Below are 57,671 nucleotides of genomic sequence, written 5' to 3'. Positions count from 1 at the left end.
CAAATTTTGCAAAAGCATTTAGAAGCCCGAATCTTGCAGAATTAACCTCAAACGGAATTCACGGTAACCGTTTTGAAACAGGCGATATAAATCTTAAAAGTCAAGATGCCTACCAAGCCGATTTGAGTACACATTATCACGGAAAATTAATTTCGTTTGATCTTGCTGGTTTCTATAACAAAATAGAAAATTATATCTATTATTCACCAACAGGAACTTATACGCCACAAAACATCGAAAAGTTTAACTATTTGCAAACCAATGCCAACCTATATGGAGGTGAAGCTGGTATTCATATTCATACAGAAAAGATGCCTTGGTTGCATTTTGAAAGCAGCTACTCCTATGTGAGAGGAGAGAAAGGTAATAATGAAAACCTACCGTTTATTCCAGCTCAGAAACTGCGATACGAACTTAAATTTGAGAAAGAAAAGTTAGGGGTTTTTCTGAAGCCAAACTTAAAAATTGTTTTTTTAACGGCTTTCAATCAGCCAAATTTTGGTTATAAAGAAATTCAATCGGAAGGTTATACTTTAACTAATTTGAGCATTAATACTATGATGAAAATTGGTAAACAACAATTGACAATAACACTTGCAGGAAACAATATTTTTGACATTGGTTATTACGATCATTTATCGACATTAAAATCATTATATTTTTATAATCAAGGTCGTGATATAAGTTTTACAGTAATAATTCCTTTCCAGGTTTTGAATTAATTTCTAAAAATCAGATGTTAATAGTATCGTTTTTACAAGTTGTTTATTAGCACATATTAATATTAGTTTTATAACATTAAAATTAACCATGAAGAACAACAATTAATAGAAAAAATCCCTGAATACGTTGATTGTAAACGCAGAACAGGGACTTTTTTATTAAATTAATTTTTTACTGTTTCATTGGTCATGATACTTAAAATGTATAATTCACAAAAACGGTAAAATTCCGTCCTATTTCGGTTATTGGAGTTCTTGAAAATCCAGTTTGGCCGTTGAAAGCATAACTTAAATGATTGTTGTACTGTTTGTCAAAAAGATTCAATATTCCCATTCCTAGATTTAGGTCTTTTATAGGAGTAAAACCCACTTTTATGTCCATGATTTCATATCCTGAAGTTGGAATTTCATCATAGGATTTTGAGATTTTATTTTGCGCAGCAGTCAATGTATAATGAATTGCTGCCCAAAAAATGTCCTTTTCAAAACCAAGTTTCAATCGGGTTACCAAAGGCGGTGTAAGGGGTAAACTCTCCTTATAGTCTTTATTCTCTGTGTAAACATAGGCGACTTCTGTCAGGAAATTAAAATACTTTGCAAATTTTATATCCCCAAAGACTTCGAATCCTGTTTTGAAAGCATTTTCAATATTTCTAAAAACTTTTGGATGGATAGGTGGAGTAGTAGGGTTGTATTTTCTAATTAAGGTTTCATCAACCACTCCCATAATATAATTTTCATAGATAGAATAGTAAATGGAACTTCCGAATTTTATTTGTTCAAAAAAACCGGAAATAGTTTCTTTTCCTGTCAAACCTAATTCAAACTGATTATTGGTTTCCGCTTTTAGATTTGGATTTCCAATGTATTCGTAAGGGTCACGACCGATATTGAAATAGGAAATATAACGCTCCTCAATATTGGCAGCACGAGTTCCTCTCCCGTAGGCAATTTCCAAAGTATAATCTGGAGAAAGTAATCTTTTATACGAAATGGTTCCGCTGAAGTTAGCCTCATTTCTTTGTTCTAAATTTGGATACAATGCAGCAAAATTAGGATCTAGATCCCTTGCTTCAGAAGTAACAAAATCTATTCTTGCCCCTATATTGAAAATTGATTTTTCAGAAGCAAACCACTTAGCTTCCGCAAAGGTTCCAAAAGTATTATTGTAACTGTCTTGCCACACTTTGTCATAATAAGCCATTGGAGTAGGTAATACCATGCCCGCCATATTTCTTTTCACCAGTCGATCTCGTCCGCCTTCACGAGAAATGTTAACCATATCAAGACCAGTGAAAAGTTTCCAACGTTCAGTAAAATTCCATTCTGCTTCCAGTTTTCCTCCGTAAGTCGTGGCATTTACTGCAGAAGACGCTTCGGTACTGGCATAAGCAGCTCTTCTTGTATTACTCATCAAGTGATCTACAAATGAATAATAGACCTTAGCAGATAATCCTTTGAATATTTTACTGTCGCTTATCCATTTGTAATCTAAACTTCCAATGGAGCTGTCATCAATGTCAGTATCCATAGACAATCCGGCATGAAGAACATCTCTTCCAAAATTCTGACGAAAATTGGCTTGTAATCTTTGATTATCAGTAAAATTATAGCCTACTTTTAGGCCATAGCTGGTACTTTTAAAAGAAGAGGGGATTTCGGTACCGTCACCATCTTTATAATTCCCATAATCTCGATAACTCAGATTTCCAGATATATCAAATTTGCCAAAGTTTCCGGCTAAATGTAGCATGTTTACTAGTGAATTGCCATTGCTTTCATAACCAGAAGATAAGGAACCGGATACTTTTTTATCACTATCCTTAGCGTTTCTAGTCACTAAATTTACGACTCCTCCAAAAGTATTTCCATAGCGAACCGAAAAGGGACCTTTGATAATTTCTATTTTGCTGACTTCCTCAGGATTTACTAATGTGGTAATCGGATCCATTCGGTTGGGGCAGGCGTGCGATGCTTTGGTTCCACCATCGAACTGGACATTTAACTGTTCGTACTGACTTGCTCTAAAAGCGGGATCTACGGCATAGCTTCCTCTTTTAATCAAAGAAAAACCGTTGATATCACTGAATAATTCCCCTGCATTTTTTGGTTGGACTACTTTTTCCTTGTAATCTTGTTTTACGATAGTAAGTGTTGGGTCCGTTTTTGTGTTTCCGGTAACGATAACCTCATTTAATAATATCGTTTTTTTGTTTACTGTATCTTGCTTGTTTGTAGTTTCTTTGGTTTGTCCAAAAGATACAACAGAACACCATAGCAAAGCCACAATGAATGTATTTTTCATTTTAAAGTTTTAAAATTGATAGGATTTTTTTAATTTACGAAAATGAAAAAAAGTTTTGTGGAGGGTGAAAATTATTTCCAAAACTATTGAAATTATGCAGCTTACATTTTGTTTGGATGTTATTTTTTATTGCAATAAACAATTTGAATTCAATAATTTCGATGGGTTGAAAAAAGAGTACTATTTCTTTTTCAATACTAATATCTTTATCAGGATTTTGGTTTTCAGCTGCTTTCGCTATTTTTGCCAAAGCACACTTTCCATTACATTTCAAGATTGGTTTATCCTTGTTTTCGCAATATTTTTCGGTAAAGTCAGTATTATTTAATGAAAAATCAAGAATAGAATAAGTCATTCTTAAATTATAAAATAAAATAGATATTAAAAATACCGTTAAAAATATATATTTCAGTACTGTTTTCAAAAGAGAAGTGAGTTAACAAGAGATTTTTGTAATCTTGAACAAATTTAAAGTATAGTTTTATTGTAAAATGTGATATAAATCACGTTCAATGATTCATTTTAGTTTCTTTATTTTTTGGTTCCAATGAAGCGTATAATAGCTGCTTTGCCTTTATGAAATTCACCTTCGCTTAATGCTACACTTTGTGTTTCGATTACATCACAGGTTAATTCTTCAAAATCTTCAAGCAACATTTCTTTGGTATACAGCATCGATACTTCTTTAGGTCCACCAGAGTTGTTTTGCAATTGTTCAGGAGTAAAAGCTTCTATTATAATTTTGCCTCCGGGCTTCAACCAAGTGATTGCTTTTTGGTGTATTTTTTTTCGAATTGACGCAGGGAAATGCGCATAGATAAAAGCAACTGCATCAATACTATTTTTCTCGTAAGTTACCGAGACAGCATCTTCAATCGTATAATTAATGGAAACCTCTTTACGAGCAGCTAATTGTATTGCTTTTGATTTTCCTATTATACTGGTATCAAAAGCATGTACTTCCCATCCATTGCCTGCAGAATAAACTGCATTTCTTCCTTCGCCTTCGCAGGGTAGAATGATTTTTCCGGGAGCTAACTGTTGGAGTTGTTCAGCGAAAAAAACATTAGGTTCTTCTCCATAGACATATTCTTTTTCGCTGTATCGGTCATTCCAAAAATTTTTCATATTTGTGTATTCTTTATTTTTTTATGGATTAAAATCAAATGCTATTTTTAATTAATAACTGGTATCATCCAGTTTTACTTTTCCATTGAATGTTCGGTACAAAAAGATAAAATAGGCTGCAAGTAACGGTGTTCCAATTACTACAATAGTCAACATGATTCCTAATGATTTTTGTGATGAAGCCGCATTGTAAATGGTTACGCTGTACTTTGGGTCGATTGTAGAAATTAATAACGTTGGATACAATTGTAAAGCAACCAGAACAAGCAAAAACGCCATTGTCAAAGAGGAGAAAACCAATGCCAACATATAACGCTTTTTTGACGCTAAACGCGGAACATTAGCTACTGCCAAAAAAGACACTATCGGAACAACGAAATAAAGTGGATTTGCTCTGAAATTTTCGGTAACTTCTGGTATAAAAACTAAGGTATAAAGTGTGGTCATTCCGAAGCTTATAATAAAAAATATCATTCCCTTCTTCAGTAAGAAAGTAAGTCTTGCATGGAGTCTTCCTTCGGTTTTTAATAACAGATAAATAGCACCTTGCGTCATGAATAGTGATAAAGTAGTCAAGCCAACCATAATTGCGTATGGACTAAGAAAAGAGAAAAACATGCCTCCTTGATATGTATGATTTGGTCCCAATGCAAAACCTTGTAAAATATTACCTAAAACAACACCTAACAAAAATGAAATCATAATACTTGAGACACTGTATACATAATCCCAAGTTTTTCTCCACCAAAGCATCTCTTCGGCACTTCTAAATTTGATAGCTGCGGCACGGAGTACATTAAACATTAAAAAGAGCATAAACGGAACATACATTGCGGATAACATTGTAGCGTACATTACCGGAAATCCAGCAAATAAAGCGCCACCACCTATGACAAGCCATACTTGATTAGCATCCCAAACCGGAGCAATGGCGTTTATAGCAACTCTGCGACTTAAATCTTTTTTTAAAAATAGATGCCAGGCACCGGCTCCAAAATCAAACCCTTCTAAAATGGCATAACCTGAAAATAAAAGCCCTATAACTAAATACCATAAAGTAGGATAATCAACTCCTAAAAAATATTCCATAATTAATAATTTTTAAGTTTTTTAAATGGTTGTAAAATTTACAGGTTTCTGAGCTTCTTCATAAGGGCCGTGTTTGATTTTTTTGTTTACCATGTAGATAAATAAAACAAATAGGATCGTATAAACCACCAAAAATAAGATTAAAGAAAAGAGGATGTGACTGGAAGTAACTTCTTGTGAAAAAGCTTTATCGGTTCGTAACAGACCATAAACTACCCAAGGTTGTCTGCCCATCTCGGCTGCAAACCATCCTACTTGATTGCCGATTTGAGGTAAAATTACAGCAAAAGAAAAAATCCACAACAACCATTTTGTTTCAAATAATTTTCCACGCCACCACATAAAACAAGCAAACAATGATAATGCGATTAAAGTCATACCAATTGCAATCATAATATGATAAAATTGAAAAACAGCATTGATTTGGCTTGGTCGGTCTTCCACCGGAAAACTATTTAACCCTGTAATCGGCGCTTTAAAATCTTGGTGCACTAAAAACGACAGCCCGCCTGGAATACCAATCCCGGTAACTTTTTGTTTCTCTTTATCAACCCAACCCAAAAGATACAAGTCCGCTGGTGCTGATTTTTCGAAATGCCCTTCCATTGCCGCTAATTTTGCGGGTTGGTTTACCGCTACGCCATCAGCTGAACTGTGTCCTGAGACTAACTGACCTAAAGAAAAGATAGTTGCTACAACAAGCGATATTTTAAATGCTTTTTTAGAAATTTCGATGTAACGTCCTTTTCTGATATAATAAGCATGTACACTTAAGACCAAAAATGCTCCCGCCAAAATAGCTCCTTGCCAGGTATGGATTATTCGGTCTACACTTGAGGGATTGAACACCATGGCCCAAAAATCAGTTACTTCGGCACGCGCCATTAATCCTTCACCTACGATGTGGAATCCTGCGGGTGTTTGTTGCCACGAATTAGCGACTACAATCCAAACAGCGGAAAACATGGAACCTAAAAAAACACCTAATGTAGAGACAAAATGAACCCAAGGCTTTACTCTATTCCATCCGAAAAGCAAGACACCAAGAAAGGTGCTTTCTAAACCAAATGCAAATAAACCTTCGGCAGCTAAAGCACTACCAAAAATATCACCTACAAATCTTGAATATACGGCCCAGTTGGTACCAAATTCAAATTCCATGATAATACCTGTAGCCACACCAATACCAAATGTTAGTGCAAATATTTTAATCCAAAAGCGCGTTAAAATCTCATATTCTTTATTTCCCGTTTTAAGGTAAAGTCCTTCCATAAGCACCATAATCAAACCGATACCAATGCTTAAAGGGGGATAGATATAATGAAAAGCAATGGTGAAAGCAAACTGAATTCGAGCAAGAATCTCTACGTCCATAAGTAATTATTTTTTAGTATTATTGGGGTGAAATTTATCATCACCATGAAAAAATAGGGTCAACCACAAAACTCTTGATAAACGCATTAACCAAGGTTGCAGTACGATAAGAAGTAAAACATTGAGTGGGAACCACCACAAAACTTCTTTATTTTTAAAACCATAACCAGTTGCAGCAATCCATGCTACAAAAGTTACAATTGATATGCCAACCGTTAATCCATAACTGACATAACCGGTGCCTTGATAAAACCCGGGTTCTAATTCCGTACGCTGCCCACAAACGGAACATTTTTCAACCATTTTATTGCCATTGGTGATATTATACCATTTGTTTATGAATAAGTTTCCTTTGTGACATCGGGGACATTTGAATGAAAATATATTTTTTAAGAATTGAAGCATATTTTAAATTTTTATCAAAAATAGTTTTTAAAGGAAATATAGTATGTGATAATAGTTACTTAACAAGAAATAGTTGATTTTAAATTTGATAGAATTGACTTGTGTTAATAAACTTACGCTTAAATGCATCAGGAGTTATGTTTTCATATTTCTTGAAGAAACGTCCAAAATAGGAGTTGTCTTCAAAGCCTAATTCATAAGCAATTTCAGCGACTGTTTTTTGTTCATGAATGAGTAATCGCTTGGCTTCTAATAGGATTCTATTTCTAATTAATTCCCCGGCTGATATATTTACCACATCATTGCAAACGGAATTAAGGTAATTGGGGCGAATGTACATTATGGAAGCATAATCTTTTACAAAGTGTTTTTGTTTGTAATATTTATCTATTAGTTCTTCAAAATGATGAACGAGTTGTAACGATTGACTGAATTCAGTATTTTTAGGTATAGGTTCAAACAATCGGTTTAAATCAATTAATAATAAATTAAGCAACGAACGCAGGCTTTTCTCATAATCGGTTTCATTGCCATTATATTCATTTAACATCCATATTGCAATTGATTTTAACCGATCAAATTTTTCGACAGCAATTTTTAAATAGGGTTGCTTATGGCGATAGGTGAGAAAAGAAAATTCGCTTAACTGATAGTTTTGATAGCGAAGTGCAAAAAAATCACTTTCGAATACTAATATATACCCCTCAATTTTGTCATAATCTAACCATTGATGAATTTGTCCATAATGCATACAAGTAACTGATAGGGGTTCGATAGGAGATTCTTTAAAGTCAATCAATTGTGAACCTGTATTTTTTTCATTGAGCAAAATCATGTAATAATTATGACGGTGTGGAATATTTAATTTTTGCATAAAAGGTAAAAAATCAGAAGTATGGTAAACGGCAAACTTTAATTCATTTTGTGTCACTTCACTACATTTGATATTTTTAATTTCACTCATAATTTAATTATCCTAAAGATGTTATTATAAAATAAATTGCCCAAGCAACAAAAACAATTATGGCTGCCCACAACCAAGAGGGAACATTTTTAGGTGTTTCGCTTCCGAAAATTAAAAATTGTTTTTGGTTTCCTTTTCCATAAGCATTGATCATCATAGGTAAAATTCCATCAACAATATCATTGTCATTTAATCCATCAAGGGTAATTGCCGGTCCGTTTCGAACTGTAAAAGGAATTATTCGGATGCCTTCTTTACCAGATGGATCCTTACTAATTATTTTTAGTTGGTGTAAACCATCAGTCAGTTTTCGAGTATCTAACTCAAAATTTACAGGTGCATCAAATTCTCCGATGGGTTGAATTTCATCATCTACAAATATAATTATTTTGCTTTTACTGTCCATTTTATTCGAAATTTATAACGGTTCTTTTTATATGATTTGCATCGGTTTCTTTTGGTTTCACCAAATATTTTATGGCGAAAAATAAGGTAACAAAAACGGTTGCCACCATGGTCCATACAATAACATAGTCCAAATTACTTTCCGGTCCAGCACCATGTGCAATACCTCTTAAAATTTTGGGTTGCTGTTTTTCACACATTGGACAGGCATAAGTTGCTATTGACAGCATTAAAAACAGAATAGAAAATAGAGACTTTTTCATTTTACTTATTGTTTAGGAGCACTTAATTTTGCAAGATCCATTAGTTTTTGTACTTGTTCCGGAGTTACCTTTTTAGCTGTATTTCCCCAATTTGTTTTCTCATGGTTCATTATAGCTGCAATTTCTTCGGCTTTTAAATTTCCGTTAGTTCCTACTGCTGGCATTACTCCGTAATCTTCTCTGGCGTCATAGCCGTTCATTATGATACCTACCATAATTTCAGGATTATCATCTAATACTATTTTACTTCCTTTTAAAGGAGGAAAAGCACCTTTTAGACCTTCGCCATTTTGCTGATGACAACTCATACATTGGGCAGCATATAATTCTGCACCATCTAATTCCTTTGTACCAGCACCTGTTGTACTATTTGTTTCTTTTTTCTCTTTTTTATAAAGAAAATCTGGATTAGGAGTACCATCGGGTAATTTTACTTGTTTTAATGATTGAAGGTACGCTACTAAATTTAATGCCTCTTCAGTAGCTATTACATCTCCAATTTTACCATGCATAAATTCACTAGGCACATTCACTTTTATATCCCCTTTTTCTGCTTTTGATTTAATTTCAAATAACCAGGGATAAGGTGCCATAATGGATTGAGGCATTACAGTCCTTGGGTTGTATAAATGAACCAAATGCCAATCCTGACTCGGTTGTCTTACACCAATATTGGTTAAATCCGGACCGGTTCGTTCTGTGCCCATCAAAGTTCCTGCATTTTGCCAGATACTTTTTCGCGTACTTAGAGCATAGTCAGCTGCTATCCCGGGCCTGTCACCCCAAGTTTTATCCATATCTACATTTCGAACTTGTTGCGAGTGACACCCGACACATCCTTCGCGAATGTAAATTTGCCTTCCGGCTTCTTGCTCTTTAGTAAGCGGAATACTTCCGTATAAAGGGGCATTATTTTCTTGATTGTACTGTGATGGCAGAACGGCAACAAAAAGCGTTAGTGTACCAAACAGAATTGTAGCAAGTGAAAAGAGTTTCTTATGTTCGTGAAATAGACTCATCGTTATTTATATTTTAGTTTCAACTGCATTCGTGTCAATATTTTGATTGATCAATTCAAATGCTTTTTCTTTTACATCAATCTCAATTGTAGGTTTCATCATTTTATACATATTGTAAGCCAAAACAATATGAGAAAGCCACATTAACGTTCCTCCAATAGCTCTCCACAACCAATACGGGCCCATCATTACCACACTATCAATAAATGGTTTTCCTTCTGCCCACATCAATCCTTTGAGTGTGCCACCAATCATAAGTGGTATGGTGTAAAATTGTAAGCCTATTAATGCCAGCCAAAAATGAGCACCAACACCCAGCTGTGGTGGCTCTTTTCCTGTAAGTCTTGGCACAATGGCATAGATACTTCCAAATAGTAAAAAGGTAATGATACCATACATTGTTATATGGGAGTGAGCAATAGTAAAATCAGTAAAATGCCATATTAGATTAGTAGATCTGAAGGCTTCCGCAGTACCTTGGAAAGAACCTGTAAAATAATAGATAACACCCACAAAGAAGAATGGAAGGGAATAACTATTACTTATTTTTCCCCAAGAACCTCTAAATGTCATTAGATAATTTATGGTACCAGCGGTAACGGGAATAAGCATACCAACGCTTCCAACGATAGCAACAGTTTGCAGCCACCAAGGCAACGCACTAAAAACAAAATGATGAGTTCCAATTACAGTGTAAAAAAGAATTTGCGACCAAAAGGCTAGCACTCCTAAACTGTAGGAATAGATAGGTTTATTAAGTTGTTGTGGCAGCAGGTAATATAGGACACCCAGCATGGAAAACATAAACCACATTCCAACGGCCTGATGCATATAATATCCTTGCACTATGGTTTCGCCAATGCCATCTTGTCCCATTGGGATGTATGCTATTATAGCGACAATAAGGATAAAGATATAAGATGCAATTATGAACCAGTTAGAGATGTATATTTCATGTGTTGTTCTTTTAGCTACAGTTTTAATAAAGTTAATAACGGTAAGCATCAGACCATAAGCCCATACTGCCATTATTGGCCAAATTATTTCACGGTATTCACCACCTCCATTATTAATTCCAGCCATTAAAGATATGCCACCAACTAGCATCGCTACATTCACACATATTAATGCCGTCCAGCCATTTTTTATACTGTGCAAAGGGGCATTACTCACCATGGGAACGATATAATAACCCAATCCCATTATTCCGATAGTAGCCCAAGCCCAAAAAACTAAATTGGTATGTACCGCTCTTAGTCTTCCGATACTTAACCAACTGAAAGTATCTGCATCCGGAGCAATAAATTTAATACCTACATATTCACCAACACTACTGCCAACGAACAACCAAAATACGGCTGTACCCAAAAACCATAAAATCAATTTAGTCAGTTGTGGATCAATTTTAGGGCGTTTTATTGGGGGACGTTTTACAGCAAAATAACGATAGTTTGTTTCTGAACTAATGCTTTTCAGTAATCCTTTTTTGTCTTCAGCTATTTCAGTGCCGGATAATTCAGTTGATGATAGGCTATAATCTAGTTTTTGTTTCAGTTCTTCTAATTTTTCAATTGGAGGAATGTTTTCTGGACTAGAAAGATATGCTGCTAATTCTTCAGCTTCTTTTATTTTTTGTGAGTTGAAGAACTGATTAAATCCCTTGTTTACTTTTATCGCTAAATATAAAAGAGCGAAAAATAAAGGAATAAAGACCAAAACTAAAGTAATGATAACTCCCGGTTCAGAAAATAAATGTGCTCTATTTGCAGGTGCAGTTTGTGCAAAAGTTACTTGCGGCAGCAGTGAAATAACACCGATAATCAGAACCGATATGATTTTATTGGATTGCTTTTGTTTCTTTTTTAAAATTTCAATTTCTGAAGTACTTAGGTTATTGAAGTATTTTTTAAATTTATCTTTTTTAGTCAAATTTTTATCATTGAGAAAATGAGCAGTAACGGTATTTAGTTTTAGGACTAAAAGGAAAACCAGCCCTACAATTATTATAATTAAGCTTGTCATTAATCCTAAAAAACCTATTGATTTATTTGGAAAAAAACTTACTCCATTATCCGTTTGAGCACTTGTTGCTAATGGTAAAAGGAAAGTCAATGCTACAAAAAGGATCTGCTTTGAAAAGGTATGTTTCATTTGAAAAGCCATAATTATTTGTTTTAAATTATATTGTAGAATTCTTTTAAAGATAATTAAAAAAAGAGTTAATAGTGGTGCTTTATATTTTTAAAAAGATATCTATTAGGCTGTTCCTTTCAATATTTTATTCCAATATAGCCAGGGTAAAACTTTTGTTTTTAAGATCCACATTGACCATCTTGGTTTTGCTTGATCAATAGGAAAAGACATTTTTGGAGTATTGCTGTAATCAAACTCAGCCAACATTAATTTTCCGTATTGAGTAGGAATTGGGCAAGCTGCATAACCATCGTATTTTGCTGTAGGTTGTTTATTGTCTAGTATCGAAAGTACATTTGCAACAACTACAGGAGCTTGTTTGCGTATGGCTGCACCTGATTTTCCACAAGGGGCGCTTGAACTGTCTCCCAATGAAAACACATTTGAAAACACATTGTGTTGCATTGTATATTTGTCAACATCAACATATCCTGATGGGATTGTCAGATTCGTGAGTGGGCTTTTTTTAATAAAGTCGGGTGCTGATTGTGGTGGTACAGCATGGCATAAATCAAATGGAATTGATTTTCGTTCTACTTCACCGCTACTATTTTCCTGTTCGTAATACGCAATTTTTTTATCCCCATCAATTTCAGTAACATCAACTTTAAAATGAGTTTTTATATTTCCTCTTTTTACTACTTCATCCAAAGTTTTCGCGTATTCTTTTATTCCAAAAATGATACTTCCACCAGAAAGGTAATGAACATCACATTTATCGAGGATTCCTTTTTTACGCCAATAATCGACAGCTAAATACATAACTTTATGCGGTGCTCCACCACATTTTATAGCACCCTTCGGATTGGTAAAAATTGCGGTTCCTCCTTCGAAGTTTTTTATGAACTCCCATGTTTTCGGTGCAAATTCAAAAGAATAATTACTGCTTACATTATTTTTTCCTAACGTTTCTTTCAGACCTTTAATTTTTCCCCAATCTAATTGTATGCCTGGACATACAATTAAAAAATCATAACTAATTTCTTTACCATTAGTACAAACGACTGTATTCAGTTGCGGTTCAAATTTAGTTACTGCTTCCTTTATCCAAGTAGTTCCTTTTGGTATAAAATCCTTTTCCTTCTTTACCGTTTTATTGATATCATAAACTCCTGCACCAACTAAAGTCCAAGCTGGCTGATAATAATGTTTCTCGGAAGGTTCAATAATTGCAATATTTAAATTGCTTCTTTTTCGAAGTAATTGCGAAGCTACTGAAAGACCAGCATTTCCTCCACCTATGATTACTATTTGATAATGACTTGACATTTTGTTATAAATTTTAATTATACAAATTAAATCAAATTCAAGAATAGGTATGTGGTGCTTTAATGGGTTTTAATGGTACTTTTTACTTTAAATAAAAAACACTGATAAATGTCATTGTTTATAAAATAATACCATCGGCCATTTCAATAATTCTATCACTGGCTTTTGCAAAATCATTGTCGTGGGTTACCGCAAGTACCGTTTGATTAAATTCGGTCGTCAGATGTTTGAACAAATCAAAAACAATTGCTGCATTTTTACTGTCTAAATTTCCCGTTGGTTCGTCGCCCATAATGATTTTTGGATCGTTTATTAAGGCTCTGGCAATGGCAACGCGCTGTTGTTGTCCACCCGAAAGTTTGGAAGCCGATTTTAATGCTTGGTCTTTCAAATCTAATTTTTCTAAAATGGAATACGCTCTCGATTCAATTTCTTCTTTGGAATATTTTCCTAATTTGAGTGCAGGAATCATCACGTTTTTTATACTTGAAAATTCAGGTAATAAATAATGGAACTGAAAAACAAAACCTATTTTTTCATTGCGAATAGCAGCTAACTGTTCTTTTGTTTTTAGGGTTAAATTTTCACCGTCCAAAATAATATTCCCTTCATAATCCGTATCCATTGTTGAGAGAAGGTATAACAAAGTCGATTTTCCCGAACCTGATTTCCCTACCATAGTTACAAATTCTCCTTTGTGAATGTCAAAAGAAATATCGTTCAATACCTTAAATTTTTCGGGTTCGTAAAAATATTTACTAACTCCTTTTGCCTGCAATAGTAGTTCTGATTGTATCATTTTCTAAAAATTGTTATAGGATCTAATTTAGCTGCTTTTCTGGCCGGAATATATCCCGCCAATGTGGTTACAATTAACCCGAATCCTATTCCTAACCCAAAGAATTTTGGGAAAAATCGAATCGGGAAAAAACCAATATCGCCGCCAACCCACATATTACCCATTACTTTTACTAAAAGCATCGCTAACACCAAACCAAATGCAATCCCGATTAATCCAATAACAATAGCTTCTTTTACAAAAATTCGGATGACATCTTTGCCTGAAAATCCAATGGCTTTCAGAATTGCAATATCATTCAGTTTTTCCATTATAGTCATATTCAAAATATTGTAAATGCCAAAAGCCGCTACCAGCATTATCGAAAATGAAATAGACATGGCCATCATTTTTCTGATTTTATTCGCTGCCGCTGCCGAAGCATTGGCTGTTTCCCAATCTTCAACTTCATATCCGCTTAACTGTTTGAATTTTGGAATTAGTTTTTTAGCCGTTTCATAATCATTGATATTCACATAAATATCGGTTATGAAACTTGCGCCCTGTTTGTTGAGTTGTTGTGCTGCCGAAATGTTGGTATACGATAGTGTTTTGTCGGTATTTGTAACTCCGGTTTTCAATAACGCAACCACTTTCATCACTTTAGAAACGCCATAAGCTGTGGTAACCGAAATATTATCAGCCAACCGAACATTCAGTTTTTCAGCAATTCCAACCCCTAAAATGATTCCATTTTGATTGGCTTTTAAGTCGAAATATTTACCTTCAACAATGTATTGTTCCAATTGAAACATCGTGTTTTGCTCCTCGATATTCACTCCGGAGGTTCTCCCAGTTACTTGTGCTTCTCCATTATTGTAAAACACATTTGCCGAAACATTTGGCGTTACGCCGATTACCTCAGGTTGTTTTTTCAGCGCTTCAATGATTAAATTCGGATTGATTAATTTTTTGCTTTCTTTCGTGATTTTAGGATTGGTGAGCAAAGCTAAATCGGTTTTGCTAGTTTTAATTAAGGGCTGGCTGATATGTTCTTCTTTATAAATCCGTAAATGTGGCGTCGATTTAAACAAACTTTCGACAGAGTAGACTTCAAAACCATACATCAGCGAATTCATAAAAATAAAAATGGCAATCCCAACTGTAACTCCTAATGCAGCTACCATCGTCTGTTTCTTTTTGGAAATCAAATGGATAAAAGCAATTTCAGAATTGATATTGTGTTTGTAGTTTTTCATCAGTACAGTTCTTTTAACACGATTTGATTTTCTTTTAAACCCGATGATATTTCAACATAATCAGAGGAAACAATCCCAGTTTTTACTGCAATTGGTTTTCTTTCCTCATCCAAAACTTTGTTGCCGTAACCCAAAAAACTTCTTGGAATGACTAAAGCATTTTGCTTTGTATTCACAAAAATATTAGCTTCTAATTGGGTTCCGGAAATGGCAAAATCTATAGGTTCTGTAAAAATGGCTTTTATGATAAAGGATTGTGATTGCTCATCAAAAGTGGGCAGAATTTCTGAAACAACGCCTTTGTAGGTTTTGTCACTGTTTACGTTCAGTTTTACCACGATTTGCTGGTTCAATTTGATCTTTCCCATATTGCTTTCATCGATATTCAAATTGGCGTAGATTTTCTGGTTGTTGGCAATCACCGCAATAATATCGCCTTTGCGGACATAGTCTCCCACTTGTTTTTTCTGTTTGTAAATTTTGCCGTTTACCAATGCTTTTACTTCATTAAAATCCTGAAGTACCAAACTGTTTTCTAGTTGTTGGTTTTGAACAATCACTTGCTGATTGGCTTGAACCAAAAGATTTTGATATTGTTGTTCCAATGCCGAGACTGAAGCTCTCGAATTGCTCACGGCAATCAATATATTCTCGTATTCAACCTTAGCAATACTGTTGCTTTCAACGAGTTTTTTATATCGAACAGCTAATAATTCATCTTGTTGCAGTTTTGATTTTGCTGCGTTCAGATTGGCTTTTGACTGTTGTAAAAGTGGTGCATTGGAGCCGGTATTTGCTTTTGCGATTTGCAACAATTTGGAACCACTTCTAGTATTGATAGTACTTTGTGGATTATCGATTACTGCCAAAATTTTTCCAACAACCACTTCATCTCCTTCATTAAAATTAATTTTGGTGATGTATCCTTCGGTTTGCGCCATCAAATTGTATTCATCATCGGCTTGTAAAGTTCCCGATGCAAAAACCATTTCAGTGATATTTTTACGTTCTACTTTGGTTTCTTCCGTTTTTTTTCCACAGGAAAAAAGCAGTGCAAGTGATGCTAAAATTAGTGTGCTTTTTACTATTGTTTTCATTATTGAATGGTGTTGTTGAGGTTTATTTTAGTGGTCAAATAGGAAATATTGGTGGCTATCACTTGTAAGTTGAGTTCGGCATTTAATTTATCATTAAAAGAAATCATTAAATTATCAAGCGAAATTAAATCCTGATGGTATATTTCTAAATTTTTAGTGTAGGTGTCAATTTTAAGCTCCGTAATTTTTTGGTTAATCACATAACTGTCAACGGCTTTCTGATACTCTAATTTCAACTGTTGGTTTTGATTGTTTTCCTGAAGCAAATTATGTTTTGCATTTTCTTTGGCAATCGCAGCAGTTGTTTTTAAATTTCTTTTTTGCAGATATTTAGAAGCGTCCGGCAGTGCATAATTCAATCGAAGTCCTACATAAGAGGCTTGAAACGTATTTGAATTTGGATTAAAAAAGCCCGCATTACTATTGTCTTGATACATCCAGTTTCCCACTAATGAAAGTGTTGGAAAAAAAGAGGAATTGAAACTTTTCAACTCTTGATTGGAAACCTCTTGAAGCAACTTGCTCTGTTGACTCAATAAAGTATTGGTAACATCCAAAACAGCATTTTCCGTTGCATTTTCTTGCGTATCACCTATTTCTAAACCAGTTGTGATTGGAATATCGCAGGCTGTTTTCAAAATGTTATTTTGTTGGAGTAGGACAGTAGCCAGTTGTGTTTCTTTATCCTGAATTTGCAACACATTTGCCATGGCTTGATTCAAATCCTGTTGCCTGGCCAGACCTTCTTTTTGTTTGTTAGAAACAATGTCTTCAATCTTTTTAGTATTCGTATAATTAGTATGCAGTACTTTAATTTGTTTTTGAATGGAAACGATGTTGTAATACGTGGTTGCAATGGTCTCAAAAAGATTTTTCTTAACTAATAAAGTCGTTGTAACGGCATAGTTTTCATTAATTTTAGACGCTTTTATTTTCTGCCAAGCGGGAATATTTATCAAATCTATCTGTGGTGTAATTGCAATGGTACTGATGTATTGTTGTCCAAATTGTGTTTCCTTAAAAGTACCGGGAGCACCCCCAAAGATTTCTGCCGGCAAATAATTAGAAGGTAATTGTAAATTATCCGTAGCCGAAGCCGTTGCATTTGCTCGTGGATTAAACGCATTTATTTTTGAAATTAAAGTTTGGTACTTTGACAATGCCACTTGTTCGTTAGAAATTTTAAGCACTGCCGCATTTTTTTCGGCGTAGTGTAAAACTTGATCAATGGAGTTAAATGAAACCACATCCTGGGCTTTTGATTGAAAACCAAGCAAAATGAGTAGTAGTATTTGAAATATATTTTTCATTATAATTTATTTAATGAGTAGTAAATTGCTGTCCATTTTTGCGTTTATCCAATGTTTTACATTTGCTTCAATAATTATATATTCACCTGAGAGCAGTATTTCTTTTTTATGATTTTCATTCTCAAAAATTACATTCCCATCAATACATACTAATAATCCGGGTGATTTTGTACTATGTTCTTTGAGTTGCTCATTCTTTAAAATTTTAAGCGCAATAACATTTCCTTCCATTGCTTTAAATAATTGCAATGTTGAAACAGCTTTATCACTAATATGTAGATAGTTTAGTTTCATTTTAATTTATATGGATTAAAGTAAGTATAGATTGTATCATCTTATTTCCTTCGATTTCAATATCAAATTGGAATTCTGCCATGCGCCATTTGTACATTTGGAGTCGAAAAGTTCCCATTACGATATGCGTTAAATCATCAGCAGAAATTACTTTTGTGAAAACTCCTGATTGCTGACCTTCAATAAGCAGTGGTTTTAAATGCTTAATTTTTACACTCATTATTTTATAAATCATTTCGTTGATGCGCTGACTTTCTTTCATTAAGCCATCTGAAAAAACAGCTACAACAAAGTGTGGATTTTGTTTAAAAAACGAATATTGATTCTGAAATAATTGTATAAACTGCTCTTTTTGATTTTCATTTATGGAATGTGATGCTGTTAATCTTTCATCCATATTTGTAGCCAGAAAATCAAGCAGTGCAAGTACTATTTCCTCTTTGCTTTCAAAATGCCTGTAAATAGCACTTTCAGAAAATTGCATTTCTTTGGCAAGCTCTTTTATGGTCAAACCACTAACGCCTGATGCAGTTAGAATTCTTCCAGCCGCTTTAATTATCTCCAGTTGTTTCGCTGAAATTTCCATTTTATATTTATTTTAATGTAAGTAAGTGAATGTTCACTCTGCAAATATGAGGACAGTAAACGGTTTTAATGGTGACATTTATCACATAAGCAAAAAAAATCCCTTTCAATTTTACTCAAAAGGGATAACAAACTAAAAAAATATGGGTAATAATTATTATGCAGTTCCTTTTAGAATTTTATTCCAGTATAACCATGGTAATACTTTTGTTTTAAGGATCCACATAGCCCAATTTGGTTTTGCCTGGTTAATTGGGAAAGTCATTTTTGGCGTATTAGTATAGTCAAATTCGGCTAACATTAATTTTCCGTATTGAGTAGGAATAGGGCAGGCGCTATAGCCATCGTATTGTGCTGTCACTTTTTTATTATCCATAATTGCCAAAAGATTGGTAACAACTACGGGAGCTTGTTTGCGTATAGCGGCTCCTGTTTTACTACAAGGGGCATTGGTACAATCTCCAAGAGCAAACACATTTGGAAAACGAGTATGCTGCATTGTGTATTTATCAATTTCCACATATCCGAATGGATTTGCTTCATCTTTTAAAATGCTATTTTTTATAAAATCGGGCGCTGATTGAGGGGGGACTGCATGGCATAGATCAAACTTCATTGATTTACGTAGCACTTCACCTGCTTGGTTTTTTTCTTCATAGAATATGGTTTTATTAGCTGCATCTATTTCATTTACATTGACACCAAAATGTACTTTTATATTACCCCTTTTTACTACTTCGGTAAGTGTTGCGGCATATTCCTTAACGCCAAATATTACAGTTGCGCCAGATAGATAATGTACATCACATTTGTCTAAAATACCTTGTTTACGCCAATAATCTACAGCTAAATACATGATTTTGTGTGGTGCTCCACCACATTTAATTGGTGTCGTTGGGTTTGTGAATACAGCTGTACCGCCCTTGAAATTTTCAATCATTTCCCATGTGTATGGCGCATGTTGAAAAGAGTAGTTGCTACTGACATTATTCTTGCCTAATGTATCTTTTAATCCTTTTATTTTATCCCAATCCAATTGGATACCAGGGCAAACAATCAAGTAATTATAGGTGAATTCTTTGCCCGAAGAACATCTTACTTTATTTTCGTTTGGCATAAATTCATTTACCGCTTCTTTGATCCAAGTAGTATTCTTTGGAATTACATCTTTTTCGTTTCGAACGGTCTTATTGATGTCAAATATACCAGCACCAACTAGTGTCCATGCGGGCTGATAATAATGTTTTTCAGATGGATCAATGATTCCAATGTTTAGATTACTTCTTTTAATAAGTAACTGTGAAGCGACAGAAAGTCCTGCATTTCCACCACCTATAATTAATATTTGATAATGATTGACCATTTTTTTTCGATTTGTTTTAAAATAAGAATATAAATTTATTTAATTTACATCTTTATCAATGTGACTTTTGTCACATAAGTATGTTATTTTAGGAATAGCTCTTTTGTAATAATATAAATACCCATTACCAAAACGAACCAACCAAAAGCAGGTTTTAATTTTGCACCATCAATCTTTTTGGATAATGCCGTTCCAATGAAAATTCCAACAATTGCAAAACCTGAAATGGTAAATAGAAATTGCCAGTCAATAATACTTTCTCCACCTTCGCCAAAAAAGCCTATTAATGATTTGGCGGCAATAATTACAAGAGACGTTCCTACAGCTTCTTTCATGGGTAATTTACTCAGAATAACTAATGCAGGAATTATTAAAAATCCGCCACCTGCACCAACTAAACCTGTAATAATTCCAACAATTGCACCTTCAATAAGTATCAATGGATAATTAAATTTTTGTTCTCCGGCTTCTTCTATTGTATTTTTTTTATCTTTTTTAATCATTGTGTAAGATGCAATAACCATGATTACAGCAAAAAGTAACATTAAAAAAAGATCTTTAGTGAGTGTGAAACTTCCTGTTGAAAAGATCTCTTTTGGTATAGCGGGAACGATAAAAGCTCTTGTAGTAAAAACGGCAATTATGGATGGGATACCAAAAACAATGGCTGTTTTTATGTTTACCAACCCTTTTTTGAAATAACCAACAGTACCTACTGCACTGGTTAAACCAACAATAAACAACGAATAAGCTGTCGCTAGTACCGGTTCAACTGCAAATAAATAAACTAAAACGGGTACAGTAAGAATGGAGCCACCGCCACCTATCAGTCCTAAAGCAACGCCAATCAGAATTGACGCAAAATAACCTATATATTCCATAATTATAAATTTTATACTGCAAATATTGCTAGTTAAAATTTTACAATCTGTAACATTTATCACATAGGAAGATTTATTTTAAAAGTTCAATATTATTGCGATGCATTTTTAGTACCCCTCGTTGCTCTAGTTTTTTGAGTAATCGAGAAATAACTTCTCTAGAAGTATTCAATTCACTTGCAATTTCTTGATGCGACAATTTTAAATCATCACAATCACAAGCATCTCTATGCCTTTTTAAGTAAAATTCTAAGCGTTCGTCCATTGCTCTAAAAGCAATACTGTCAATCACATCAAGGACTTCTTCAAACCTACTTCGATACGTATCAATTACAAATTCATACCAACTGCGATGTTGCATCATCCATTTATCCATCAATTGCAATGGTACCATAATTAATTCAACATCCTCAACTACTTTTGCCATAATTTGGCTTTTTTGATTTTTTGTTGCACATATCATTGAAATAGCACAAGCTTGACCTGGCTGTAAATAATACATGAAAAATTCGCTACCTTCTTCATCTTCTCGATAGATTTTTATTTTACCACTCAAAACGAGCACTGTATTTTTTATGTACTGACCTGTTCGCATAATAACATCTCCAGCAGCAAAAGATTGCTGTAGGGCATTTGTATTAATGTCTATTAGAAGAGCATTTGAGAAGGATGGGAATTTTTTTTTAAGGATATCGTTCATTTATTTGTTTTTTGAAAGTTCATAAAAGTAGTCAAAAATAGATTTTAGAATTTATTTTTTTTTAAATAGTTTTATTGTTTTAGCTAATACATTTATTTTAATAACTTCAGTTTAGTAGTATAGTAGGCGCGTTGTAAACGATTCGACTTTTTTTTATAAGGTAAGTAGGCACTCGTTTCAAACGAGAGCCAGTTAGGTAGGATGCCGAAATATAAAACTATTACCGCAAACATTAAGGCAAGAACGTAAAGAGCGTCATTATTAAAATAGCCCATAAATTGGCACGAAGAATACTCTCGGTAATTAAAACCGAAACACCCTATAAAATTAATAGAAATTTAGTGTTAGAAAAATAAAAATAACCTTCTTAAAAAGCTCAACCGTACTAGAGAATAAACTGCAAAACAGCTAGGGTGGTTCCATAAAAAGAAGGCATATTTTGTAGCAGGCAGCTATTTTTATTCTTGCAATCAAACAGATACAGGTGGTCTCGTTCTAAAAATCGAGAACCACATATAGAAGCAGGAGTTTTAAGAATTTAAAAGAAAGACTATGAAATAAAAGAGATTAAAATACGTGGATAATTGAAAAAGTTAGAATAATTTTTTCAGTCTAAGTCTTCGGCAGACAAAAAGTTGTTTCCAACTTTTTCAACAAGCCGTTGGAGCGGAATTTTATACTCGAAAAATAACCAAAATATAATCCTCTCAAAAGTTGTGAATAACTTTATGATGCTTTACATAGGAACGGCTGTTGGTGGCTCCCGTTCTTCTCCTCAATTAGTTTTTCGCATTCAAATTATTATATTCCCAAAATTTCAATTTTCTCTATTACAAGTCTTGGAGTTGTTGTTTACTCTTTGTTTGTATCAGTTCTTTTGGATAACCAAATAATCTCATTAATAATTCTTGAGATTTGTTTTTGATAAAAGGAATTTGATTTCCTATTAGCGTAAAACCAGAAACACCAATAATAGTAAATATGAAATTATATTGATCTATAAAACTAACCGTTTTAGGTGAGTAAATTGGCAGTGTAGATAAACTGTAAATTAAACCAAATAAAATTCCTACTTGTAAAATCAAGGTTAAAATCTTAATCCTTGTTTTGAATTTTTGATTGAATTTTTTTAACGAAGTTATTTCACTGCCTTCACTTGCTTCTTTTTGTTCAATAACTATATCATAAGTTCTAAACGCACACAAAGTTTGAAAATCGTTACGGTTTTTAAGCAACGTGGTATTTTCTGTAATACTTTTATAAGCTACGTTTAGCAAATTATTATCTATTTTTGAATTATTACACAAAATCAAAAACATTAAAACAACTTCCATTTGATTGCTCGTACTTGAATAGTTTTCGTTCAAAATGTTTTAAAACGTAATGGTTGTGGAGTTTCTGTTTCTGATAGAAATAATGTTTTTTATCCAAGTCTTATCAATATTAAACTTCGTGATGGCAATAATCAAACAGAAAATTAAATAATCATCGTTTACAAAAGGTGCTGGTGAATCTTTCCGCGGATTACTCTTGCTCTTTTTAATATATATTTCTTGAAAGGCTGTTTTGTTGTTTGTTAGAATTGAAGAAATAATTTTAAAAAACTGTTCGTCTGGAGTGGGTGGGACTACAATCGAACACCTTGTACCGATCTTAACTTTTTTTGATAGCTTAAAATTATGATGTAATATGTTGATTTTTAATTATTTAATTAAATAATTATTTTTTAAGTTTAAAATATTTAGTGAAATGTTTTTAATAATTCTAAGTTTTTTTAATGTAAAAAGTTATAGCTAAAGTAGGCGTGAGAGTTCGACTGTCAAACTCTTTTCACAGCTGAACACTTTAGATAGATAAATTTAAAAACAAGAAAATTATCTAATCAAATTCTCCTGAAATGTAACTATTTCAGGAGAATTTTCGAACCATTTTTTAGATGATTTAAAGAAATTAGCAATGTCAAATTCAATATAAATTTTAAAACAAAAGCAGAATTGGTAATAAAGATAAATAATAATTTTTTCCGATCCTTAATAATAATTTAGTGAGGGGATGAAAAAAATATATCTATCATCGGTTTTCGATGCAGAAAATAACTTTCCTTACTTTAATGGAGTTTTAAACTTCAGTGGTACAATTATGGTACAATTTAAAGCAAACTATCGCAAAACAAAACAAAGTATCCTTGTCAAGATAACATAACTCATGGGAGTTGTTTGTACAAAAATAGTTATAAACTTTGAATGTTGATTATATCACTAATATAAAAAAAGCTAAGTCTTGTATGATGAGAATACTTTGAGATTAGGGGTAAAAAGAAAAGAGGTCAAAAATCTAGTATTAACTTTAGATTTTTGACCTCTTTTCAATATCATTTTGGATTTCGAAATAAGTTTTTACTCGACCAGACTTAATCCATTTCATTAACTCATGTCTGTAAAAATAAATGCGTTTACCTTGTTTATTAACTGGGATTTCCCTTTTACATACTTTACTATAGATTGTTGATACCGATAGATTTAAAAGTTTTGATGCTTCTTGAATGTTTAGAAGTTCTTCTTTATTTTCTTCTACATTAGAGATTCTTACAATAAGTTTTTCTAAATACTCCAATTTATCATGAATCTTGTTCATCATTACAGGTATTTGGTCAAAAGTAAATGGCTTCATGGCGATCTGTTATTTAAATCTTCATGTAAAAGTATTTAATACCAACATTGGAAATAATAGATGTCCTTTAAAGGGGGAGTTTGGCTTTTAATTTCTAATGATTACTTGTTACAGGACTATAAGAAATCTAATCCATTAAGGAGAAATGTTGGCTCGAACTGTTCGGGCTATTAGCCCTATCCGAATAAATGCCTAACTATTTTATCGAAGATTTGGAAAAATTAAAAAATATTTTCAAGTAGTATTTATTCTTAACTTTTAGTTACTGCTAAGTTAGCAAATCCACTTTTAATCTTTTCCTTATTTTGACTAATAGTAATGCTAAAAATGCAAACTGAAAGTAGTGAAAAGTTAAGCTTCATTTTTTGTAATTAGTTTGATTATTAAATTCTTTATTAGTTTCATCAAAAGTAAGATTCTGTTTTTAACTATATCTCCACGCTTAGTTAGTATGTACAGTGAATGTGATAATGATTGTATATATAATAGAAAAAAGACATTAGCCTTTCACAGAAATCCTAATTTCAAAATTTTATAATGTCAATTTCAACGCATCATTCAATCGTAACGCTACGTTATCCCAATTGATGATATTAAATAAGGCATCTACAAAATCGGTTCGTTTGTTTTTGTATTTTAAATAATAGGCGTGTTCCCAAACATCTATAACCAATAAAGGAATGGCACCCCATTGCGTTAGTTTTTCGTGGTTTTCGCATTGTAAAATTACCAAACTATCGCTGTATGGTTGATATGCCAAAATTCCCCAACCATTGCCATCTACATTTTTTGAAGTGGCTGCAATTAAGATTTTAAGTTTATCAAAACTCCCAAAACTTTTTTCTATTCGCCGCAACAAATCACCTTGTGGTAACGTGTTTTTATTAGTAAGGTTTGTCCAAAAAATCGAATGTAGTATATGTGATGAAAAATGATGTGATAATTTTTTTGTCCAAAAATCAATGGTTTCCAAATTGTTTTCGTCCAATGCTTTTTTTATCATTTGCAAATCCTTGTTCGCTCCTTTTACTGCGCCACCGTGATGAAAAGTATAGTGTAGATGCAAGGTTTCGGCATCCATATAGGGTTCTAAAAAACTTTCACTATACGGAAGCGTTTGTTGAATATAATTGCCATTTCCATCAACCAATTTATCAATTGAATTGTCCGCTAAATTTGTGGCAAATGCATTATTTGTTGGAAGAATTAGCGAAGCTGCACCTAATAAAGTGCTCGATTTTAAAAACTCTTTTCTGTTCATAGTATTAATTTTATAATGATACCTAATACTGCTGCAACAGCAATAATAGATGGTTCTTGAATTTTCTTAATATAAAGTAAAGCAAAAATTGTTGCAATAGCTATTAGTGTTGTTGGAATATCAAAAATACTTCGGGAAGCAATTACTCCAACCTCACCTACCAAAGCCCCAACAACAGCCGCAGTAATAACATCTACAAAGGCTTTGATTGATTTATTCTGCGCAATTTTCTTAAAGGATGGAGCAAAAGTAACCGTAAATAGATAACACGGCAAAAATGTGGCTAAAGCTGCAACCAAAGCACCTGGAAAACCAGCAACTAAATAGCCAATAAAGCCAACAGGAATAACAACTGGGCCAGGGGGAATCATTGCAACTGCAACCGCATCAACAAATTTTTGTTCCGTTAACCATTTATTTTCTATTACTACTCCCGAATGTAAAAAAGGAACTATTGCCAGTCCACTGCCAAATACAAATGCTCCCGCTTTGGCAAAAAAGAGGGCAATCTTCATAAGAGTAGAATTGTCATAGCTCCTAAAGCCCATTTGCAAAAGAAGAATAGAATTTGCCGTTTTATTATTGAACCATTTTGGTGGTGCTTTGACAAACATATATATAATTCCAGCCAATACAAATAACAAAACTTGTTCCAGTTGTGTAACCAATGTCACAACTATGGCAACTACAAAAAAACAGCCACAATAACCAATTCGTTTTAAAAGAGGTTACATTAAATTTGCCGATAGATTTTATCGTTAGTTTATAGGAACTCATTACAATAATACCAATAACAGCTGCACCTACGCCATAAAAAACAGCTTGTATCCAAGACAATCCTCCGTATAACTTGTAAACGATTCCTAAATAGTACCACCATTATGAAAGAAGGCAAAATAAAGGCAAAACCAATCAACGTTGCCCCTAAAAAACCACAATGTACAAATCCAAGGTAAATGGCTAATTGTGCCGCTAACGGACCCGGTGCTAATTGCGCCAGGGCTAAGCCTTCTTTATATTCATCTTCTGAAATCCATTTTTGATCTTCGACTAAATCCCGGTGCATATAACCAACCAATGCTACTGGACCACCAAAACCAATTGTCCCTAATTTCAGGAAATAAAGAAGTAACTCTTTTAAACTATATTTTGGATTTTCTTTCATAAACAAGATGTTCTAAAAGGCTATACCAAATTGGAAACCTACTTTAAAATTGGCCGGATGCTCATTGCCAAATCGTACTGGTAATGGAATAGCAACATAATAGCTACTGTTGGTATTTTTTATTACAGTTTTGTTGAATACTGGAGTTACTCCATATCTGCCATTTGTCTCAAAGGCAACTCTACCCGCAAATGTGTAGTCTTTACCTAATGCTATCAACACGCCAGGATGAAATAATAAATTATTCATTTTACTAGCTAGTCCCATCTTCTGCTTTTATATTGGGTACAATTTCAAATGAGAATCCAATTTTAGAGCTTTTCCAGATGTTAATTCCTGTTGGAAAACCAACGGCGTAATAATCTCTAAAGTTTAAAGAAGTTTGATTTTCAGCGAAAGTTACTACTAGGATGAACTACACCAAAATAGCCCGTAATTTTTGGATAGGTTGTTTGTCCAATAGCAGCTATAGAAAATACTAATAAAGCAGGAAGCAGAAAATGTTTAAAGGGAATCATATAGTTTGTGTTTTATTACAAAACTATAAAGGTTAAATAGGTATAAATAGTATGTTACTTACTTTTTGTATCTGGATTACTTTTTTGTGTATTTTTTCGATAGGAAGAAGGATTTTTTCCTCTACTCTGCTTGAATATTCTCGTAAAATGACTTTGATCTGAAAACCCAGTCATGTAGGCTATTTTAGTAAGCGTATAGCTTGAATTTTGAATAAGAGTAATTGCTTTTTCAGTTCGTAATTTCCTAACATAATCCCCAAAATTAAGATTTTCAAAATACTTTGAAAACTCTCTTGATAAATAGGAAGGATTCAGCTCTAAATCATTAGAGATTTTTTTTAGGTCAAAAGTAAATTGGGTGTCTATTTGATCTGATATACTACCACAAATGAAATTGATCCATTTCTTCCATCAGATGCCCATATCCCTGGACTCGGATAAAATAAAGGTCGTTTAGTGAAATATTGCTTATTAAAAACATTATTCAAACTTGCTTTAATTTCAAATTTGGAATTTATTCTTATCGTTGAATTGAGATCAAATATTCCATATGAAGGAACTAAACCAATTGCTCCGGTTGCTGTTGGCGTAAGTGTATTTAATGCATCGGCAAAACTTGTGGCTGTATAACTATAGAGTCCCGACAAACTTAATTTCCAATAATGAACTGAAATTCCATTTCTGGAAATTATATTTGGTACACTTTCAATTTTGTTGTCTTCAATATTTACATTTGAATTTCCTGTTTTAAGATTTCCTGTTGTGTAGCGACCATCCATAAAGGAGGTTGAACTAAATAATGACATTTCTATTTTTTTATTTAAAACCCAGTTAATCTCAATAAATATTTCAATTCCTTTGGTTAGAGAATTTCCAATATTTGTTCTGTATGTATAAAAATTTCCTTCATTATCAGTTAAAGCCAAAGTTCCAAAACGGTTATTGTATTGAAGTAAAAAACCTGTAACGTCCCACTTTTAAAGATTTCCAATTTCCTCTAAACCTTAATTCTGCATTATATCCTTTTGCATCTTTAATGTTCTCATCTACTTTTTCGTATATAGAATTTGGAACAATGTCTTTGAAAAGCATGGGCCTATATACTTGTGAGAACCCTCCATAAACCTGTGAGAAATTTGTGGGCTTACAGCTAAAACTTGCTGCAAATAACGGAAATTTATGTTGTATACTTGCTGGTATTTCATTTTGAGGGTAATAGTTTATTGTTCCTGACATTTTACTTTCACCAATTTCATGCATTATTAATTCTATATGCGGGCACAGTTTAGCATGTCTAGTCTTGGATGGAGCTCCTGAAAATGACAGAGATCTCATCAACAACTAAATTTTATTTATGCTGGAAAACACCAAATTATCAAGAAAAGAAATGATTTTTGTCTCGTCTTTATTTACCCCAAAATCGGTAAGTGAAGGCAGGTTGTTCATGAAAAAATTCTGAAAATGCGCCATTTCAATGATAGTGGAAGCTAATGATTTAGGGTATTTGTATTTCGGATTGCATTCTGAAATTAAATCTCCAATAACGGCACAAAGATCTTTGTATGGTTTAAAAAAATGGTGTCTATTGTCTTCGCTTACATGCTTTGTTAAGTATGCTTTTGAACCTTCTGAAATAACAATTTGATGCAATAGGCTCTCGTTGACATAACTTGTTTTTTCATCATGTTTTACTGTTGTGGCTAACAATTTAATTACCATTTTTAATCTAATTATGGGGTCACTAATGTTATTGGTATTAAAGCCTATCTGGTATTCAAGCCAACTCCAATACCAAGCTACAATATATAACAGCAAGCGATGTTTGTTTTCAAAGTATCGGTAAATACCCGCTTCGGTTGTACCAATGTCTTTTGCTAATTTTTTAAAGGTGAACGCTTCAAATCCATTTTTATAGATTAATTCAATGCTGTGTCTAATGATTTTTTTGCCTAACTCCGACTGTTCAGGGTTGCGCAGAAATAATGCTTCATTCATTTTTATTTGTAACTGTAACTCCATTTTAATCCTTGTATTGATTGGTCTTCGTATAATAAATTGCTAAAAAGAAGATGTCTCATCTTTCTTTGGCAAATATAGCTAAAAATTATTTTACAATTATTAATGATAGTATTGCTATCATTAATAATATTATATCTATCTTTGTCGCGTTAATCTAAAAGATATAATCATGTTGCTAATTCGTAAATTACAGGAATTGCCAGACCCAATTAATAGTTTTGAATTAATATATTAATATATAAAGGAAATCCAAAAAATTTATCGAATAATTAGAAAAGTAAAAAACTAAAACCTAATAATTAAGTATAAAATGAAAAATCAACAAGTCTTTAAATTAATAGATGGGGTTTTTACTCCGGTAGAAGCAGGGAAAGTATTAACTGCATTAATAAACAGTAAGATTAACCACCATAATCTAGAGGATTTTAGCAATCATATTCGTTTCAATAATGACATCACTCACTCCAAAAAAAGAGTAGTGGAACTTAACGAAGCTAAAGAAAAAATTAAAAATTTAGTGGAAGTTGCAGAAGCAAATGGATTAAATTTGGTTGTAAATAGTACGATTGAAATAAGTTTTAAAGAATAACTAATATGTTTCAAGGTAGAAAACCTCTTATAGCAACCAAGCATAAAAAAGAAAATGTGATTGCACCGATTTTTGAAAAAGAATTAGGCATTATTTGCTTTGTCTCTGATAAATTTGACACTGACATATAGGGAACTTTTTCGGGAGAAATTGTGAGAAAAGATAGTGCATTAACGACTCTTTGCAGTAAATGTCTCCTTGCGATGAAAGAAAATGATTGTGATTTAGGGAGTCCTAAATAAAACTACTACAAAAAGAACTGTTTTATTTAAGAAATAACATAGATGAAAAAAAATGGAATTTAAAATTGGAAGCAGTAATTAAAATAGAAAAATGAATCAATTAGTAATAAAAATAGCTATTTCACTAGTCGCAATGATTGTTTTACTTGTTATGGCTTTAACAACACATGACGTAATTAACAGTGAACTATTTGCGTCTTTTGCCATAATACTTGGAGCATATTCTTCTAATCAGTTATCAAATAAAAACAACCAAAATTATGAATAGAATCGAAAATTTAACACTTATTGACGGTAACTTCTCGGAAGTTGAGGCGAAGGAAATTTTAATTAGTATTTTTTCTTCCAAAATAAATTTCCATAAGATAAAAAATTGGAGTTCACAGGAACGATATGGAGAAGACGATGAAATTGCTCAAAAAAGAATTCCTGAGCTAAAAAATGAGATTGAAAAATTGCAGAAGATACTATCGGAGGCGAAAGCCAAAAACAAGAGATTGTTAGTTAGTTCACAAATAAACATTTCACTTATTGACAATTAGTAATTTATGTTCAAAGGTAGAAAACTTCTTATAGCAACTAAGCATAAAAAAGAAAACGTGATTGCCCCGATTTTTGAAAAAGAATTAGGCGTAAGTTGCTTTGTCTCAGATAAATTTGATACTGACACATTGGGAACTTTTTCGGGAGAAATTGAGAGAAAAGATGGCGCGGTAACGACTCTTCGCAATAAATGTCTCCTTGCTATGAAAGAGAATGATTGCGATTTAGGTATCGCCAGCGAAGGGTCTTTTGGGATGCACCCCACAATTTTTTTTGCCCATGCCGATGATGAATTTTTAATTTTTATTGATAAAAAAAATGAGTTAGAAATTATAGTAAGAGAACTCAGTATGGATACCAATTTCAATGGCAGCGAAATTAAAACTGAAGTCGAGCTACTGGAATTTGCTGCTAAAGTAAAATTTCCATCGCACGGACTTATTTTAAAACCATCGGAAAAGGATATTTCGAAAATAGCTAAAGGAATCACTGATGAAAAGATTTTAAAGGAAAGCTTTAATGAAATGATGAAAGAATTTGGGAAAGTATATGTCGAAACCGATATGCGCGCACTGTACAATCCAACACGAATGAAAGTGATTGAAACAGCGGTATTAAAATTAGTAAAGGCAATTCAGTCGTTATGTCCTATGTGTGAAACACCTGGATTTGTGGTTTCTGATGCCAAAATGGGATTACCGTGTGAATGCTGTAATTCGTCTACGCGTTCTACTTTGAGTTTTATTTATACTTGTAAAAAGTGTAACCATACTTCTGAGGAATTGTATCCACATAAAAAAATGACCGAAGATCCTATGTATTGTGATTTTTGTAACCCTTAAAACGAATTATGACAATGGTTTCAAAAGACATATCAAAAGCTGCCAAGATTTTAGTCCAAGAAGATTTGGTTGCCATTCCTACAGAAACGGTTTATGGGTTGGCTGGAAATATTTACAGCGAAAAAGCCATAAAAGCGATTTTTGAAATGAAACAAAGACCTTTTTTTAATCCTTTAATTGTTCATATTAAATCAATCGAACAATTAGACGAATTAGCAAAAGATATACCGAAAAAAGCTAGATTGTTAGCTGATAAATTTTGGCCGGGACCTTTGACTATGGTGTTGAAAAAACAAGAAGCGGTTCCCGATTTAGTTACTGCAGGAAAAGATTCTGTGGCTATTAGAATTCCAAATCATGCTACAGCTTTGGCATTGTTGGAAGCATTAGATTTTCCATTAGCTGCTCCAAGTGCCAATCCTTTTGGGGCAATAAGTCCAACAAATGCTTTGCATGTTGCGGAATATTTTAGTGAAAAATTACAGATGGTTTTAGATGGAGGCGATTGCCAAAACGGAATAGAATCTACGATAATTGGTTTTGAAAATGAAGAACCGATATTATATCGATTGGGTTCTATTTCTGTGGAAGATATTGAAGAAGTTATCGGGAAAATCCAAATTAAAAACAAAAAAGAAAACGCACCAGATGCGCCTGGAATGTTATCACGACATTACGCACCAGCAACCACCACTTTTTTAGAAAGTGATGTAGCGCAATTCATCAGGGGATTTCCAGATGAAAAAATCGGATTGTTACTTTTTAAGGAAAGGATCGAAAATGCTACTGTTTTTCATCAAGAAATTTTATCCAAAAAAGGAGATTTAAAAGAAGCTACCTCACATTTGTATGCTGCAATGCATCGATTGGATAAAATGGACTTAGATATGATTGTTGCGGAACGATTTCCGGATTTTGAATTAGGAAAATCCATTAACGACAGATTAGAACGTGCAACAAAAAAATAAAAATAAAAGATGAATTTAGATTTACTACTAGATAATTTAACAAATCCGGCTTTATTGTTTTTCCTTCTTGGTATAATTGCCACAAGATTGAAAAGCGATTTAGCAATTCCAGACAATACATCCAAGTTTATTTCTTTGTATTTATTGTTTTCTATTGGATTTAAAGGCGGACAAGAATTGGCGCACAGTGATTTTCATATGGAAATCATTTGGGCAGTCTTATTTGGGATATTAATTGCGGTTGTCATTCCTATTTATTGTTTCTTTATCTTAAAGCAAAAGTTTAGTGTTGAAAATTCGGGTGCAATTGCGGCAGCATATGGTTCGGTTAGTGCGGTAACTTTTGTAACAGCAGTAACTTTTTTGGAAATTCAAAAATATACTTTCAGCGGACATATGGTAGCCGTAATGGCATTGATGGAAGCACCAGCAATAATCATCGGAGTAATTTTAATTAGATTATACAACAAGAAAGAAGTTAGTTCCAGTAAAATGAGTTCTGTCATAAGACATTCTTTAACCAATGGAAGTGTTTTATTAATTCTTGGAAGTTTGGTGATTGGTTTTTTAGCTAGCGAAGAACAAGCTATGGGAATTAAACCCTTTACCACTGATATTTTCAAAGGGTTTTTAGCAATTTTTTTATTAGACATGGGTATTGTAAGTGGAAGAAAATTAGACGATTTCATTAAAAGTGGATGGTCTACCTTGGTATTTGCCATTGTAATACCGCTGATTAATGGGGTAGTAGTAGCTTTTTTAAGTCAACTAGTGACTGATGAGGTTGGCAACCGATTTATTTTTGCCATTCTAGCAGCAAGTGCTTCCTATATTGCGGTTCCTGCTGCCATGAAAATTGCAGCACCAAAAGCCAATCCAGGTTTATTTTTGCCTATGGCATTAGCCGTTACCTTTCCGTTTAATATTACTTTTGGAATGCCTATCTATTTGTCTATTATTCTTCGTTGTTAAAAAATAATAATTGTAATCACTAATAGAATAAAAAAACTATCAACCAAATCAATCAGTTCATTTGTTGTAAATTAGCAATAATAAATTAAACCTTATATAACCATTGAAATTCAAATCATAATTTTACTTTCATCATTAAATAGATTTAGAAGTTATTTTAAAAATTGATATAGTCTAAACATTAAATATATTATTATGAAAAAACACTTTTTGATCGCTATTGCATTGTTATTAATTCAAAATATCACACATGCACAAACAGAAAAAGCTAACAAAAAAAAGGCTAGAACTCTAATGGCAATTGATTCTGTTAAATGGAGGGTTGACCATTATATTGTAAATAGGGATTCTGCTTATGCAAATCCTCGTTACGCACTTAAAAAACTCCAAGGGGGTAACAGACGATTTATTGAGAGCAAAAGTATACGCCCAAGACAAGACATTAGCTTTATCAAAAAATTAGAAAAAGGACAAGAACCATTTGCTACAATTGTAGGATGTTCAGATTCACGTGTTCCAAATGAATTAATTTTTGACCAAGGTTTGGGAGATTTATTTATTATTCGTACAGCAGGTCAAGTTTCTGCGGCTGCTTCTTATGGTAGTATGGAGTTTGCTGTTTTAAAATTAAATACAAAATTAATAGTTGTACTTGGTCATACAGAATGTGGCGCGGTTGATGCAGCAGTTAAACGTCCTGAAAACGTACCTGGTCATATTGTTACGCTTATCAACGAAATAAAAGGAGCAGTTGCAAAATCCTCTCATATTGCTGGTAATGCTACTAATAATGCTGTGAGACAAAACGTAATTGACCAAGTAGCGGATCTGAGAGACTTGGACCCAATATTACACAAAAAATATATTGATGGCGAAATTTTAATAGTGGGTGCCGTATACGATATTCATACAGGGAAAGTAGAATTTCTGGAAGAAACTCTATTAAATCTGCCACAAAATAAGTCTAAACAATAATATTGAACTATATGATTGCCGCTTTAGAAACAACTTGGTATTAGTTACGGACAGTCATATTTATTTTTATTCTAACACTATTTCTACACAATTATACTTATTCGCAAGAACAGAGATTGTCTGACCATAATAGTATTGGCTGGCTTGCCTATACCGGCACCTTAAAAATACATCCAAAAATTGCTTTGCATACCGAATACCAATGGCGCAGAGTAGATGGGCTAAAAAATCCGCAACAAAGTTTGCTGCCAACAGGGGTGAATTATGCCCTGAGAAAGGATGTAAGTTTAAATGCAGGTTATGCTTTTGCCGAAACGGATCCTTATGGCGATTATCCAAATGCAAATGCTTTCTCTGAACATCGCATGTATGAGCAAATAGTTTTGAAAAATCCAATAGGAAAAGTGGAGGTGTCCCATCGGTTTACCTTGGAACAACGGTTTCTTGAAAAATTCATTACTCAAAATGGAGTAACTAACACAGACTGGGTTTTCCTGAACAGGATGCGATACAGGTTAAGAACGGAGATTTCTATATATAAAAATAGTACCGACAATAACAGCGTGAGCATTATTTTATTGGATGAGGTGTTTGTCGGTTTTGGTAAAAATGTCGGAGCGAATGTTTTTGATCAAAATAGATTGGCTGCTTTAGTCGGTTATAAAGTAAATAAAAATGTAAAAATTGAAGCAGGTTATTTGAGTCAGATTTTGCAACAAGGAAAAAGGGTAAATGACAAATCGGTATTTCAATATAACAATGGATTTATGCTTACCACGCATTTGTCTTTTGATGCCGTGAAATAGTCGTGTAGCTTATCTAAAATTAGAAACTTTCAGTAAAATCAAATGTCATTTCTTTGAATATTAGGGATGAATTCAAATAACAACCAAAAGTACCACCTATGCATCAATCTATAGTAATAAAAAATGTTAACATCGTCAACGAAGGTCAGATAAAAAGTACTGACGTTTTTATCCAAAACGGCTTTATCCAAAAAATCGGCAATCTGTCCGGAGAAATCACAAAGGATGCTAAAACCATTGATGGAACCGGCAAGTACCTGTTTCCGGGTATTATAGATGGGCAAGTGCATTTTAGGGAACCCGGACTAACCCATAAAGGAGATCTCTATACAGAAAGTAGAGCAGCTGTTGCGGGCGGCACAACTTCTTTTATCGATATGCCAAATACAGTTCCCAATGTATTGACCACTGAAATTCTAGATGAGAAATTTCGTATTGCCTCAAAAAAATCTTGGGCTAATTATTCTTTCTTTTTAGGGGTTAATAACGACAATTTAGACAGTGTACTTCAAATGGATACGTCTCAATTCATAGGGGTTTCTGATGATGGACTTTATTTTACCAAGAAGGGAAATTTGCTTGCCGATAGTCCAGACACTATGGAAAAACTTTTTTCGAATTGTAAATCCATTATTGCCATTCATTCAGAAATGGAAAAAATCATAGAAGAGAATGAGGAAATTTACAGAGCAGAATATGGTGAAGATGTGCCAATTGCATGTCATCCATTAATTCGCAGTGAAGAAGGATGTTATCAATCTACCAAAAGAGCTATTGCCATTGCCGAAAAACACAAGGCAAGGTTGCATATTCTGCATTTGACCACAGAGGCCGAAACCCATTTGTTCCGAAACGACATACCGCTAAGAGAAAAGAACATTACCACCGAAGTATCGGTTCAAAATCTTTGGTTTTCAGACAAAGACTATCAGCGATTGGGAACCTTGATAAAATGGAACCCTGCCATAAAGACGGAGCAAGACAGAGTAGGTCTTTTGAAGGCTTTGCTGGATGACCGAATTGATATTATCACTACGGACCATGCACCGCACAGCTTGGAAGAAAAGGAAAAGCCATACTTCCAATCCATGTCGGGTGCGCCAATGGTGCAGCATTCCCTGTATATTATGCTTGAATTATACAAGCAAGGGCTTATCTCTTTAGAGAAAATCGCCGAAAAAATGTGTCATAATGTAGCGATACTTTATGGTATCGAAAAAAGAGGCTTTATCCGTGAGGGTTATTTTGCCGATTTGACATTGGTTGACTTGAATTCACCTTGGACAGTTGGTAAAGAAAATATTTTGTACAAGTGCGGTTGGTCGCCATTAGAAGGCGAAACATTTCAGTCAAAAGTGACCCATACGTTTGTTAACGGAAATCTAGTCTATGAGAATGGTAATTTTTCCGAATTCATTCCGGGGCAAAGATTAGAATTCAAGTAACTATTCAGGTCTCAATTATAACTGCTAAGTCGAATAATAAAAAATTGCCGCAAAGACACAAAGGCTCAAAGGAAATAGTTGGAAAAGAATAAGAGATTAAGTTGATTACTTAAATTATCAAATTAAATGACTTGAAAACTTAGCGCCTTTGTGTCTTAGCGGCAAAAAAATGTCTATTATTTGTGGTTACTGAGTAGTCACGAATTCAATTAAAAAAACACAACATAATGAAAACATATTTTATAACAGGAATTGGTACGGATATAGGAAAAACAATCGTGTCAGCCATTCTCGTCGAAGCGCTAAAAGCCGATTATTGGAAGCCTATTCAATCCGGAGATCTGCACCAAACAGATACAATGAAAGTGCAGGGACTTATCAGTAATTCCACTTCTGATTTTTTCCCTGAAGCGTACCGCCTTACAGAACCAATGTCTCCACATGCCGCTGCCGCTATTGATGGCGTTACAATTAATTTAGATTCCATTAAAGTTCCACCAACCAACAATAATCTCATTATAGAAGGAGCAGGCGGTTTGATGGTTCCGCTCAATAATGATTCTTTGGTAATTGACCTTATAGAAAAATTAAAAGTGGAAGTTATTCTGGTCTCCAGAAATTATCTCGGAAGCATAAACCATACACTGCTTTCCGTCGAAGCTCTTCAACGCAGAAACATTCCCATTAAAGGAATAATATTTAACGGGAATCCTGTAAATACCAGTGAGAAATTCATTTGTGAATACACGGGGCTGAAATCTTTATTTCGCATTGATAATGAAGAAACAATTGACAAGCAAACCATTTTAAAATACGCCTCTGAACCAAATATAAAATCACTACTTTAAAATTTAAGTGGGTTTTTATTTCAAACCTTAGTCTAGAGTAAGTTAACCCGTTTGAACGATGGTTGGGTATTTTACCTTTTGGTAAATCAGGTTCGTCAGCAAGCAATGGCGCAAAAAAACGAAATTTGGAAAGTGGGAAATAGAAGCATGAAAAAACTAAATCGCCGAACTTAAGCTGACAATTAAAATGTGGAAAGTGGAAAAATAAAACTTACGCAAAAAAAACAAAGATCCTACAAAATTGTCATAGTTGTTAAACATAAAACATCGACAACATAGGATTAACGTTTTGCTAACCAACAAGCTAATGTTTCTGTATTTTGCTAACAACCAATTAAAAAAAAACAAAAAAACAATTATATTGCTAAAAGGACACATTTTTATAACTAAATTTACTTGTAATAGCAGGACTTTAATAGCGTAAAAGACAACCCTGATAAAATTGACACGGAGGACAAACATAAAATATCGAAAACTTAAGATCAATTTTCGGAGGGCTTTTTGCCGATTTGACAAGCCAACGCTTAAAAATTGAAATAATTAATCTCCAACTTTAATCTGTTAAAAAAAATACTATGAAGAGCGATGATAAATTTTTAAGAATAATTATAGCCATTAATAAAAATATAATTCGTGTTTTAATTGGAATTATGACTTTAATTTTAATATTGGGCACATTACATCTTTACTATTTAGAATTTAAAAAAATTACCGCTCCACCTTATTTATTGATTGATGTTTCCACTTTATTCGAAGTGTTTAATTTGATATTGATTATTGCGGTTGGATATGAGCTTATAAAAGCATTGCTATTAATTATTTCATCCGATACAATTCCTACTATTCCAATTATAGAAATCTCAATTATTGCTATTTCAACTAAAATAATCACACTAGATATACAGCAAACAAATAGTAATACTATTGTAAGTTTAGCTTTGTTAATTGCTGCGCTCGGTCTTGCTTATTTTTTGTTGAAATATTGTAAGACACCACAAAACAAACCCTGAACAAATTTAAGTAGCACCTATTTCTGAATGATTTTAATTGTTTTTTAGATAATTAAGTAACGATAAATGAAGATTTTATGAGTAGCATAGTCCAAAATAAAGAATGGCATTCAGTTTCATACAGTAATGTATTAGAGAGTCTCGATACTTCCTCTGAAGGTCTTAGTACAACAGAAGCTGGGAAGCGCTTGAAAAAGGAAGGACCTAATATCATTTACAGGCAAAGTAGAGAAAGTGCCTTTAAAATTTTGCTGAGGCAATTTCTTAACCCGCTTATATATGTTCTACTTACTGCTACCATCCTTGCTATAACTATGGGCAAAATCACAGATGGTATAGTGGTGTTTTGTGTAATAATTATTAATGCCATTATCGGGTTTGTTCAGGAGTACCAGGCTGGAAAAACCATTCAGGGGCTTCTCCAATTAATTCCGGAAAATGCTACAGTGATTAGAGATGGAAAGCAAAAGAATATTCAGGCTGCTGAACTAGTTCCCGGTGATTATGTATTGCTTCAGGCTGGCGATAAGGTATCGGCAGATATGCGGCTCACATTCGTAAAAAATATGCAGTGTAATGAATCTATCCTTACAGGAGAATCCTTGCCGGTGGAAAAAAACACGGATATTATTGACGCAGATGCAGGAGTTGCTGATCGTAAAAATATGGTTTTTAGCGGCACATTGATTACTTCCGGCACAGCAGAAGGCGTAGTTGTTTTGACAGGCATTAAAACCGAGATTGGTAAAATTTCCGCACTTCTTCAAATTACCACATCAGTCAAATCTCCACTGACAAAATCTCTTGAAAAAATTGCACGGGGAATTACCTATGCCATCATCCTTGTTGGTATTTTAGTTTTTCTAATAGGAATATTTCGTAATTATACATTCATAGATGCAATATTTTTTGCCATTACTCTTGCGGTAGCAGCTATCCCAGAAGGACTGCCTGCCGTAATTACTATTGCATCAGCTATCGGTATTATGCGAATGGCAAAGAGACAAGCTATTATCAAGCATTTATCTGCTGTAGAAACCTTGGGTAGCACCACTGTAATCTGCTCAGACAAAACGGGAACGCTTACCCTTAACGAAATGACCGTTCAGGTACTTTGGAATGGAAAGCAAAAATTCAATGTTACAGGAGTAGGCATTAATACTGATGGTAAAATTTTAAAAAATGATTCCGATGAAGAAGGAACAGATGATGAAATTGGTGAACTTATTAAGGCTGCAGCACTGTGCAATGACGCAACACTTCATAAAAAAGAGGGTCATTGGAAATCAGTAGGAGACCCTACAGAGGTTGCCCTGATAGCAGTAGCTGGAAAGTTTGGAATAAACGAGGACGAACTAAGAAGCAAATGGCGGAGGTTGGATGAATTACCCTTTGATTCCGAAAAAAAAATAATGGCTACGCTCCATCTATCCCCTTCCGGAGAAAAAATGATTTACCTTAAAGGCGCACCTGAATCAGTTATTCCACTTTTATTAAATAGTGAAAATTCATCCATTGTCTTTGACACAGAACAGGTACGAACGGAGGCTTTACAATTAGCAGGAACAGGAATGAGAGTATTGGCTTTCGCTTCCAGAAAGTTGGATAGCGAACATTCATCACTCATTACGGAAGAGGATCTTTGCGATTTTACTTTTTTAGGGATACAGGCCATAAGTGACCCTCCAAGGATGGAAGTAAAAGAAGCGATCGATTCGTGTCATAATGCAGGTATTACGGTGAAAATGATTACCGGAGACCATCCTGCAACAGCCGCAGCAATAGGCAGGGAACTTGGATTTATAAATGCAGACAGGGTTATCACCGGAAAGGAACTTCAGAATTTGAATGCCCAGGAGATTCAAGAGGTAGTAAAAAACACCAATATTTTCGCACGGGTATCCCCCGAAGATAAATTAAATCTAGTAAAAGCCCTTCAGGCCAACGGGGAAGTGGTAGCCATGACAGGAGATGGTGTAAATGACGCCCCAGCACTTAAACGTGCAGATATTGGCGTAGCTATGGGTATCAGTGGTACGGCTGTTGCCAAAGAGGCGGCAGACATTATCCTGGCCGATGATAATTTTGAAAGTATAAAGGCTGCTGTTGAAGAAGGACGCAGAGTATTTGATAACCTTTTGAAATCGATTGTATTTCTTCTGCCTACAAGTATAGGATTGGGATTGGTTATTTTTATTGCCGTGTTATTTTTTCCCTCTGAAGGGGGAATTCTACTCATCCCAATACAGCCTGTTCAGGTATTATGGATCAATCTTATAACTGCCGTTGCCTTGTCATTGCCGCTTGCACTTGAAGCAATGGAACCCAATGTAATGAATCGTCCTCCACGTAAGCCCAATAAACCTTTATTAAGTTCTTTGATAATTTTCAGGATGACACTGGTTTCTCTGGTAATGGCAGGTGGAACAATTGGATTATTTCTTTGGGAATATAATATTGAACTGTCCAGAGGCATGGAACACTCACTGGCCATTTCGGAAGCTCAAACAATGGCTGTAACAGCAATGGTTTTATTTCAGGTGTTTTACCTTATTGATTGCCGATCTCTTAATTTTTCAGTCAATCAAATCGGGCTTTTCTCCAATCCATTTATTTATATCGGAATTGCAACAGTACTGTTTGTTCAAGCCGCTTTTGTTTATTTTCCATTTATGAATCGTTGGTTTCATTCATCTCCATTAAAAGCTGAGGCATGGGGGATGTCAGCCATGGTAGCTTTTTCAATTCTAATAATTATCAGTGTTGAAAAATGGATTCAAAGAAAATATTTTAAAAATGTTAAGATGTAATACTTGTTGTGAAGTACATGTTTTATATGCGAGGAAAAACTTGTTGTCAAGAAGTGTTTTACAAGGAGGAAGAATGGATTGTAGCATAGTAAATGAAATGTTTTGTGAACCAATCAACAAAAACCTAAAACAAGATGGATATGATCCTTATGCCGATGAAATAAAAAAACATAAACACTGAACTCATGAAACTACTTTGGCAATTACTGTGAAACAACACAGCAACAATTTGAACAATTTAGAGGTCATACAGTTTGGAGTATTGAACAAGGTTTTTATGCCGCAACATTTGTGTCAAACTTACAGAGTATTATAGAAAAAAAAATCGAACCGAATATAAACAATAGAATATGAAATATGACTATAATCAATAGTATAGGTATTACAAACTATAAAGGATTCATACAAGCATCAAGTTTTTTCATGCTATAAAATTTTGTTAGGCATTTGCCAAAAAGTTCATTACCTTTAAGAAGCGTTTTCGTTCAATACAGTTTGTACAAGTAAATCCCGAACAGCTTGTAGACGCAGACTGTCAGACCATCGTTATAGAAAAGTATTTTAGTAAGATTCAATAGACAAACATTTTGGTAAACCGTAAAAATCGACCAAATGAATTTGGTAAAACAAGAGGAGTCGAAAAATTAAACAAGTACAAGTATGCAAACGGATTTGAGTTTTTGGATTGGTTTTAACGTATTTGTACTGCTGATGCTGGCATTGGATTTAGGGGTGTTTAACCGCAAAGCGCATGAAGTAAGCATTAAAGAAGCCATGATTTGGACGGGGGTTTGGATAACACTTGCCATGTGTTTCAATGGGCTTATTTATTACTGGCAAGGCGAGGTAAAAGCATTGGAGTTTTTTACGGGTTATGTGATTGAAAAAGCATTGAGCGTAGATAATATTTTTGTATTCGTTTTAATTTTTTCTTATTTCAAAATTCCGGCTATCCATCAGCATAGAATTTTGTTTTGGGGAATTATCGGAGCTTTAATAATGCGGGCTGCATTTATTTTTGCGGGAGTCGCGTTACTCGAAAAATTCCATTGGACGATTTATGTTTTCGGGGCGATACTGATTTATACGGGATATAAGATGCTTAAGCAAAAGGAGATAATAATTGAGCCAGAAAAAAATCCCCTTATAAAATTATTCAGAAGAGTAATGCCTGTTACTAATGAACTGCATGGTGGTAAATTTTTTGTAAAACAAGATGGGAAACGGTTTGCAACGCCTTTATTTTTAGTATTGGTGTTGATTGAAACCACCGATTTGATTTTTGCGGCGGATAGCATTCCTGCAATACTGGCAATCACACAAGACCATTTTATTGTTTATACTTCAAATGTGTTTGCAATACTTGGCTTGCGCTCTTTGTATTTTGCACTGGCGGGAATGATGGATAAATTTCGGTATTTGTCGAAGGGACTTGCTTTGATATTAATATTTGTTGGACTGAAGATGTTGCTGGCTGATTTCTACAAATTGCCAATACAAATTGCTTTGTTGGTAATTCTCGTTATTTTAATCTTGAGCATTGCAGCATCATTGATGTCTCGCAAGAGATGATAATAGATTTAATCGGTCAATTGAATAGTGTTTTGCCATAATAACAATTAACATAAAAGATAATGGATAAAATTCTTGTTACCACCGATTTTTCTTCAAATTCAAAAGCAGGTTTGCGTTTTGCCATTCAATTGGCATCCCAACATAAATTTGAGTTGACTTTTTTTCATTCCTACTACATGGCAAATCTCACGTCGTTAAGCAATCTTGCCTTTGCTGATTATGAAAGGAAAGAAGCGGATAAAATTCAAAAAAAACTAAACCAATTTGTAGCATCGGTTTATAGGGACATGGATGTTGTTTCTATAAATAAGAAGTGTATAATAAATAGTGCTGTTCTTGCGGACAGCAATATCCGGGAATATGCCCAGGAAAATAAATTCAGTTTTATCTGCATCAGCACCAGAGGCTCAGGAAAACTGAAAAAAATATTCGGCACAAACACTTCCAGTCTAATCTCCCATTCAACAGTTCCTGTTATAGCCGTACCCCAGAATTATCGTCGAAGTGAGATAAAGAGCGTTATTTACGCCTCCGATCTTGTAAATCTTGAAAATGAACTGAAAAAAGTAATTGAATTCACGAAGCCATTAAAGGCAAAAGTTGAAATACTCCATTTCAATTTCCCCGCCGAAATAACAACCAACAAAAACACCATAGATGAATTGGTAAAAAAAAATTCAAAGCATAATATTAAACTGCATATCGAAAATATCAATCTGGCCAAGAGTTTAATTTCAAACATAGAGGCGGTAATTAAGCAGTCAAAACCTTCCATGATGATTATGTTCACGCAACAAAACAGAAGTTTTTTCGACAAAATATTTTTCTCCAGTAACTCAGCCAATTATTCCTTTAAAGCCAAAGTACCGTTACTCGTTTTTAATAAAATATAAGTCCAAGAAATGGAGAGATGAAAAGAACGGTAAAATACTCATAGGCAACTTCCCGTAATTTACTGATTTTAATACTTACCAACAACTTTAGGAGAAGATCAGGGTAAGCTTTTATTACTCTAAAACACAAATTCTAAAGTTGTGTAAAAAGTTCTAGTATCAGAAGGTATTATTCCTGGTCCTGGGTAGCCAGTTGCTCTTCTTGTAAAATAACTATTGTTTGTAAAGTTGGTGATTCCAGCTTCCAATTTACAGTTTTTCCATTTGTAGGAGGTGGAGAAATCAGCTACATAATAGGCTGGAATTTGACCAAAAATGCCATACGTATTGTCATTTACATCTGTTTTACTGTTATTAGCTTCCGTAAATTGAGAAGAAACATAGGTAAATTGTACACTCGAAATAAAGTTTTTATACCCAATTCCTGTCTTAATGTTATAAAGCGGAACAAACTCTACCTTATTTCCTTCAATATTTGGTGCGTCTGATTTTAAATATTCCGAATCGGTGATAGCGATATTGGAGAATACATTCCAAGAAAAGTTGTCGTTTTGTTTGAAAAATGTTTTATTTAAACTCCAATCGAACATCGTTTCAAAACCATACGTGACTGCTGTTCCAATATTATCTCGGAATCGTACTATTGCTGCTGAACCATTGGGATTTCTAGTTTCATATTCACCAATTTTATCATCATAATACAATCCGTAAACACTTGCGTCAAAAGTTACTTTGTCGCCTATTTGCCCGCGAATTCCAATATCCGAAGTATAGCCTTTTTCATCTGTAATATTTTCATCAATCACCTGACTTGGACTTACGGTTCGAATATCATTAAAAGTTACAGAGCGATAGTTCTGTGAAACATTTCCATAAAATTCAATTCTGTTTCGTGGTTTATAACTTAATCCAACTCCTACTAAAACAAAGTTTCGGTCTTTTATATTATTCTCAAACTTAGTTTCGTCTAAAATCACATTTCCTGCTAAATCCAGATTTATTTTCCGATAAGAACCTTCTGCTTGTGTTTTTATTTTTTCAAATCTAAAACCTGGAGTAATAGAGAACTTAGGTGTTATTTTAAAGATATTCTCCCCAAAAACAGATACATTCAAGTTCGGATATGTATAATTGGATTGATTTTGATAAAAAGGGAATTCTGCATCGGCAACATTAAAATTGGCATCACTACCGGAGCTTCCCGGACCTTGAATTCCGGAATTTTCAGATTGGTAATATTTGGCTCCAATTAAAAAAGCACTGGTGTTGTTTTTTATTCTGTACCGTTTTAAAAATCGTGCTTCAGCACCCCAATTGACAAATTCCCCTACTATTAAATCTCTTTCCGTTCCTAATACATCAGGATTAGATACTCTATTGGAACGATATCCAACAGCTTTGCGGCTAGCATCTAGCCCAAATAATTGCAGTGAAAAATCGGCATTAGCATTAAATTTATGTTTCAAGCGCAATGCAAATAAGTTCCAGTTTACTGCAAACCAATTCATGGTTCTGTTGCTTTGTGTAGGGTTATCGTTAAACATCACATCGGTCAATCCGCCGGCTTGTTGGGCTAGATAATTAAAATAAGTGTAGTCCAAATGCAAGGAAGTTTTATCGTTTAATTGATAATTTAAATTTCCAAAATAATTTTTACTCTCGAATTCAGAATTGGATCTAAAACCATTTCCTTGCTTGTAATTATAAAAGGTATAGTAACTGAATTTATCTTTTGTACCGCTTAATGAAGTGAAATTGGTAAACAAACCATAAGATCCAATGCTATTTCTTGTTGTAAATTCGAATGGTTTTTTGCTTGGCGTTTTTAATTTAAAATTGACTAATCCGCCAAATTGGGTTCCATATTGCAATGATGCTGCACCGCGAATTACTTGAATTTTTTCGAGAGCCTCGGTAGGTGTTGCATAATAACTTTCGGGATAACCCAAAACATCGGCACTGATATCATAACCGTTTTGTCGGGTATTAAAATTGGATGTTCGGTTTGGATCCAATCCACGTCCACCAATACTTAATTGTAAACCTCCATCTGAACTTTCGTTGATTGTTAATCCTACAACTTGAGCAAATATTTGACGTGCATTGTTGGTTGCCTTGTTTGCCGTAAGTTTGTTTAACGAGATTACTTCGGTTTTCTTTCCGGCATAAATGGCCGTTTCATCAATATCTTTTAATTTATTAAGTGCAAATATTTTTTCTTTTTGTTTATTGATAACTACTTCCGAAAGGTTGGTGATTTTATCTAAAATAATAACAATACTTTCTTCGGATGTTGAAACTGTTTTTTCTAAAAAGGCATAGTTTTCTTTGTAAAAAACGAGTTCATAATTGCCTGGTTTGTCAAACTCTATTGAAAACTCTCCTTTAGCGTTAGATAGGTATTTAGTCCCGGAAGATCTATTATATACTTCAACGGAAGCCAGTATTCTACCATCGTCAGCTGTAGTTATTCCTGAAATTTTATATTAGGAAAAACTATCTATTGTAAACAATAAAAACAGGATGTAACTAAAATCCTTTAATTTCATCGTTAAAAGGTAATATCCAAGTTTTGTGATGGAATGTTTCATTTTCGTTGGTTAAATTTATTGTTGGATTGATATATTTTTGACTTAATCTTCCATTGAGAGCGACGTAGCTTTCTACTCTAACTTCCGGGTTATAAATACCTTGTTTTTGGTAATAATCGTGTAAAAAATGTGCGTATTCCAAAATAAAATCCGGTTGAAAAGACATTTGTTTTTCCTGAAAAGTGGTTAAGAAATGACTGTTATCTACCATTATATTTTCTTTTGTTTTCGCATCGGTAACACTAAATTGTGTATAACCGGCTTTTTCCATAAGCATCACGCGCCACGAAAACCGAAATCCTTCCTCTGTCCAAAATAATTCGTCTGGATACAATACATATCGAAAAGGAAACAGTAGTTGGAAAGTTATAAAAGAGGTTAAAAAGGCGATTTTAATTTTATAAATCCCATTGAAATTCTGAATTTTTTCTTTTCCGTTCTCAAAGAAAGTTATACTGAAATTGAATAATTTTGAAACAGTTAGGAAACACTTTTTATGAAAATCCGCATCAAAAAAGAGCAATGAACTTACAATCATTATAAATGGAAAAACACCAATTGGGAAAAGAATTCTAGTCAAAATATGAAATACTACCACTAAAACAAAAGCGAATAATCGGGCTCTTTTATAAAGTAATAAAAAAGGAATACTTAAATCGTACATCATTCCTGTCCAACTGAAAGCATAATGCACCCAATTCTCGTTTAATAAAGAACCAATTATTGGTAAATTTGAATTATTTGGCAACCATATTTTGAGTGGCATGGCTTTAAAAAGCCAGTCGGAATTGAGTTTTGCTATACCTGCATAAAAATAGACAATTCCTAACAGCAATTTTAAAATATCAATAGTCCAACTCGGGATTTTCTAAAAGGCACTTTTTGGATTTCTATAGGCATCAACAGAAAAATAGGCGTTTGCCGGCAGAAAAATCATTATAAAACTCACAACCGTAATAAAATAATAATGGTTTAGGTAAGTGGTTTTATCCATAAATTCTATTTAGGTAAAGCTCAGGAAAAAGGTAATGATCGATAATTTATATTTGTATCCAATGGCGACAAATAAGGCAGCTAATCCTGAAATAAAAAACAATAAATAAGTATAAATTCCTAAAGGCTTTACCCACTCAAAACCATAATACGTAAAGTGAAATTGGGGTTGGATATAAAATTTATCAATCCAACCGTAACTCACAAATCGTATTAGACTTAAAACCATCATAACGCCAAACGCTAGCCTAAAAAAAGCTAGCGTTGATGCCTCTTGAAATTCTTCTTACACATTTATCGAAAAACCCATAAGGTATGGATGTAGAGTGGTTCCGTTCAACACAGCTTTCATTGTTCGTGCTACGCACGCAACGAAAGCTTAGCTGTTAGGTACTGGCGTTCTCATATTGTCAATTGTCTTTAAGCTCATTTTCTGTTTCTATTTTTGTTGCCAATTTTCGGAACAGTTCAAAATAAAAACCTACTACAAGAAAGTCCCGACCTGTTTCATCATTTATTTTATAGTCGAACTGATGTAAGTACCCCAATTGGATTGTTGAGCCTTTTGAAGGTTTATAGTTCAGTGTCATTTGTATTCTGTTCCGTTCAAAGTAAGGCTCGTTGTCGGTAAAAAACAATTCGTTACTAATGCTTGTCTGAAAAGGTTTGTACCCATTTCGTTCTTTCCCAAATGGATAAGATGCACCTAATCTATAACGAAAACGGTTACGGTAGCCATTGCTCGTCCATCGCAATTCTGCTCTGTATCGTTGTTCTATTTTAAATTTACCGACTGATTGAAAAAGTATTACCTGTGGCCAAAGTCTAAATTCGTCATTATTTTTTGGTAGAACAAAATTGCCTCCTTCTTTATATGTTTGGTAGCTACCTGCTCCTAATGTCAAATTTACATTTTTATGAACTTTGTAGTTTATACCGCCTTTATATTCGTAATAGTGAAAGTCGTTGTAAAATTTTAATGAACGCAATTGTGCTTCGCCAAATAAGCTTAGTTTGTCATTGTGATTGTATTTGATATTTAATATATTCCAAGAGCCTAAATCGAATTGCTGTGCATAAGTTATCGTAGGATAAATCATAAAACTCAATAGAAATAGTATCGTTCGTTTGTTATTTATTAACTTCATTTTTGATAGATTTTTCTACTACCAAAAATGAACTTTTTAATAGTAAGGCATTTGGGATTGTTAATACTCCTCTGTTTGGCGTTTTTATGAAGATAAAAAAGTAAGTAATATCTATTAGCTCACCTTCAGTTTCTTTCCCTTCAAAAGTTATTGCTATGGTATCACCAACTTTTATTGGGTGTTGGAAAAAAAGAATTAGGCAAGCTGTAATATTCGTAAGAATGGACATTTCAGCAAAAAGTGCTACACCAAAAACAGTAAGTAACGAACTTGCAAATATTAAAATGTTTTCTTGCTTAACACTCCATATAGCCACTATGATAATACAAAGTACGACCATTAATATTAGTCTGATTACTTTTAAAACATCATTTTGTTCAGCATTTTTGAAGTATGAGTTTTTAATTGTTAGTTTAACGAAATACATTAAAATTATTTTTACAGCAAAAAAGCTAATTACAGCTATGATTGTTTCAATTATTTGAATTTTATACGTTTCCATTCTTATTGTTTTGTTATTTGTTTTTCTCTATTTTGCCCAGTTAGGTTAATGCTCTCATAAAGCATTTTGGCATTATATAATAAGCGGTCAAGTTCTTGTTCAAAAAACTGTGAAGTGTAGTTGTTCCATTTGTCGGGTTGTTTCATAAGTTCTTTGAAACTATTACTCAATGTGTTTATGTATTCCTTTTTTTGTGAAGCATCATTAATAAATATAGGAGGGTATAAGTCATACATCAACATCCAGTTTTTGGCAATTCTTGTTACACGTCCATTACCATCTACAAAAGGGTGTATTCTTATTAACTCGTGATGAAAGTAAATAGCCCTTATTATAGGGTTTTGAATTGATTGAATTTTATAAAATAGCTCGGAAACCAAATGAGCAACTATTGTTGGCTCGGGACAAATATGTCCGCCTACTTGAACAAGAGTTTGCCTGTATCGGTTGGGGTGAATGGCATTTGTTTCAGGGGAAACTAAACGCAACAGCTGAAATAACTGAACTTCCTTTTCAAAATTGTTTTGTAAAATTATTTCTTCAACAACAAAATCCAGCGATACTTTTAAATTTAATAAATACTCTTTGGCTTCTTCTTCGTTTTGAGCTTCCATTTGGGCATTTTTGATGCCAACGAGTTCTTTAAGATTATGATAGCCTGCTAAATAAATGTCTAAAAGGTCATCGTCAAGGTGGTGCCTACTATAAATAATAAGACGGTAAATTGACTTTATGATTTTGTCAATTTCATCTATTTTATTTTGATTTATTTGAATAATTTCTACTGGTAGTAATTTCATTTTGCAAGCTCGTTATTAGGCATTGTATGGGTTTTTACTTGTATAAAATTTACAATAAAGGAAAATGCCATTGAAAAATAGATATATCCTTTGGGAATTTCAAAATGCAATCCTTCGCCTAACAAAGCGATACCTATCATAATTAAAAAAGATAGTGCCAAAATCTTGAATGAAGGATGCTTTTGTATAAACTCACTTATTGGTTTTGATGCAATAAGCATTATAACGACACTAACAATAACTGCCACATACATTATCCAAAGTTCTTTTACCATACCTACTGCTGTAATAATACTATCAATAGAAAAAACTAAATCCAATATAATGATTTCTAAAAGTAGCTTTCTAAAATTACCGTTTAATGTTTTTGCCTTTTCAGGATTGTTAGCTAATTCTGTTTTGTGGTATATTTCTTTTGTGCTTTTCCATATTAAAAACAAACCTCCTAATATTAATATTATTCCTTTTCCAGAGATGTCTATATTAATTATCGTAAAAAGTGTTTGGTCTAACTTTAATATCCAAGCTATACCAGCTAATAATATAAGCCTAAAAACCACAGCCAAGCCAAGCCCCATATATCGAAGTTTGTTTCTTTGTTCGGGTGGTAGTTTGTCTGTAAGGATGGAGATGAAGATGATATTGTCAATCCCCAAAATTAATTCTAAAGATATAAGGGTAATAAGTGGTATTATGAATTCGCTCATTGGATATTATTGTTTTTTTGTTAAGTCAATATTGAAATTTGCATTTAGTATAAATCCATTGTTCTGCTGAAAAACATTTCTACCATTTACTTCACGCCCAAGTTGAAGGATTTGATTTAAATAACCTGCCTCTAATCGTATATTTTGATTTAATCGGTAACCCATTAAAACACCTAACCTGTTTTGGTCAAAAATATTTTCATTTACGTTTTCACCAAAACCAATAAACACTTCCTCATAAATGGCTAAGTATGGTGTTTTATCTTTTATTTCTTTTCCTTTTAAAGGGACTTGTAAACGAAACATATACCTAAACCTGTTAAGCAAAGGATATTCATCTTCTTTGTTCAAATTGGCATTGGAGTACCTACCAACCCAACGCTGTTCAAGCATAAAACGGTGCGATAAATCCACAATACCTGCTTTGTCAGTTATTGTTGCCATTTGAAATAAGCGATGTTCAGTAAAATCTTTTCCCATTCCATTTATTGGGATTTCACCATAGGGAAAAGTTTCTATCCAAGCATAACCAACTCGTAATTGAATTTTTGGATTGAGTTGATAATTCACCCCAACTCGTAGCAAGCTTTGTTGCCATTCTGTTATTACATCGTTTCTGCGAAATTGATATTCCGTATGCAGTCCAAATTTGTTGTTGAGTTTAAATGTGCCAAAATAATTATACCACCCAATGGAATTACGGTTTGTTATTCTTGTATTTTGGGAAAATGAAGTATTACTTAAGGAAAGAAAAATGATTATAATTATGTATCTTTTTAGCATAAATTGGGAAAGTATTAAAAGGGTTGAGCTAAGCTCAGCCCTTTTAGTTAATTATTTAGTTTGTGGAGTAAAAGGAAGGGCTGATTTATGCACAATAATTCTAAGTTTTCCGTCTTTGCCTTTTTTGAAAACCCAAGTTTTGTCAACCATTACTTCTTTACCGTCTTTACCTGTTACCCATACATTACCCATAGTAATTGCTACAGAACCGTAAATTTGTATGCCTTCGTTTTTCTCTCCAGCATTGTCATATCTTGCTTTAACCCACGGTGTCAATGCAAAGCCTTTGTCGTTCGGATAGTCAGGGTCGCCACCTATAAAATAGGCTAATGCACCCTTTTTGTCGTTTCTAAAAGTTTGGTCGCCATAGGCTAATGTTGGTTTAAAAAATACTTTACCGTTGTCATAATTGTAAGCTGAAGACAGTACTTCATTTGCAAAGGCTTTGTAATCTCCACCCTCTTCTTTCAATTGTCCAATTTTTACCAAAGCATCGCACCAGGCTTGTTGTGCAGCATTTACTTCTTCGTAAGTAATAATCGTTTGTGCTCCTTCTTCAACATAAACCAACCCTAAGTCGTTAATTGTTTTCTGAACGCTTTCGTTTGTCTGAGCAATTACCTTGTTTGCTTCTTCTTTTACTTTGTCTGTTGCTTGGTTGCAGGATGTTGCTAAACCAGCTATTACGATTAAACCGTAAATCATTTTTTTGTTCATTGTCATTCTATTTATTTTTCTTTTGCCTACTTCTTAATGTGGTGTTCGGCTTGTCCACTTGCAAAGATAACTTTTATTGGTTGGGATGCTGTAGTTTTCGTGTGGTTACGCTTGCACCTAACGTCAGGCTGTGAAAAAACCTCTTCAAATCTAGAGAGTATTCGGAGGGCTACCAAAGAACAATCTCAAATATGGGATTCTCAAGAGGTTCTTTTTAGTTTTTTCATGGCCTGACGTTCCGGCGCTTGGCGAGGTTGCGAGCTTCGGAACTACTTATTTTCTTTCAAAGATAAAATTTCTTACGAAACTTAAACGTGAACGTACCACAAAATTCGCAATTGCGAGAAACGGCTGTGCTTGTTGCACACCACAACAAATATATCAAAAAAAACTTGCGAAAAAATAAATAAAATAGTATTTTTAACTATGCCACAGCCCAGTATTATGGAGAGGAAGGACAAGAAAGTATTGATCCTGTTGTGTTTTTCAAAATCTGTTTGGTAGGCTATTTAAACAATATCAATTCGGATAGAAAACTCATAGAATATTGCTCCAATTGTTTAGATGTTCGTTTGTTTATCCGGTATGACATTGATGAAGCCTTACCTTGGCACAGCACAATTAGTAGAACCCGTCAGTTGTATGGCGAAGAAGTATTTTTAACCTTATTCAAAGCCGTTTTAAGGATATGTGTTTCCAAAGGGATGATTCGAGGCAAACGTCAAGCCGTGGATAGCGTTTTTATCAAAGCCAATGCTTCTATGGATAGTTTAGTTGAGAAAGAAGTATTGGAAGATGCCAGTGCTTTTGTAAATGAATTGGAAGAGAATAGCGAGTTCAAAACAACCAGCACCAGAAAGAAACTAGTGGAACAACACCACGCTTGGAAACAAGAAGCCTATAAAGGAATGCCTAATGCCAATCAAAAAGGCGATAGAGTAGATGAATACGGGAATTTAATACGTCCAAAATATGTATCGAATCATACCCATTATTCACTCACAGATTCTGATGCCAGGGTAAGTGTAAAACCAGGAAAGGCAAGACAGTTAAACTATTTTGGACAAATCGCTGTTGACGATGCTCATCACTTAATAACAGGAGCTTGTTCTGATTTTGCAGACAAACGCGATAGTCAATGTTTAGAAAAAAAAGTTGAACTAACAGAGGGAAATTTACAAGAAAACGGCATTGAATTAGAAGAACTTTTAGCCGATGGAGGTTACAGTAGTGGAGAAGCTTTAAAGTATTTGAACCAAAAAAAACATCAATGCCTACATTCCAAACTTTGGGCAATACAAACCTGAGAGAGCAGGATTTATTTTCAACAAAGAATTGCATCAGTACGAATGTATAAAAGCAGGAGGAAACAAAGCTAATTTAGTATTTAAAGGCGAAAAAATCGATAGCAAAGGCTACACCAAACGTACCTATCGCAGTAGTGAGAGCGATTGCAAAAACTGTCCACTACGAGAACAATGCTGCGGAAAAAGCACCAAGTTTAAAAAGATAGACGACAGCATCCACAAAGAACACTACGACAGAATGCACTTAAAACTCACCCAAAATCCACACTATGCCAAGAAAATGGTACGCGTGAGAAGTAAAACAGTAGAACCTGTAATTGGAACATTGGTCAATTTTACCAATATGAAGCGAGTAAATACAAGAGGAATCAAGCAAGCTAACAAACACGTTTTGATGGCAGCATTAACCTATAATTTGAAGAAATATTTGAAGTTTATCACCAAAAAAACAAAAACAAAAGCTGGAGTTGTAAATGAAATACAAACAAAAGCACCCACTTCTGTAAAAACAGCTTTTTATGACTTGAAATACTTGTTTTTAAGTGGCTTATTTTTTAAAAACTACAACTTAAAACCAAAAACAAACCTCGCTTAAATGTGCTTAAACGAGGTTGTTTTTTATACTTATTTTGAAAGTTTAGTTTTTGAATGAGGTTGCGCAACAGCTACGGCTGTTGGCAGATGCCCTTTATTCTTTCTGTTTCCGTTCTGTTTTGCAATCCTTATATAATTAGGTTGCGGGTTTCAATCAATGTAAGTCGGATATATATAATTGCGATAGCAATAAATATAAATCAGGCTAGGTAGTTTTATATTTCTGTTTGTAACATACAATGTTTTTATATCTCCAAAATCTTTACAAATAATACCAAACTAATTTGTTAAAAAGCTTGACCTATGCCGATGTAGAAGAGTTTATCTTCTTTTGACATTCCGTAATCAAATGATAAAATTGTGGACTGATTCCAAGCAATTCTTGCACCTAAACCATACGAGTAACGAATGTTTTTAAAGTTTAGATTTTGCCATTCGTCTCTTACTGTTCCTGCATCAAAAAATGGTGCGACACCGAAAGCAAATCTTTGTTTTCCTAATTTTGTTTCTGCAATTCTATATCTTAATTCAATATTTGTGAACCACATAGAACGTGCTAAAAACCGATTTGCTCGATAACCTCGCAACGATTGCTTTCCACCAAGTGCATTGATGCTACCTTCTGGACTCCATTGGTCTTGAAATTCAAAAAATGGGGTATTCGAGCCAAAAATGTTACCAACTCCAAATCTTCCAGCGACAACAGTTCTTTTTCCAAAAGGTAACTTTTGATATCCTCTTGCTTGAATAAAAAGTTTATTGAAGTCAAATTGTGAGCCAATATATTTGCTAGAATATTCGTTTGCTATTTCAAAATAGTAACCTTTGGTTGGGTCGGGTTCAAAATCTCTTGTGTCATAAATTAATGCGGTTTGTAAAATTGAAATCCAACCACCATTTAAGCCAGATATTAAGCCTTGATTAAAATCTCTTCTTAAAAGTGATAGTCCATTTGGCGCTGTTGTTTCTTCTCCAGTTGTTGGATTAATAGCCTCGGCTGATTCTCCTTCAAAAGTTTTATAACTTAAATTTTGAATTTCATAACCGCCCATTACTCGCCATTTTCCGTTTCCTATTGCGTAATCTCCTTTTAGATTAAGCATATATTCTGTTTCTCTAAATCGGTTTGACAAGGCATCTGTTACAAAACTTGCTTCTCCAATTCCACCTGGTCTTAGCGTTTTTCTTGCTTTGTCAAATGCTTCATATGTTGAAAAAGTAATGTTTTCATTGGATGGCAATCGAAGATTGCCCAACGTTGATTCTGTTGAGCCAAAATATAAATTTGCTGGATTTTGTTGTGCTTTAAAATCAATTTTAAACCTCCAACGTGTTCCTTTATAATACGGCACATCTAACGATAGAATTAATTCTCTTGCGTTTGAAGTGTAATATGCTGCATTAGCTTTTAGTTTTGCCAAGTAAGGTGTGTAGGCGAAAAGTGGATTTGTTCGTTCGCCGTTCCAATAAACATTACTTCTAAGACCAAAACCAAAACCTGTTACAGGATCTGATGAAAAGTCAGGCAAACCCGTTATGAAAGTTCCTTCTCGTTTTTTTGCAAGGTCATCATCTGACATTCGTTTTGATTTTACAAATGAAAGTGTATCGTTTACTTGTGCGTTAATTGAGTACGTTGAAATAGTTAAAACAATGCAAAAGAGAATCTTTTTAATTAATTTAAGTTGCGACATAATTTTGGGTTCTTTTAATTATTTCGCAAATATCGTAAGTAATTGTGTTTTCCTAAAAATGAAATAAGTGCAAGATGATTGATTTGTACCAATTATTTTTTTTTACTAAAGATTTTTCTTGAATTGTGTTGGTGTTAAGCCTTTGAATTTCTTGAATGTAGCATTAAAAGAAGATTTGGAATTAAAACCTACATCTGTAGCGATTCCTAAAAGTGTAAGATTATTATTTTGGTCGTTTTTTAGGCGGTTTACAAATTCTTCCACTCTATATTCATTTATGAAATCTTGAAAATTGTTATTCATATGTTCGTTTAAAACTTCAGAAATGTATTGACGCGGAATATTTAATTTATCTGAAACATCTTGTATGGATAATTTTCCATCAAGGTATATTTTATCAATTTGCATTGCATTGATTAAAGCAGTTTTATATTTATTAATTGTTTCATCGTTTAGATTTGAGTTTTTGTATTTACCGATTTCTACTTTAGGTAAAATTTCTTTATTACCATTAAACAACTTAAAAGCTATAAAATAGAATAAAAACGCAACAACTAATAAAAGATATGAATTGAAGTTTTGGTCGGATAAAAACGGTAATTCTGATAATCCAACGATTTTAAGAATATCATTAATGAGTGAAAAAACGAACAAAATAATGATTGGAATAATGAAATATATAATCCAATTTTTTCTTTTACTTGAAATTATGGAAAATAAAATTAGTGATAAGTAGATGATAAAAGTTAATTCGCAAAATACTTCTAAAACTTCGATAACTATATTAGTTTGAATTAATTTTATTTCAATTACTTCAAGAATTAGATAAATGATATTTGGTATAAAAAAATAGTAATCTGATTTTATGAACTTTTCTTTTTTGCTTTTGAAATACCTAACAAACAAAAATAAAAATGTTATAAAAAGTGTGTTATCGAAAAGAAACCAATCGGTGTTATTAACAAATAAATTATTCTTGTCATCTCCAATAATATATAGAACGATAGAAAATAGACTGCCGAATAATAACCAAAAAGTTGTGTTCTTATAACTCTTACGATTGTTATATAAAATAAAAAGGACGAAAAGTCCTTGAAGTAATGCAATAATTTGAATTGTTTTAAGCATCATTAAAATTTACTGTTCGCAAGATACAAAATTTGAAAAGTATTTAATAGTGCGAAATATCTTTACATTATTTTAGATAATGTTATCTTTTTATGGAGGTTTCTATGCAATTCGTGTAGCTCGAGGGTTTCTGCCAACGTCAGTCTGTGAAAAAACCTCCGTTTTTTTTTGCATCAAATATAGTATTTTATATTGGATATAAGAGAGAAAAATTGTACATTTAAATATGCAACATATATCTGGATTATCGCGTCAACAATTACAAATTAGCAGTTTAGAAGATAAAATCGCTTTGGATAACCCCGTGCGTTTTATTGAAGCCTTTGTATAGTACATTTCACTTGAAGCTCTTGGTTTTACGGTGCAAACTATAAAATCCGAAGGGCGCCCTAGTTTTGACACTAAGTTGTTTCTTAAAATCTATTTATACGGTTACTTAAATGGCCTGCGAAGTTCTCGCAAATTAGAAAAAGAGTGTGTTCGCAATATCGAATTACAATGGCTCTTAGAAGATATTCGCCCCAATTACCACAGCATATCCGATTTTAGAAAGCAGAATCCAGCAGGGCTTAGAAAACTATTTAAACTCTTTGTTTCTTTTTTGAAAGATGCCGATCTGATTGCCGGAGAAACCAGCGCCATTGACGGTACAAAAAGCAGAGCGCACAACAGCAAGAAAGCGAATTTTAGTCAAAAGAAAATTGACAAACATTTGGCCTTTATTGAAGTTTTTAGATCCATTATACTACAGTTCCAGATGGGCATTAAGAAAGAAAAAAAAGCAACGATTATGTTTGAATAGTATAATTTACAATTTAAATGTCATTAAGAAATTTTCATAACACGTTAATTATGCGTAAATTAGCAATAGGTATTACCATATTTATTAACTAAATTTTTACTATTATGAAAACTCCAGTCCTTTTTTGTTTGCTGTTTGCTTGTATTGGATTCCAAAGTTGTAAAAAAAATCAAAACGAAAAAACCGTTAAGGCTACCCAAGTCCAAGCTGAAAAAGTGATAAGCGTACAATGTTATAAAGCGCTGTATGAACAGGATACTATTGAATTAAAAATGAATACTTTAAAAAACGGAAAAATAACCGGGAATATGGTGATGAAATTTTTTAATAGACCGAAAAAGGTTGGAAAAA

At 33.5% G+C, this 57,671-nt stretch carries 60 protein-coding genes and 2 pseudogenes (2 of these 62 running past the window's edge); 20 read left to right on the top strand and 42 right to left on the bottom strand.

Annotated features, from left to right (window positions below; all coding sequences use genetic code 11):
• Window positions 1–722, top strand: partial view of a TonB-dependent receptor gene (locus E0F89_RS06645; RefSeq protein WP_165929994.1) — the 3' portion only. 1,519 nt of this gene lie to the left of the window's left edge; only the last 722 of its 2,241 coding nucleotides appear in the window; its start codon lies off the left edge, out of view; its stop codon occupies window positions 720–722.
• 196 nt (window positions 723–918) lie between these two features.
• On the opposite strand, the gene E0F89_RS06640 is transcribed toward E0F89_RS06645, so the two are convergent.
• From E0F89_RS06640 to E0F89_RS06490, 32 genes are all read right to left on the bottom strand, one after another.
• Entirely contained in the window at window positions 919–3,027 is a 2,109-nt protein-coding gene (locus E0F89_RS06640) for a TonB-dependent receptor domain-containing protein (protein WP_131909032.1), read from the bottom strand.
• A gap of 34 nt (window positions 3,028–3,061) precedes the next feature.
• Window positions 3,062–3,382, bottom strand: coding sequence for a hypothetical protein (locus E0F89_RS06635; protein ID WP_131909031.1), 321 nt, complete (start codon window positions 3,380–3,382; stop codon window positions 3,062–3,064).
• Between the two features lie 176 nt (window positions 3,383–3,558).
• Window positions 3,559–4,155: a class I SAM-dependent methyltransferase gene (locus E0F89_RS06630; RefSeq protein WP_131909030.1), complete on the bottom strand. Its 597-nt coding sequence runs from the start codon at window positions 4,153–4,155 to the stop codon at window positions 3,559–3,561.
• A 51-nt stretch (window positions 4,156–4,206) separates the two neighbouring features.
• Window positions 4,207–5,244: a cytochrome d ubiquinol oxidase subunit II gene (gene cydB, locus E0F89_RS06625; protein WP_131909029.1), complete on the bottom strand. Its 1,038-nt coding sequence runs from the start codon at window positions 5,242–5,244 to the stop codon at window positions 4,207–4,209.
• A gap of 21 nt (window positions 5,245–5,265) precedes the next feature.
• Window positions 5,266–6,618: a cytochrome ubiquinol oxidase subunit I gene (locus E0F89_RS06620; protein ID WP_131909028.1), complete on the bottom strand. Its 1,353-nt coding sequence runs from the start codon at window positions 6,616–6,618 to the stop codon at window positions 5,266–5,268.
• Window positions 6,619–6,624: 6 nt separating this feature from the next.
• Complete coding sequence (locus tag E0F89_RS06615; protein WP_131909027.1) at window positions 6,625–7,023, bottom strand: DUF983 domain-containing protein; 399 nt, start codon at window positions 7,021–7,023, stop codon at window positions 6,625–6,627.
• A gap of 79 nt (window positions 7,024–7,102) precedes the next feature.
• Window positions 7,103–7,987 carry a helix-turn-helix domain-containing protein gene (locus E0F89_RS06610; RefSeq protein WP_131909026.1) on the bottom strand — a complete coding sequence of 295 codons (885 nt, stop codon included), beginning with the start codon at window positions 7,985–7,987 and terminating at the stop codon, window positions 7,103–7,105.
• 7 nt (window positions 7,988–7,994) lie between these two features.
• Entirely contained in the window at window positions 7,995–8,393 is a 399-nt protein-coding gene (locus E0F89_RS06605) for a cytochrome C (RefSeq protein WP_131909025.1), read from the bottom strand.
• A 1-nt stretch (window position 8,394) separates the two neighbouring features.
• Window positions 8,395–8,655, bottom strand: coding sequence for a hypothetical protein (locus E0F89_RS06600; protein WP_131909024.1), 261 nt, complete (start codon window positions 8,653–8,655; stop codon window positions 8,395–8,397).
• Window positions 8,656–8,660: 5 nt separating this feature from the next.
• Window positions 8,661–9,674, bottom strand: a complete 1,014-nt coding sequence (locus tag E0F89_RS06595; protein WP_131909023.1) for a cytochrome c — start codon at window positions 9,672–9,674, stop codon at window positions 8,661–8,663.
• 6 nt (window positions 9,675–9,680) lie between these two features.
• Window positions 9,681–11,837 (bottom strand): cbb3-type cytochrome c oxidase subunit I, encoded by a 2,157-nt coding sequence (locus E0F89_RS06590; RefSeq protein ID WP_131909022.1) that lies wholly within the window; start codon window positions 11,835–11,837, stop codon window positions 9,681–9,683.
• Between the two features lie 93 nt (window positions 11,838–11,930).
• A complete protein-coding gene (locus tag E0F89_RS06585; protein WP_131909021.1) occupies window positions 11,931–13,136 on the bottom strand; it encodes an NAD(P)/FAD-dependent oxidoreductase in 1,206 nt (401 codons plus the stop codon).
• A 118-nt stretch (window positions 13,137–13,254) separates the two neighbouring features.
• Window positions 13,255–13,935 (bottom strand): ABC transporter ATP-binding protein, encoded by a 681-nt coding sequence (locus E0F89_RS06580; protein ID WP_131909020.1) that lies wholly within the window; start codon window positions 13,933–13,935, stop codon window positions 13,255–13,257.
• Window positions 13,932–15,173: an ABC transporter permease gene (locus E0F89_RS06575; protein WP_243699490.1), complete on the bottom strand. Its 1,242-nt coding sequence runs from the start codon at window positions 15,171–15,173 to the stop codon at window positions 13,932–13,934. The genes E0F89_RS06580 and E0F89_RS06575 overlap by 4 nt, the downstream gene beginning before the upstream one ends.
• Window positions 15,173–16,270, bottom strand: a complete 1,098-nt coding sequence (locus E0F89_RS06570; protein ID WP_131909018.1) for an efflux RND transporter periplasmic adaptor subunit — start codon at window positions 16,268–16,270, stop codon at window positions 15,173–15,175. The genes E0F89_RS06575 and E0F89_RS06570 overlap by 1 nt, the downstream gene beginning before the upstream one ends.
• A complete protein-coding gene (locus E0F89_RS06565; protein WP_131909017.1) occupies window positions 16,270–17,580 on the bottom strand; it encodes a TolC family protein in 1,311 nt (436 codons plus the stop codon). The genes E0F89_RS06570 and E0F89_RS06565 overlap by 1 nt, the downstream gene beginning before the upstream one ends.
• Window positions 17,581–17,586: 6 nt before the next feature.
• A complete protein-coding gene (locus E0F89_RS06560) occupies window positions 17,587–17,874 on the bottom strand; it encodes a cupin domain-containing protein (RefSeq protein WP_131909016.1) in 288 nt (95 codons plus the stop codon).
• Between the two features lies 1 nt (window position 17,875).
• Window positions 17,876–18,460 (bottom strand): TetR/AcrR family transcriptional regulator, encoded by a 585-nt coding sequence (locus E0F89_RS06555; protein ID WP_131909015.1) that lies wholly within the window; start codon window positions 18,458–18,460, stop codon window positions 17,876–17,878.
• A gap of 156 nt (window positions 18,461–18,616) precedes the next feature.
• Window positions 18,617–19,822 (bottom strand): NAD(P)/FAD-dependent oxidoreductase, encoded by a 1,206-nt coding sequence (locus tag E0F89_RS06550; RefSeq protein ID WP_131909014.1) that lies wholly within the window; start codon window positions 19,820–19,822, stop codon window positions 18,617–18,619.
• 83 nt (window positions 19,823–19,905) lie between these two features.
• The gene (locus E0F89_RS06545; protein ID WP_113636846.1) at window positions 19,906–20,703 is read right to left on the bottom strand and encodes a sulfite exporter TauE/SafE family protein; all 798 of its coding nucleotides are present in this window, start codon (window positions 20,701–20,703) and stop codon (window positions 19,906–19,908) included.
• Window positions 20,704–20,776: 73 nt separating this feature from the next.
• Complete coding sequence (locus tag E0F89_RS06540; protein ID WP_113636843.1) at window positions 20,777–21,403, bottom strand: Crp/Fnr family transcriptional regulator; 627 nt, start codon at window positions 21,401–21,403, stop codon at window positions 20,777–20,779.
• A gap of 830 nt (window positions 21,404–22,233) precedes the next feature.
• On the bottom strand, window positions 22,234–22,770 hold the full coding sequence (locus E0F89_RS06530; protein WP_131909013.1) for a hypothetical protein: 537 nt from the start codon (window positions 22,768–22,770) through the stop codon (window positions 22,234–22,236).
• Between the two features lie 979 nt (window positions 22,771–23,749).
• The gene (locus E0F89_RS06525) at window positions 23,750–24,073 is read right to left on the bottom strand and encodes a helix-turn-helix domain-containing protein (RefSeq protein ID WP_131909012.1); all 324 of its coding nucleotides are present in this window, start codon (window positions 24,071–24,073) and stop codon (window positions 23,750–23,752) included.
• 532 nt (window positions 24,074–24,605) lie between these two features.
• On the bottom strand, window positions 24,606–25,334 hold the full coding sequence (locus E0F89_RS06520; RefSeq protein WP_131909011.1) for a superoxide dismutase: 729 nt from the start codon (window positions 25,332–25,334) through the stop codon (window positions 24,606–24,608).
• The gene (chrA, locus tag E0F89_RS17335) at window positions 25,331–26,008 is read right to left on the bottom strand and encodes a chromate efflux transporter (RefSeq protein WP_243699489.1); all 678 of its coding nucleotides are present in this window, start codon (window positions 26,006–26,008) and stop codon (window positions 25,331–25,333) included. Before chrA ends, E0F89_RS06520 begins: the two co-directional genes overlap by 4 nt.
• An 89-nt stretch (window positions 26,009–26,097) precedes the next feature.
• Window positions 26,098–26,499: a chromate transporter gene (locus tag E0F89_RS17330; RefSeq protein WP_233206888.1), complete on the bottom strand. Its 402-nt coding sequence runs from the start codon at window positions 26,497–26,499 to the stop codon at window positions 26,098–26,100.
• Window positions 26,500–26,511: 12 nt separating this feature from the next.
• A complete protein-coding gene (locus tag E0F89_RS17325) occupies window positions 26,512–26,766 on the bottom strand; it encodes a bL27 family ribosomal protein (protein WP_233206889.1) in 255 nt (84 codons plus the stop codon).
• 122 nt (window positions 26,767–26,888) lie between these two features.
• The gene (locus tag E0F89_RS17460) at window positions 26,889–27,017 is read right to left on the bottom strand and encodes a hypothetical protein (protein ID WP_255409050.1); all 129 of its coding nucleotides are present in this window, start codon (window positions 27,015–27,017) and stop codon (window positions 26,889–26,891) included.
• Window positions 27,018–27,071: 54 nt separating this feature from the next.
• Window positions 27,072–27,350 carry a helix-turn-helix domain-containing protein gene (locus tag E0F89_RS06505; protein ID WP_394335943.1) on the bottom strand — a complete coding sequence of 93 codons (279 nt, stop codon included), beginning with the start codon at window positions 27,348–27,350 and terminating at the stop codon, window positions 27,072–27,074.
• A 29-nt stretch (window positions 27,351–27,379) separates the two neighbouring features.
• Complete coding sequence (locus E0F89_RS06500; protein ID WP_099715203.1) at window positions 27,380–27,943, bottom strand: TonB-dependent receptor domain-containing protein; 564 nt, start codon at window positions 27,941–27,943, stop codon at window positions 27,380–27,382.
• Between the two features lie 13 nt (window positions 27,944–27,956).
• A complete protein-coding gene (locus E0F89_RS06495) occupies window positions 27,957–28,352 on the bottom strand; it encodes a hypothetical protein (protein WP_099715204.1) in 396 nt (131 codons plus the stop codon).
• A 6-nt stretch (window positions 28,353–28,358) separates the two neighbouring features.
• A complete protein-coding gene (locus tag E0F89_RS06490) occupies window positions 28,359–29,012 on the bottom strand; it encodes a TetR/AcrR family transcriptional regulator (RefSeq protein ID WP_233206890.1) in 654 nt (217 codons plus the stop codon).
• Window positions 29,013–29,346: 334 nt separating this feature from the next.
• Between E0F89_RS06490 and E0F89_RS06485 the strand changes: the two genes are divergently transcribed.
• The 16 genes from E0F89_RS06485 (at window position 29,347) to E0F89_RS06420 (ending at window position 43,554) form a co-directional block, all read left to right on the top strand.
• A complete protein-coding gene (locus tag E0F89_RS06485; protein ID WP_099715206.1) occupies window positions 29,347–29,625 on the top strand; it encodes a hypothetical protein in 279 nt (92 codons plus the stop codon).
• 5 nt (window positions 29,626–29,630) lie between these two features.
• A complete protein-coding gene (locus E0F89_RS17455) occupies window positions 29,631–29,756 on the top strand; it encodes a hypothetical protein (RefSeq protein WP_262510255.1) in 126 nt (41 codons plus the stop codon).
• A 202-nt stretch (window positions 29,757–29,958) separates the two neighbouring features.
• Window positions 29,959–30,135 carry a hypothetical protein gene (locus tag E0F89_RS17110; RefSeq protein ID WP_158234597.1) on the top strand — a complete coding sequence of 59 codons (177 nt, stop codon included), beginning with the start codon at window positions 29,959–29,961 and terminating at the stop codon, window positions 30,133–30,135.
• Window positions 30,128–30,409 carry a hypothetical protein gene (locus E0F89_RS06480; protein ID WP_099715207.1) on the top strand — a complete coding sequence of 94 codons (282 nt, stop codon included), beginning with the start codon at window positions 30,128–30,130 and terminating at the stop codon, window positions 30,407–30,409. The genes E0F89_RS17110 and E0F89_RS06480 overlap by 8 nt, the downstream gene beginning before the upstream one ends.
• A gap of 6 nt (window positions 30,410–30,415) precedes the next feature.
• Entirely contained in the window at window positions 30,416–31,252 is an 837-nt protein-coding gene (locus E0F89_RS06475) for a DUF6671 family protein (protein WP_099715208.1), read from the top strand.
• A gap of 8 nt (window positions 31,253–31,260) precedes the next feature.
• Window positions 31,261–32,220 carry an L-threonylcarbamoyladenylate synthase gene (locus tag E0F89_RS06470; protein WP_099715209.1) on the top strand — a complete coding sequence of 320 codons (960 nt, stop codon included), beginning with the start codon at window positions 31,261–31,263 and terminating at the stop codon, window positions 32,218–32,220.
• A 9-nt stretch (window positions 32,221–32,229) separates the two neighbouring features.
• The gene (locus tag E0F89_RS06465) at window positions 32,230–33,192 is read left to right on the top strand and encodes a sodium-dependent bicarbonate transport family permease (protein WP_099715210.1); all 963 of its coding nucleotides are present in this window, start codon (window positions 32,230–32,232) and stop codon (window positions 33,190–33,192) included.
• A 195-nt stretch (window positions 33,193–33,387) separates the two neighbouring features.
• A complete protein-coding gene (locus E0F89_RS06460; RefSeq protein ID WP_199074795.1) occupies window positions 33,388–34,167 on the top strand; it encodes a carbonic anhydrase in 780 nt (259 codons plus the stop codon).
• Between the two features lie 116 nt (window positions 34,168–34,283).
• Complete coding sequence (locus tag E0F89_RS06455; protein WP_158234598.1) at window positions 34,284–34,973, top strand: DUF2490 domain-containing protein; 690 nt, start codon at window positions 34,284–34,286, stop codon at window positions 34,971–34,973.
• A gap of 98 nt (window positions 34,974–35,071) precedes the next feature.
• Window positions 35,072–36,418 (top strand): dihydroorotase, encoded by a 1,347-nt coding sequence (locus E0F89_RS06450; protein ID WP_099715212.1) that lies wholly within the window; start codon window positions 35,072–35,074, stop codon window positions 36,416–36,418.
• Between the two features lie 224 nt (window positions 36,419–36,642).
• Entirely contained in the window at window positions 36,643–37,266 is a 624-nt protein-coding gene (gene bioD / locus E0F89_RS06445) for a dethiobiotin synthase (protein ID WP_199074831.1), read from the top strand.
• Between the two features lie 575 nt (window positions 37,267–37,841).
• The gene (locus E0F89_RS06440) at window positions 37,842–38,276 is read left to right on the top strand and encodes a phosphate-starvation-inducible PsiE family protein (RefSeq protein ID WP_099715214.1); all 435 of its coding nucleotides are present in this window, start codon (window positions 37,842–37,844) and stop codon (window positions 38,274–38,276) included.
• Between the two features lie 77 nt (window positions 38,277–38,353).
• Entirely contained in the window at window positions 38,354–41,086 is a 2,733-nt protein-coding gene (locus tag E0F89_RS06435; protein ID WP_099715215.1) for a cation-translocating P-type ATPase, read from the top strand.
• Complete coding sequence (locus tag E0F89_RS06430; protein ID WP_131909009.1) at window positions 41,073–41,267, top strand: hypothetical protein; 195 nt, start codon at window positions 41,073–41,075, stop codon at window positions 41,265–41,267. The genes E0F89_RS06435 and E0F89_RS06430 overlap by 14 nt, the downstream gene beginning before the upstream one ends.
• Window positions 41,268–41,746: 479 nt before the next feature.
• Window positions 41,747–42,658, top strand: coding sequence for a TerC family protein (locus E0F89_RS06425; RefSeq protein ID WP_099715217.1), 912 nt, complete (start codon window positions 41,747–41,749; stop codon window positions 42,656–42,658).
• Between the two features lie 62 nt (window positions 42,659–42,720).
• Complete coding sequence (locus E0F89_RS06420; protein WP_099715218.1) at window positions 42,721–43,554, top strand: universal stress protein; 834 nt, start codon at window positions 42,721–42,723, stop codon at window positions 43,552–43,554.
• A 119-nt stretch (window positions 43,555–43,673) separates the two neighbouring features.
• On the opposite strand, the gene E0F89_RS06415 is transcribed toward E0F89_RS06420, so the two are convergent.
• The 8 genes and pseudogenes from E0F89_RS06415 to E0F89_RS06380 all read right to left on the bottom strand — a co-directional run bounded on the left by E0F89_RS06415 (window position 43,674) and on the right by E0F89_RS06380 (window position 51,801).
• Complete coding sequence (locus tag E0F89_RS06415; protein WP_315167353.1) at window positions 43,674–45,698, bottom strand: TonB-dependent receptor family protein; 2,025 nt, start codon at window positions 45,696–45,698, stop codon at window positions 43,674–43,676.
• 385 nt (window positions 45,699–46,083) lie between these two features.
• Window positions 46,084–47,370: pseudogene (locus tag E0F89_RS06410) on the bottom strand (HTTM domain-containing protein).
• Window positions 47,371–47,548: 178 nt separating this feature from the next.
• Entirely contained in the window at window positions 47,549–48,286 is a 738-nt protein-coding gene (locus E0F89_RS06405) for a DUF2490 domain-containing protein (protein WP_099715219.1), read from the bottom strand.
• Complete coding sequence (locus E0F89_RS06400) at window positions 48,270–48,788, bottom strand: mechanosensitive ion channel domain-containing protein (protein ID WP_099715220.1); 519 nt, start codon at window positions 48,786–48,788, stop codon at window positions 48,270–48,272. Before E0F89_RS06400 ends, E0F89_RS06405 begins: the two co-directional genes overlap by 17 nt.
• 2 nt (window positions 48,789–48,790) lie before the next feature.
• Window positions 48,791–49,588, bottom strand: a complete 798-nt coding sequence (locus E0F89_RS06395) for a Fic family protein (RefSeq protein ID WP_099715221.1) — start codon at window positions 49,586–49,588, stop codon at window positions 48,791–48,793.
• On the bottom strand, window positions 49,585–50,295 hold the full coding sequence (locus E0F89_RS06390; protein WP_099715222.1) for a TerC family protein: 711 nt from the start codon (window positions 50,293–50,295) through the stop codon (window positions 49,585–49,587). The genes E0F89_RS06395 and E0F89_RS06390 overlap by 4 nt, the downstream gene beginning before the upstream one ends.
• 6 nt (window positions 50,296–50,301) lie before the next feature.
• Window positions 50,302–51,078 (bottom strand): DUF2490 domain-containing protein, encoded by a 777-nt coding sequence (locus tag E0F89_RS06385; protein ID WP_099715223.1) that lies wholly within the window; start codon window positions 51,076–51,078, stop codon window positions 50,302–50,304.
• Between the two features lie 51 nt (window positions 51,079–51,129).
• Window positions 51,130–51,801 carry a hypothetical protein gene (locus E0F89_RS06380; protein WP_243699488.1) on the bottom strand — a complete coding sequence of 224 codons (672 nt, stop codon included), beginning with the start codon at window positions 51,799–51,801 and terminating at the stop codon, window positions 51,130–51,132.
• A 422-nt stretch (window positions 51,802–52,223) separates the two neighbouring features.
• Here E0F89_RS06380 and E0F89_RS17590 point away from each other — a divergent pair.
• Window positions 52,224–53,697 (top strand): annotated as a pseudogene (locus tag E0F89_RS17590) (IS1182 family transposase); the annotation flags it as partial.
• A gap of 286 nt (window positions 53,698–53,983) precedes the next feature.
• Here the strand turns inward: E0F89_RS17590 and omp85 are convergent.
• Together omp85 and E0F89_RS17320 are read right to left on the bottom strand one after the other, a co-directional pair.
• Entirely contained in the window at window positions 53,984–55,390 is a 1,407-nt protein-coding gene (gene omp85 / locus E0F89_RS06365; RefSeq protein ID WP_099715225.1) for an Omp85 family outer membrane protein, read from the bottom strand.
• Window positions 55,391–55,495: 105 nt separating this feature from the next.
• Window positions 55,496–56,044, bottom strand: a complete 549-nt coding sequence (locus E0F89_RS17320) for a helix-turn-helix domain-containing protein (RefSeq protein WP_233206892.1) — start codon at window positions 56,042–56,044, stop codon at window positions 55,496–55,498.
• 835 nt (window positions 56,045–56,879) lie between these two features.
• On the opposite strand from E0F89_RS17320, the gene E0F89_RS06355 reads away from it, so the two are divergent.
• Window positions 56,880–57,320, top strand: a complete 441-nt coding sequence (locus tag E0F89_RS06355) for a transposase (RefSeq protein WP_243698868.1) — start codon at window positions 56,880–56,882, stop codon at window positions 57,318–57,320.
• A 104-nt stretch (window positions 57,321–57,424) separates the two neighbouring features.
• Window positions 57,425–57,671, top strand: partial view of a hypothetical protein gene (locus tag E0F89_RS06350; RefSeq protein ID WP_131909008.1) — the 5' portion only. It continues 233 nt past the right edge of the window; 247 of the gene's 480 nt are visible here — the first part of the coding sequence; the start codon lies at window positions 57,425–57,427; its stop codon lies off the right edge, out of view.

Source organism: Flavobacterium caseinilyticum (assembly GCF_004349085.1).
Taxonomy (GTDB): domain Bacteria; phylum Bacteroidota; class Bacteroidia; order Flavobacteriales; family Flavobacteriaceae; genus Flavobacterium; species Flavobacterium caseinilyticum.
Note: the sequence above shows the minus strand (reverse complement) of the source record. Positions and strands in the feature narration are given on the sequence as shown.

Bases quoted from the DNA above. Each gene is read 5' to 3' on its own strand.
- E0F89_RS06640 (WP_131909032.1), bottom strand. From the start codon at position 3,027: ATGAAAAATACATTCATTGTGGCTTTGCTATGGTGTTCTGTTGTATCT.
- E0F89_RS06635 (WP_131909031.1), bottom strand. From the start codon at position 3,382: ATGACTTATTCTATTCTTGATTTTTCATTAAATAATACTGACTTTACC.
- E0F89_RS06630 (WP_131909030.1), bottom strand. From the start codon at position 4,155: ATGAAAAATTTTTGGAATGACCGATACAGCGAAAAAGAATATGTCTAT.
- cydB (WP_131909029.1), bottom strand. From the start codon at position 5,244: ATGGAATATTTTTTAGGAGTTGATTATCCTACTTTATGGTATTTAGTT.
- E0F89_RS06620 (WP_131909028.1), bottom strand. From the start codon at position 6,618: ATGGACGTAGAGATTCTTGCTCGAATTCAGTTTGCTTTCACCATTGCT.
- E0F89_RS06615 (WP_131909027.1), bottom strand. From the start codon at position 7,023: ATGCTTCAATTCTTAAAAAATATATTTTCATTCAAATGTCCCCGATGT.
- E0F89_RS06610 (WP_131909026.1), bottom strand. From the start codon at position 7,987: ATGAGTGAAATTAAAAATATCAAATGTAGTGAAGTGACACAAAATGAA.
- E0F89_RS06605 (WP_131909025.1), bottom strand. From the start codon at position 8,393: ATGGACAGTAAAAGCAAAATAATTATATTTGTAGATGATGAAATTCAA.
- E0F89_RS06600 (WP_131909024.1), bottom strand. From the start codon at position 8,655: ATGAAAAAGTCTCTATTTTCTATTCTGTTTTTAATGCTGTCAATAGCA.
- E0F89_RS06595 (WP_131909023.1), bottom strand. From the start codon at position 9,674: ATGAGTCTATTTCACGAACATAAGAAACTCTTTTCACTTGCTACAATT.
- E0F89_RS06590 (WP_131909022.1), bottom strand. From the start codon at position 11,837: ATGGCTTTTCAAATGAAACATACCTTTTCAAAGCAGATCCTTTTTGTA.
- E0F89_RS06585 (WP_131909021.1), bottom strand. From the start codon at position 13,136: ATGTCAAGTCATTATCAAATAGTAATCATAGGTGGAGGAAATGCTGGT.
- E0F89_RS06580 (WP_131909020.1), bottom strand. From the start codon at position 13,935: ATGATACAATCAGAACTACTATTGCAGGCAAAAGGAGTTAGTAAATAT.
- E0F89_RS06575 (WP_243699490.1), bottom strand. From the start codon at position 15,173: ATGAAAAACTACAAACACAATATCAATTCTGAAATTGCTTTTATCCAT.
- E0F89_RS06570 (WP_131909018.1), bottom strand. From the start codon at position 16,270: ATGAAAACAATAGTAAAAAGCACACTAATTTTAGCATCACTTGCACTG.
- E0F89_RS06565 (WP_131909017.1), bottom strand. From the start codon at position 17,580: ATGAAAAATATATTTCAAATACTACTACTCATTTTGCTTGGTTTTCAA.
- E0F89_RS06560 (WP_131909016.1), bottom strand. From the start codon at position 17,874: ATGAAACTAAACTATCTACATATTAGTGATAAAGCTGTTTCAACATTG.
- E0F89_RS06555 (WP_131909015.1), bottom strand. From the start codon at position 18,460: ATGGAAATTTCAGCGAAACAACTGGAGATAATTAAAGCGGCTGGAAGA.
- E0F89_RS06550 (WP_131909014.1), bottom strand. From the start codon at position 19,822: ATGGTCAATCATTATCAAATATTAATTATAGGTGGTGGAAATGCAGGA.
- E0F89_RS06545 (WP_113636846.1), bottom strand. From the start codon at position 20,703: ATGGAATATATAGGTTATTTTGCGTCAATTCTGATTGGCGTTGCTTTA.
- E0F89_RS06540 (WP_113636843.1), bottom strand. From the start codon at position 21,403: ATGAACGATATCCTTAAAAAAAAATTCCCATCCTTCTCAAATGCTCTT.
- E0F89_RS06525 (WP_131909012.1), bottom strand. From the start codon at position 24,073: ATGAAGCCATTTACTTTTGACCAAATACCTGTAATGATGAACAAGATT.
- E0F89_RS06520 (WP_131909011.1), bottom strand. From the start codon at position 25,334: ATGAACAGAAAAGAGTTTTTAAAATCGAGCACTTTATTAGGTGCAGCT.
- E0F89_RS17330 (WP_233206888.1), bottom strand. From the start codon at position 26,499: ATGAAAGAAAATCCAAAATATAGTTTAAAAGAGTTACTTCTTTATTTC.
- E0F89_RS17325 (WP_233206889.1), bottom strand. From the start codon at position 26,766: ATGGGACTAGCTAGTAAAATGAATAATTTATTATTTCATCCTGGCGTG.
- E0F89_RS17460 (WP_255409050.1), bottom strand. From the start codon at position 27,017: ATGATTCCCTTTAAACATTTTCTGCTTCCTGCTTTATTAGTATTTTCT.
- E0F89_RS06495 (WP_099715204.1), bottom strand. From the start codon at position 28,352: ATGAGATCTCTGTCATTTTCAGGAGCTCCATCCAAGACTAGACATGCT.
- E0F89_RS06490 (WP_233206890.1), bottom strand. From the start codon at position 29,012: ATGAATGAAGCATTATTTCTGCGCAACCCTGAACAGTCGGAGTTAGGC.
- E0F89_RS06485 (WP_099715206.1), top strand. From the start codon at position 29,347: ATGAAAAATCAACAAGTCTTTAAATTAATAGATGGGGTTTTTACTCCG.
- E0F89_RS17455 (WP_262510255.1), top strand. From the start codon at position 29,631: ATGTTTCAAGGTAGAAAACCTCTTATAGCAACCAAGCATAAAAAAGAA.
- E0F89_RS17110 (WP_158234597.1), top strand. From the start codon at position 29,959: ATGAATCAATTAGTAATAAAAATAGCTATTTCACTAGTCGCAATGATT.
- E0F89_RS06480 (WP_099715207.1), top strand. From the start codon at position 30,128: ATGAATAGAATCGAAAATTTAACACTTATTGACGGTAACTTCTCGGAA.
- E0F89_RS06475 (WP_099715208.1), top strand. From the start codon at position 30,416: ATGTTCAAAGGTAGAAAACTTCTTATAGCAACTAAGCATAAAAAAGAA.
- E0F89_RS06470 (WP_099715209.1), top strand. From the start codon at position 31,261: ATGACAATGGTTTCAAAAGACATATCAAAAGCTGCCAAGATTTTAGTC.
- E0F89_RS06465 (WP_099715210.1), top strand. From the start codon at position 32,230: ATGAATTTAGATTTACTACTAGATAATTTAACAAATCCGGCTTTATTG.
- E0F89_RS06460 (WP_199074795.1), top strand. From the start codon at position 33,388: ATGAAAAAACACTTTTTGATCGCTATTGCATTGTTATTAATTCAAAAT.
- E0F89_RS06450 (WP_099715212.1), top strand. From the start codon at position 35,072: ATGCATCAATCTATAGTAATAAAAAATGTTAACATCGTCAACGAAGGT.
- E0F89_RS06440 (WP_099715214.1), top strand. From the start codon at position 37,842: ATGAAGAGCGATGATAAATTTTTAAGAATAATTATAGCCATTAATAAA.
- E0F89_RS06435 (WP_099715215.1), top strand. From the start codon at position 38,354: ATGAGTAGCATAGTCCAAAATAAAGAATGGCATTCAGTTTCATACAGT.
- E0F89_RS06430 (WP_131909009.1), top strand. From the start codon at position 41,073: ATGTTAAGATGTAATACTTGTTGTGAAGTACATGTTTTATATGCGAGG.
- E0F89_RS06425 (WP_099715217.1), top strand. From the start codon at position 41,747: ATGCAAACGGATTTGAGTTTTTGGATTGGTTTTAACGTATTTGTACTG.
- E0F89_RS06420 (WP_099715218.1), top strand. From the start codon at position 42,721: ATGGATAAAATTCTTGTTACCACCGATTTTTCTTCAAATTCAAAAGCA.
- E0F89_RS06405 (WP_099715219.1), bottom strand. From the start codon at position 48,286: ATGAAGTTAATAAATAACAAACGAACGATACTATTTCTATTGAGTTTT.
- E0F89_RS06400 (WP_099715220.1), bottom strand. From the start codon at position 48,788: ATGGAAACGTATAAAATTCAAATAATTGAAACAATCATAGCTGTAATT.
- E0F89_RS06395 (WP_099715221.1), bottom strand. From the start codon at position 49,588: ATGAAATTACTACCAGTAGAAATTATTCAAATAAATCAAAATAAAATA.
- E0F89_RS06390 (WP_099715222.1), bottom strand. From the start codon at position 50,295: ATGAGCGAATTCATAATACCACTTATTACCCTTATATCTTTAGAATTA.
- E0F89_RS06385 (WP_099715223.1), bottom strand. From the start codon at position 51,078: ATGCTAAAAAGATACATAATTATAATCATTTTTCTTTCCTTAAGTAAT.
- E0F89_RS06380 (WP_243699488.1), bottom strand. From the start codon at position 51,801: ATGACAATGAACAAAAAAATGATTTACGGTTTAATCGTAATAGCTGGT.
- omp85 (WP_099715225.1), bottom strand. From the start codon at position 55,390: ATGTCGCAACTTAAATTAATTAAAAAGATTCTCTTTTGCATTGTTTTA.